Origin of the sequence: Pseudomonas sp. NPDC098747 (genome assembly GCF_044760045.1) — a bacterium.
Lineage (GTDB): Bacteria > Pseudomonadota > Gammaproteobacteria > Pseudomonadales > Pseudomonadaceae > Aquipseudomonas.
The window spans coordinates 53,792-109,549 of sequence record NZ_JBIWAL010000012.1; the positions used below are offsets into that span (position 1 = coordinate 53,792).

Below are 55,758 nucleotides of genomic sequence, written 5' to 3' on the forward strand. Positions count from 1 at the left end.
CGCCGCACCTATGCCGAACACCGCCAGCACACCCGGCCCGGGCGTGATGCCGTAAATGAAACCCGAGGCCAGCACGGCCAGTAGCAACGATGGAGTCATGGGTAACCTGCAAACGCCGGAAGATGTGGCGGCCAGTCTATATCAGCGAAATCTGTCTGATCACGGCACGTCGTAAAAACGCATGCCGGCATACGGTTTTTGCCGACACGCCGCCAGCCGCGAAGCGAGATCGCCGACGTGGGCTTCGAGCTGGTGACCGTCGGGATCGAGAAAGTAAAACGAAGCACCTTCACTGCGGTTATCCCGCCATTCCTGAACGTTTGCCGCTTTTAGCCTCTGTACGAAAACCGGGAAATCCACCGCGCTGAGGCTGAAGGCGTAATGGGTGTAATCGCCGCACGTCTGGGCACTGCGTTTCGAATCAAGCGAAAGGCACAGCCACAACCCCGGCAGCGACAGATAGGCGCCGGTGTCCCACGTCGCTTCGACGCGCAACTGCAGCACATCGCGGTAAAACGCCAGGCTGCGATTCAGATCGCTGACGGCGAGGGTCAGGTGGTTGAGGCCGGTGAGCATCGGTTCAGTAACCTCTGAAGTCTTCGGGGACGATGTACTGCTGGCCGTCGTAAGTCAGGGTTATCTGGGTTTTCTTCAGGTGAGTGGTTCTGGAAACGCACTGGTTGCCCGACTTGGCGTCGTTCATTTTGCTGCCGCTGGTGGTGATGATCAAATCGGCGAAACCATGGTGACTCGAAGGCCCCATCTCGACAGTCCTGCGGATTTGCCTGGAATAACCCTCGCAGTCACTCATGAATTCGCCGTTGTCTTTGAAGACCACCAAGCCTTCCAATACCGGGCGCAGGTTGTTGCCCTCGCGGACATACAGCGCCAGATCGGTTTTTTCGTAGGGAATGGCATGGGAGCTGTGCACGAACTTCGAGCGCAGACCAAACGCGCGAACATTCGGCGCCAGTCGGTAGCGACCGGTGTCGATGCGCAGGTCATCGAAGCGCACGGCATCGGAGTTGTAAGCGCCAGGCTTGCGGTAAGTGGCGATGGGGTTTGCATTGCTGGCATTGACGATCGACAGATCCAGATCGAACACCCCGGCATCGTCGCCACCCGAGTCGGCAAGGTACGTGGACTTGACCGCGATCGCCTGAGTCGGGAAGGCCGGCCAGACGATGCAGCGCGACAGTGACTGGCCGTCGAAGGCCTTTGTGGTGCAGGCGGCTTGGGCCTGGGCGGTGATGGCCAGAAAACCGAGGGCGACAAGAAGTCTGGTGGGCGTGAGCATTGTTCTTCCTTGATAAAATGTCGTGTTTAGCAGGTCAATCAAAGACCTTTGAAACCGGGCGGCAAAACGTAAGTCTTTCCGTCGTAATGCAACGTTGTCAAAACTGGTGTGTGTACGGTGGTTTTATCTTCACAAGCGTCGCCTTCAACCACATTTGTCGTGCCTGTTTCCTGGGTTTTGACGATCAAATCTGCAAAACCGTGGGAGGTCGTTTTAGCCATATCGACGGTTCGTGAAATCTCAAAACGCTCACCAGCGCAGTTGTCATCCCACTCGCCGCCATACTCATAAACCACCAGCTTACGCAGGGCTGGGCGCAGCTTTTCGCCCTCCTTCACGTAGAGCGAGAGTTGAACTTCCTCCATCGGATTGAGGCGAGAGCCGTTAGTCAGGCGTGCACGCACGCCAAAGGCTCGAAGTTCGGGGGTAAGTTTGTAGCGTGCCGTGTCGAGCGTCAGCTCTTGCAAGCGGGCGCCATCCATTACGAAAGCAGCGCGCTGATGAAAAGAGGCAATCGGACTCGGTTGGCCATCCTGCAACACGGACAAGTCCAGATCGTGGGCAGCAAGCGCTTTGGCGGTACCAGGCTCAAACCGAGTCGAGGCGCTGATGGTAAGCCCCGGGTAGGCCGGCCAATCTTTGCAGGCAGACATTTCCTCCCCCGCAACGGCTGGCGGCGTGCAAGCAGCAAACACCTGCCCCGCCATCAACCACCCTGCCAACACCACACACCCGATCAATGCAGACTTCACTGTCACTTGCCGCTCCTTGATAAGGTTTCAGCCGCGCACTATCCCCTCCTCAACTAACCGTTTCAACCGGAAAAATACCAAATCGCCATCATCAAATACTCGAGATAGACCAGCGGAGCTAGCCATTCCTGCAAACCACACTGTAGTGTTACGTATTACAAACCACTACACCGAGTTCACCATGTCCGTCATGTCCTTGCGTATCCCAGACGAAATCGCCGATACGCTCGCCAATCTCGCCAAAGCGACCGGTCGCAGCAAGTCTTACCTGGCGGTGGATGCATTGCGCGAATATCTGGCGCGGGAAGCCTGGCAGGTCGAAGAGATACAGCAGGCGCTGAAAGAGGCCGACGCCGGGGATTTCGCATCTGCTGACGAAGTGAGAGCTATTGCTGACAAATGGAATGCGAATGCGCGTTGAGTGGCTGCGAACTGCGTTAAAGAATCTCGATGACGAAGCTGCCTACATCGCGCTTGAAAATCCGAAAGCTGCTTCAGAATTTGTTCAGACCATACTGGCTCGCGTAGATCATCTCGCTCGTTTTCCTGCCTCCGGGCGGGAGGGACGTCTGGCTGGAACACGAGAATGGGCGCTTCCTGATCTTCCCTATTTGATTCCTTACCGTGTCCGCCAAGGCAAGGTACAAGTGTTGCGCATCTTCCACACTCGTCGACTCCCGCCCAGCAAGTGGTAGAAGACGTTCATACAGCGTTTGCGATCCGTTCAATCCCCTCCTCAATCCTGCGATTCAACCAACTCAACGCCTGATCCCCGCCCCGGCGCTTATGCCACGCCAGCACAAACGTAAACGGCGGAATTTCGAACGGCGGCGGCACGATGACAAGTTCGCGCTGATCAATATCCCGCAACCCCCGCGACGACACCGTAAGAATCAGATCCGTGCCGCTGATGAACTGTGGCGCGACGTTCCAGTGCGGCAAGCTGATGGCGACGCGGCGGCGCTCACGCAGTGAGGTTAACGCGCGTTCGATTTCCGGCGTGCCACTGCCTCGCATTTCCAGCAACACATGCGGGCGGGACAGGTAGGTCGGCAGATCCAGAACGCCCTCGGCAGGCAAACTTGCGCGATCCAGCAAGCACACATAGCGCTCTTCAAACAGCAGCGTGCTGCGCAATTCGTTGGGCATTTCCGGGAATACGCCGGCGGCCACATCGATATCGCCGTTGAGCACCCCTTCAAGCATGCCTTCGCGACTGGCGTGGCTGATTTGCAAGTCGATTCCCGGCGCTTCGCGGCGCAGGGTGCGGATCAGCGCGGGCAGGATGATCGCTGCACCGTAGTCGGACATCGCCACGCGAAAGGTGCGGCGCGCACTCGCCGGATCGAAGGTGTTGGGAGCCAGCAGCGACTGCACCTGGGCCAGCGCTTCGGCCAATGGCGCGACCAGCTCCAGGGCCCGCGCGGAGGGCACAAGACCAGAGCCTGCGCGTACCAGCAATGGGTCTCCAAGCAAGTCACGCAATCGCGCCAGCGCATGGCTGACCGCCGGTTGGCTGAGGTGCAAACGCTCGGCGGCGCGGGTGACGTGTTGTTCGCTGAGCAAGGCGTCGAGGATCACCAGCAGATTGAGGTCGATACGGCGCAGATCATTCATCTGATGCATGTTCCGGATGACAAAACGGAATTTAAATCTGCGCGACGAATAGCCTAGAGTCCAGCAAAACCTGTGGAGGATGATCATGAGTACGTTGCATTGGGCCGGATTGCTTGCCTTGGCCGCTTTCGCCGGCGCGGTGGTGCCGTTTCAAAGTGCAATCAATAGCAATCTGGCGCGCGGACTGGGGCATCCGTTGTGGGCGACATTGGCGTCGCTGCTGGTGAGTGTGCTGGTGTTGTTGCCAGTGATTCTGGCGTTGCGTTTGCCGTTGCCGTCAGTGGCATTTATTAGCAAGGCGCCGTTGTGGATGTGGGCAGGTGGCGCGTTCGGCGTGTGCTTTGTGGCGCTGGCGGTGATGCTTTTGCCCAAACTCGGCGCGTCGGGATTTGTCGCGCTGGCGTTGGCCGGGCAGGTCATTGCCTCGATGGTGCTGGATCATTTCGGGCTGTTCGGGTTGGTGGAGAAGCAGCTGACATTGCCGCGAGTATTTGGCGCGGTGTTGCTGATTGCGGGAGTGGTGTTGATTCAGTTTGGGGATTCGACAGTGAGGGTTTTTTCACCGCAGTAAAAAGCAAAAGATCGCAGCCTGCGGCAGCTCCTACATGGGACCGGTGTAGGAGCTGCCGCAGGCTGCGATCTTTTGATCTTCGCCCGAATATCTAGAACGCGTTGCGGAAAATCTCTTCGATCTGCCGCTGATCCGCCGCGCGTGGATTGGTCAGCCCGCAAGCGTCTTTCAGGGCGTTGGTGGCGAGAATCGGGATGTCGGAAAGCTTCGCGCCCAGATCCCGCAAGCCGCCCGGTATTTCAACGTCTCTGGCCATACAACGGATCGCAGTGATCGCCGCCTGCGCGCCCTCTTCCGGGCTCAAACCGTGAACATCGGCACCCATGGCATGGGCGACATCGGTGAGCCGGTCGGCACACACCAGCGCATTGAACGTCTGCACATGCGGCAGCAGCACGGCGTTGCAGACGCCATGAGGCAAGTCGTAGTAACCGCCCAACTGGTGCGCCATCGCGTGCACGTAGCCCAGCGACGCATTGTTGAACGCCATGCCGGCGAGGAACTGCGCAAAAGCCATGTTCTCCCGTGCGGCGAGGTCGCTGCCGTCGCGCACGGCCAGGCGCAGGTTGTTGCTGATCAGGGTCATGGCCTTCAGCGCACAGGCGTCAGTGATCGGGTTGGCGGCGGTCGAGACGTAGGCTTCGATCGCGTGAGTCAGGGCGTCCATACCGGTGGCGGCGGTCAGGCTTTTTGGCATGCCGACCATCAGCGCCGGGTCGTTGACCGACAGTAGCGGCGTGACGTTGCGGTCGACGATGGCCATTTTCACGTGGCGCGATTCGTCGGTGATGATGCAGAACCGGGTCATCTCGCTGGCGGTGCCGGCGGTGGTGTTGATGGCGATCAGCGGCAGTTGCGGCTTGCTCGATTGATCAACGCCCTCGTAATCGCGAATCTGCCCGCCATTGGTCGCACACAGCGCGATGCCCTTGGCGCAGTCGTGCGGCGAACCACCGCCCAGCGACACCACGAAATCACAGTGACTTTCCTTGAGCAGGCCCAGACCGCACTCGACATTGGCGATGCTCGGGTTCGGTTTGGCGCCGTCGAAGATCACCGAGTCGATGTCCTGCATCGCCAGTTTCTCCGCCACCATGGCCGCCACGCCGGCCTTGGCCAGCCCCGCGTCGGTGACAATCAGCGCCTTGCGAAAACCGTAGTTGCGGATCGCGACCATGGCTTCGTCGAGGCATCCATTGCCCATGATGTTGACCGCCGGAATGAAGAAGGTGCTGCTCATCGTGTTTCTCCTGACTAGGGCCGAATCGACTGCTCCGATCCGACGGATGCACACAGGATCGACCCATCGGTCACGGCGGATGTTGATCTGGCTCAATGTCCGCTCGTGATAAAGTCGCCGCCCATCAGCCCCTATGTTTTGAGATGTGCCAAGTAATGAGCGATTTTCTGGATGTCGACGCCACCCTCGAAGACTGGAATACCCTGCGCGCCGCAACCGACTTCAACGGTTTGCTGGTGGGTAACGGCGCCAGCCGGGCCGTTTGGGACGACTTCGGTTACGACTCGCTGTTTGAAAACGCCCGCACTGTGGAAGAAAAACCCCTGAGCGCGTCGGAACTGGCGGTGTTCGACGCGATGCAGACGCACAGCTTCGAGCAGGTCCTCAGCGCACTGAAAACCACCAGTCGCGTGAACAAGGCGTTGGCCGTCAGTTCGGCCGCACCGCGCAATCGCTACTACGCGATCAAGGAAGCGTTGATCAACACCGTGCACGCCCTTCACATTCCGTGGCGGCTGGTTCGGACCTCAACGCTAACCACGCTGAATGAAGAACTGGCGCGCTATCGCACGGTGTTCACCACCAATTACGATTTGCTCAACTTCTGGGCTCTGCAGCACAAAAGCGAGGCCATCGACGATCTGTTCAATGGCGCCAATGCCAGTTTCGATATCAGCGAAACCGCTACGTCCAAACCGCGTTTGCTGTACCTGCACGGCGGTCTGCATCTGGTGCGCAATCAGGATGGCACCGCGCGCAAACTGACCTCTACCGAGGGCACGCTGCTCGGCAGTTTTGCGATCAACAACACGATCAAAACGCTGGATGACGTGCCGCTGTTCGTCACCGAAGGGCCGAGCGCCGACAAGCTCAAGACCATTCGCAGCTCGGATTATCTGTCGTTCTGTTACGAGCAGTTATTGAGCCATCGCGGCAGCCTGTGCATCTTCGGCCATGCCTTGGGCGAGCAGGACAGCCACATCGTGCGGGCATTGCGCCTGGCAAAGCCTGCGGTTGTGGCGATCTCGATCTATCCGCGCAGCGCGGCGTTCGTTCAGCATCAGAAGCGCCACTACGCGAAAGTGTTTGAGGGGACGGGGGCTGAGTTGCGGTTTTTTGATGCGAAGACGCATGCGTTGGGCAGTACGAAGCTGTCGGTGCCGGTCGAGGTTTGAAGCAAGATCAAAAGATCGCAGCCTGCGGCAGCTCCTACACTGATCTCTGTAGGAGCTGCCGAAGGCTGCGATCTTTTGATTTTCGGTTCATTCTTCTGAGCTGTGCACCACCACCAGCAACTGCGCCTGCACTTCGCCCACCGAGCGAATCCGATGCGGCTTCTGCGCATTGAAATGCAGCGCATCCCCGCGCTCCAGCAGCACTCGCTCGCTCATGAAATCCACTTCCACCTGCCCTTCGTGGACAAACAAAAACTCTTCGCCCAAATGCTCTTTGAAGGTCTTGTCGGTGAACTCGCTCGGCGGGTAGATGATGAACGGCAGCAGGTTGCGCTCGCTGACCTGATGCGCCAGCACCGCATAACCCGGGCTCTGATCATTGGCCGCCAATGACTGGCGCTCGTGGCTGCGCACCAGGCTGTAGCTGTCGAGGCTGACGTTGTCTTCGGAGAACAATTCCTCGACTTTCACGTTCAGGGCCTTGGCCAGTTTCAACGCGGCAGCAATCGACGGGGTGTTCAACCCGCGCTCGACTTTCGACAGATAACTCTTGGTCATGCCGGATTTCTCGGCCAATGCCTCAAGGGTTACGCCAAGTTTTTTTCTCAGTAATTTCAAACGGATAGACATGCGCAGCGGTTATTCCATCAAGGAAGCGACGATTTGTGCTTGCCAATGACACTTTGTGTCATATAGCCTCTTTCGTGTCATTTGCAATCACCCAAAGGACACAGACATGGCCAAGACATTAGCACTACCCAAAGAGCAACTGGTCAAGCAAGCGCTGACCCAGATGCAAAACACCCTGGCGGATAATACGTGGACAGACCGGCAAAAGCTGGCCCTGACCTGCCGGATTCTGTTCGAGAGCGGTCACGACTCCGGCCTGGCCGGACAAATCACCGCGCGAGGCCCTCAGCCAGGCACCTATTACACTCAACAACTGGGCCTGGGTTTCGACGAAATCACCGCGAGCAATCTGCTGCTGGTCAACGAAGACCTGGAAGTCCTCGAAGGCCACGGCATGGCCAACCCGGCCAACCGTTTCCACAGCTGGGTTTATCGCGCCCGACCAGATGTGAACTGCATCATCCACACCCACCCGACGCACGTTGCCGCGCTGTCGATGCTGGAAGTGCCGCTGGAGATTTCGCACATGGACCTGTGCCCTCTGTACGACGATTGCGCGTTTCTTGAAGGCTGGCCAGGTGTGCCAGTGGGCAACGAAGAAGGCGAACTGATTGCCGGCGCACTGGGCGACAAACGCGCGATTCTGCTTTCGCACCACGGTCAGTTGTCGAGCGGCAGCACGATTGAAGAAGCGTGCGTCATCGCACAACTGATCGAACGCGCGGCAATGCTGCAACTGCTGGCGATGGCGGCCGGGACGATCAAGCCGATCATTCCGGCGCTGGGTCGCGAAGCGCATGACTGGGTGTCGAAACCCAAGCGCCACGCCGCCGCGTTCAACTATTACGCCCGGCAGAACCTGCGCCAACACGCCGATTGCCTGAACTGAAACCTTTTTACGGAGACACTCTCATGTCCAATATTCACGGCATCATCGGCTACACCATCACCCCGTTCGGCGCCAACGGCGAAGGGCTGGATCTGCCGGCCTTGGGTCAATCGATCGATCGCTTGATCGACAGCGGCGTCCACGCCATTGCCCCGCTCGGCAGCACCGGCGAAGGCGCTTACCTGAGCGACGCTGAGTGGGATCAGGTTGCCGAGTTCAGCATCAAACACGTGGCCAAACGCGTGCCGACCATCGTCAGCGTGTCTGACCTGACCACCGCCAAAGCCGTGCGTCGCGCGCGCTTTGCCGAGGCTCACGGCGCCGACGTGGTGATGGTGCTGCCGGCGTCGTACTGGAAGCTCACCGAAGCGGAAATCCTCGCGCACTACCGCGCCATTGGCGAGAGCATCGACGTGCCGATCATGCTCTACAACAACCCGGCCACCAGCGGCACCGACATGTCGGTCGACTTGATTCTGCGCATCGTCAATGCCGTGGAAAACGTGACCATGGTCAAGGAAAGCACCGGCGACATCCAGCGCATGCACAAGCTGCAATTGCTCGGCGAAGGTCAGGTACCGTTCTACAACGGCTGCAACCCGCTGGCGCTGGAAGCCTTTGCCGCCGGGGCGAAAGGCTGGTGCACGGCGGCACCGAACCTGATTCCGCAACTGAACCTGGACTTGTACACAGCTTCGCTGGCAGGTGATCTGGACAAGGCGCGGGCGCTGTTCTATCGCCAGTTGCCGCTGCTGGACTTCATTCTGAAAGGTGGTTTGCCAGCGACGATCAAGGCCGGGCTGCGCGATACCGGGCTGGAGGTTGGCGATCCGCGCTTGCCGGTGTTCCCGTTGAGCGAGGCCGGGCGTGGTCAGTTGCAAGCGATCCTGAAAACCTTGCGCTAATCCCCGATAACACACAAAACCCAGTAGGAGCTGTCGAGTGAAACGAGGCTGCGATCTTTTGATTCTGGTTTTTAAAATCAAGATCAAAAGATCGCAGCGTGCCGCAGCTCCTACAGGGGCATTGCGAATTGTTTAGAGGACCGGCAGGGTCTTGTCCTTGATGGTCTTCGTCGGGCCGTTGGTCTTGACGCTGGCGATGCCTTTGTCACACGCCGCATCCGAGGAGTAGGCCTCGCTGCTGCCGATGACCTGATGGTTAGCCGCTTTGAGGTTGAAATACGGATGACCATCCTTGGTGGTCTTTTTCTCATAGCGCTCATCCAGCGGGCTGTTGGTCTGCACAGACGCAATGCCGCTGTCGGCCGCCGCGCGGGTGGTGTAGAGCTCGCTGGTGAGAATGGTTTCGGCGTTGGCTGCTTTCAGCACAAACCTGAACTGGCCATTGCTGCTTTTACTCAATTCGTACCATCCGGACATGCTCGTTTCTCCTTGGCGGTTGTGAGGTTTCGCGATTCAGAGTAAAGACCAACCTCAGACTTCTGTCGCCTGTACCGACGCCATCGCGGGCAAGCCCGCTCCCACAGAGTCCGGGTCGTTCACAAACTCTTTGTACAGCACACAGAACCTGTGGGAGCTGGCTTGCCAGCGATGGCGGCGACTCGGTATGGGTTATTTCACCACCGCCCGCACCACCGACAATTCCGGAGCCGACACCCGCCGCTGACTCAAATACCGCGTACAACTCACCCGCAAGAACGAAGCAAAATTCACCACTTCACCGCGATAATCCATCACCTCTTCATACAGCTTGGCGATCAGTTGATTGGTGGTCATGCCGTCGAGCTCGGCGATTTCGCCGAGGATGTCCCAGAACTGATTCTCCAGGCGCAACGTCGTCACCACCCCGCAGATACGCAGCGAGCGAGAGCGCGATTCATAGAGGATCGGGTCGGCCTTGACGTAGAGCTCGCACATGGACGAAACCTCGTTACAGGGTGATTTTGGTGCCCAGCAGACCGAGGAAACCGGCCAGCCAGTTCGGATGCGCCGGCCACGCCGGAGCAGTCGCCAGATTGCCTTGAACGTGGCCGTCGGTCACTGGAATGTCGATGTACGTGCCGCCCGCCAGTCGGACCTCCGGCGCGCAGGCCGGATAGGCGCTGCACTCGCGTCCCTCAAGAATGCCCGCCGCTGCCAGCAGCTGCGCGCCATGGCAGACCGCTGCAATCGGTTTGCCGGACTTGTCGAAGGCACGTACCAGATCGAGGACTTTTTCGTTCAGACGCAGGTATTCCGGGGCTCGACCGCCGGGGATCACCAGCGCGTCGTAATCGGCCTCGCTGGCGTTGGCGAAGTCGAAATTCAGCGCGAACAGGTGTCCGGGTTTTTCGCTGTAGGTCTGGTCACCTTCAAAGTCATGGATCGCGGTGCGCACGGTCTGGCCAGCGGCCTTGTCCGGGCAGACCGCATGGACGGTGTGCCCGACCATTTGCAGGGCCTGGAACGGCACCATCACTTCGTAGTCTTCGACGTAATCGCCGACCAGCATCAGGATTTTTTTCGCGGCCATGGGGAGGACTCCTCTGGGAAATGCTTGGGAGTATTCAAGGTAGACCTTATCCGAACGCTCGGGTAACAGCCGGCTACTACGCCTAATGCGCCAGGCAGTTTGTACACGGACACCTGTAGGAGCTGCGGCAGGCTGCGATCTTTTGACTCTGGTTGTGTAAGCAAGATCAAAAGATCGCAGCGTGCCGCAGCTCCTACAGGTACGAGTCAAGCCAGATAACTGTTGGCGCGCATCGGAGTTGCGATTCAGGCCAGGTAGCCGTCGGCACGCAACAAGGTTTCCAGGCAGTGCTCGCTGATGTTGTAGAACGCCTTCAACTCCTGAATCTTCACCAACAGCTGAGCCGGGTCGACCGGTTCGGCGCGTTTCACCGCCAGAATCATCTTGTTCTTGTTGGTGTGATCCAGCGAGATGAACTCGAACACTTTGGTCTCGTAACCACAGGCTTCAAGGAACAGCGCGCGCAGGCTGTCAGTGACCATCTCCGCCTGCTGCCCGAGGTGCAAACCGTATTGCAGCATCGGTTTGAGCAGCGCCGGGCTCTGGATCTGCAAGCGGATCTGTTTGTGGCAGCACGGCGAGCACATGATGATCGACGCGCCCGAACGGATGCCGGTGTGGATCGCGTAGTCAGTGGCGATATCGCAGGCATGCAGGGCGATCATCACGTCCAGTTCGCTCGGCGCCACGCTGCGCACGTCACCGCATTTGAACACCAGGCCCGGATGATCCAGTTTTGCCGCCGCGGTGTTGCACAGGCTGACCATTTCTTCACGCAACTCGACGCCGGTGACTTCGCCCTCGGCCTTCAAGGTATTGCGCAGGTAATCGTGGATGGCGAACGTCAGGTAGCCCTTGCCCGAACCGAAATCCGCGACCCGCACCGGTTTGTCCAGCGCCAGCGGTGACGAGGTCAGGGCATGGCTGAAGACTTCGATAAACTTGTTGATCTGCTTCCACTTGCGCGACATCGCCGGGATCAGCTCGTGCTGGGCGTTGGTCACGCCCAGGTCCTTGAGGAACGGACGGCTCAGGTCCAGAAAACGGTTTTTCTCGCGGTTGTGCTCGGCCGACGGTGCTTCACGCAATTGCTGAGGTTTGCTCTTGAACAGCGAACTCTTGCCCTTTTTGCTGTATTCCAGCTGGGCTTCGTCAGTCACCGCCAGCAAATGCGCATTTTTGAACGAGGCCGGCAGCAGCTCGGCAATGCTCGCCACGCCTTCGCTCAATGGCAGGTTCTTGGTGATGTCGCGGGTTTTGTAGCGATACACGAACGACAGGCAGGGCTGAGCCTTGACGGTCACAGGCTTGATGATGACGCGCTGCAAGTCCGCTTCTTCACCGACGTACTTGGCCAGTACCAGTTTGATGAAACCGTTCTGCTCGAGGCTGGTTTGCAGCAACTCGATGAACTGGGCGTGGTGATCCGGCGCGGGTTTGGCAGATGGCGTGGAAGGGGCAGTAACGGACATGAACAAGCGGCCTCGGGCGGGGCGAATCGGGAATGGCGGGTATTTTAGGGGGGATGGGGGTTGGGGACACGCTCTTATTTACCCAACGGTTCTTGAAAGCACCCTCACCCCAGCCCTCTCCCAGAGGGAGAGGGGGCCGACCGCGTTGTTTTCTCGAGTTACGCCGACCTGAAACACCGAGTCGAACTCAAGCATCAAAAGCGACAAATTAAGCGGTCAGCTGTAAATCCATAATCGACTCGGTCACTCAGGTCGATGAATAGCGACAGACACCTCGGTCGGCCCCCTCTCCCTCCGGGAGAGGGCTGGGGTGAGGGTTTGGATCTCAAGTCAGCAGACTTATCAGCCCAACACCACCAACCGATTCGGCAACTCATTCCTCACCTGCGTCACCGGCACATGCACCTTGAGCAATTCCCCACACGCCTCGATGCACGTGACAAACCCCTCAAGCGTGCGCCCCTGCCGTACCTGTTCGGTGAACGCCGCAACAATCACGTCCCAGCTTTCATTACCCAACCGTTTCGAAATCCCCTCATCCACCAGAATCTCCACATAGCGCTCGGCCTCGCAGACAAAAATCAGCATGCCGGTGCTGCCCACCGTGTGATGCAGGTTCTGCTCGAGAAACTGTCGCCGCGCCAGATTCGATGCGCGCCAGTGGCGCACTCGGCGGGGTACCAGATGCGTGGTGATCTTCGGCAGGCGAAACAGCAGGCACAGCACGATGAACAGGCCCCACTGCACCAGCAACAGGCTGTGCAGGGTCAGCCAGCCGGTCAGATAATGCACGATACCCGGCAGCACCAGCGCCAACAGGCTGGCCCACAGCAGCGGGATGTACGCGTAATCATCGGCGCGAGCCGCCAGCACCGTAACCAGTTCGGCGTCGGTGTCGCGTTCGACCCGGGCGATTGCCTCGGCGACTTTGCGTTGTTCGTGTTCAGTCAGTAATGCCATGTCAAAAAGTGCCTGCTGATTATTCTTTTAATGTCACCAGCCGCCGGACGATCCACCGCCGCCGAAACTGCCCCCGCCGCCGCTGAAGCCCCCGCCTCCACCGCCGCCGCCAAATCCGCCGCCACCGCCAAAACCTCCACCGCCACCAGAGCCGCCACGGCCGACCGGGAGGATACCGAGCATCTGGCAGACAAACACCGTCAGGATGAACAACATCACCAGAAAAACGAACAACGCCGGGTGTCGGGAGACGAAATCATCGGACGGATCGCCACTCGACTCATACACCGTCGACGGCTCGCCCAGCGGATTTCCGCCCAGCACGACCAGCATCGCCGCCACGCCGTCGCTGATGCCTTTGCTGAAATTGCCGGTCTTGAACGCGGGCGTGATGACTTGATGAATAATCACCGAGGTCTGCGCATCGGTCAGCCGGTCTTCCAGGCCATAACCGACTTCGATGCGCAATTTGCGCTCGTCACGGGCGACGATCAGCAGCGCGCCGTTGTTCTTGTCCTTTTGCCCGATGGCCCAATGGCGGCCGAGCTGGACGCCGTAATCCTCGATGGTGGTGCCTTGCAGATCGGGCAGCGTGACCACGACCAATTGCTCGCCGCTCGCCTGTTCGTGGGCCTGCAACTGTTGGCTCAGTTGCGCACGCACCGACGGCTCGATCATCTGCGCCTGGTCCACCACTCGCCCGCTCAGCGCCGGGAACGTCAACTCGGCCCGGGCGCTGACGGCGAACAGCCACAGCATCAGCACCAGGCACATTTTCAACACACGCATGAATATCCCCCACCGATCCCCCTGTAGGAGCTGCCGCAGGCTGCGATCTTTTGATGTTGTTTTTCAAAATCAAAAGATCGCAGCCTGCGGCAGCTCCTACACAGGATTGTTTAGAACTTCACTTCCGGAGCCTTTTCCGCACCGGGAGTGGTGGCTTCAAAGGTTTCGCGAATCGACAGGTCGCTGTACATCACGCTGTGCCAGAGCCGACCGGGAAAGGTGCGGATCTCGGTGTTGTACTTTTGCACCGCCAGAATGAAATCGCGCCGTGCCACCGCAATTCGATTTTCCGTGCCTTCGAGCTGCGATTGCAGGGCGAGGAAGTTCTGGTTGGCCTTCAGATCCGGGTAACGCTCGGAGACCACCATCAAACGGCTCAACGCGCCGCTCAACTGATCCTGCGCCTGCTGGTACTGCTTGAGCTTCTCGGGATTGTCGAGGGTGCTGGCGTCAACCTGAATCGACGTGGCTTTCGCCCGGGCTTCGATCACCGCGGTCAGGGTTTCCTTCTCGTGGGCGGCATAGCCCTTTACCGTTTCCACCAGATTGGGGATCAGGTCAGCGCGGCGCTGGTACTGGTTCTGCACCTGCCCCCACGCGGCTTTGGCCTGTTCGTCGAGGGTCGGGATGTTGTTGATGCCGCAGGCGGTCAGCAATGTCGCCAGCATCAACAATGTGGCGACCTGCAAACGCGAGCGATAGGTTGGACTTACATTCATTGCAGTGATGCTCCCTGACACATTTCATTTAAAAAGCCGAGCGCGAAACCTTCTCAGCCAGCGGTTGGGGCATAATCGGCCGCGCTACTGGATTGCGACCGGTCAATGGGCTAAAAAGTGCCTGCGCGGTCAAGCTGCCTGCGGTCAACGGTGGTTTTTTGGCTTGGCGTTTTTGAGCCCGCACCCGAACAACAATAGTCGCTCCCTAAATTTTTGGCTGGCCGGCATTGCATTGCCGTTTGCGCCCTTGAGAAAAATATTCATGAAGAAGCTGTGTTTGCTGGGCCTGTTCGTCAGTCTGGCCAGTCATCAAGTATTGGCCGCTGAGACCCCGGTGCCCCTGGAAAACAAGGACGCCTTCATCAGTAATTTGATGAAGCAAATGACCCTCGACGAAAAGATCGGCCAGTTGCGCCTGATCAGCATCGGCCCGGAAATGCCCCGCGAGCTGATCCGCAAAGAAATCGCCGCCGGCAACATCGGCGGCACGTTCAACTCGATCACTCGCCCGGAAAATCGTCCGATGCAGGACGCTGCCATGCGCAGTCGCCTGAAGATTCCGATGTTTTTCGCCTACGACGTGATCCACGGTCACCGTACGATTTTCCCGATTCCGCTGGCCCTCGCCTCGAGCTGGGACATGGACGCCATCGGTCGGTCCGGGCGCGTTGCCGCCAAAGAGGCCGCCGCCGACAGCCTCGACATCACTTTCGCGCCGATGGTCGATATCTCCCGCGACCCGCGCTGGGGCCGTAGTTCCGAAGGTTTCGGTGAAGACACTTATCTGACTTCGCGCATCGCCCGAGTCATGGTCAAGGCCTACCAGGGCGATGCCCCGAACACGGCCGACAGCATCATGGCCAGCGTCAAGCACTTCGCCCTGTACGGCGCGGTCGAGGGCGGTCGTGACTACAACACCGTCGACATGAGTCCGGTGAAGATGTACCAGGATTACCTGCCGCCGTACCGCGCAGCGATTGATGCCGGCGCCGGTGGTGTGATGGTGGCGTTGAACTCGATCAACGGCATTCCGGCCACCGCCGACACCTGGCTGATGAACGATCTGTTGCGCAGAGACTGGGGCTTCAAGGGCTTGGCGGTCAGTGACCATGGTGCGATCTTTGAACTGATCAAACACGGTGTCGCCCGCGACGGTCGTGAAGCGGCGAAGCTGGCAATCAAGGCCGGCATCGACATGAGCATGAACGACACCCTGTACGGCAAAGAGCTGCCGGGCCTGCTCAAGTCCGGCGAGATCGAACAGAAACACATCGACAACGCTGTGCGCGAAGTCCTTGCGGCCAAGTACGACATGGGCCTGTTCAAGGACCCGTACCTGCGCATCGGCAAGGCTGAGGATGATCCGGCCGACACTTACGCCGAAAGCCGTCTGCACCGCGCCGATGCTCGTGACGTCGCGCGTCGCAGCCTGGTGCTGCTGAAGAACCAGAACGAAACCCTGCCACTGAAGAAAACCGCGAAAGTCGCGCTGGTCGGCCCGCTGGCCAAGGCGCCGATCGACATGATGGGCAGTTGGGCTGCCGCCGGTCGTCCAGCGCAGTCGGTCACGCTGTTCGATGGCATGAGCTCGGTCATGGGTGATAAATCCAACCTGATCTACGCCCGTGGCGCCAACATCACCAGCGACAAGAAGGTGCTCGACTACCTGAACTTCCTCAACTTCGATGCCCCGGAAGTGGTTGATGATCCGCGTCCGGCCAACGTGCTGATCGACGAAGCGGTGAAAGCCGCCAAGGATGCTGACGTAATCGTCGCAGCGGTCGGCGAGTCCCGTGGCATGTCCCACGAATCTTCCAGCCGTACCGACCTGAACATCCCGGAAACACAGCGCGAGCTGATCCGCGCGCTGAAAGCCACCGGCAAGCCGTTGGTGCTGGTCTTGATGAACGGCCGCCCACTGACCATTCTCGAAGAGAACCAGTCGGCTGACGCGATTCTGGAAACCTGGTTCAGCGGCACCGAAGGCGGCAACGCCATCGCTGACGTGCTGTTCGGCGACTACAACCCATCGGGCAAACTGCCGGTGACCTTCCCGCGCTCCGTGGGGCAGATTCCGACCTACTACAACCACCTGAGCATTGGCCGGCCGTTCACGCAGGGCAAACCGGGCAACTACACCTCGCAGTATTTCGATGACACGACGGGCCCGCTGTTTCCTTTCGGTTACGGTCTGAGCTACACCGATTTCAGCCTGAGCGACATGGCGCTGTCCTCGACCACGCTGAACGCCACCGGCAAGCTCGACGCCAGTGTCATGGTGAAGAACACCGGCAAGCGTGACGGCGAAACCGTGGTGCAGTTGTACATTCAGGACGTCACCGGTTCGATGATCCGCCCGGTGAAAGAATTGAAGAACTTCCAGAAAATCATGCTCAAGGCTGGCGAGCAGAAAGTCGTGCACTTCACCATCACCGAGGAGGAGCTGAAGTTCTACAACGCCCAGCTCAAGTACGCGGCCGAGCCTGGCAAGTTCAACGTGCAGATCGGCCTGAACTCTCAGGATGTGACGCAGCAGAGCTTTGAGTTGCTGTAATTTTCCAGGCTATGCATAAACCTGTGGGAGCTGGCTTGCCAGCTCCCACAGTGTTTTTTGGTGTAGCAACTAGCCGCGTCTGTCGAGGATGTTGACCACCAACCGATCCACCCAGCCCCAAATCCTCTGCTTCACCCGCCGCCACAACGGCCGGCGCCGCCACTCCTCCAGGCTCACGCGCTGACTCAAGCCGAAATCCTTCTCGAAACTCGCCACCACTGCTGCCGTCAACGACGGATCCAGTGCCTCAAGGTTCGCCTCCAGATTGAAGCGCAAATTCCAGTGATCGAAGTTGCACGAACCGATGCTCACCCAATCGTCCACCAGCACCATCTTCAGGTGCAGGAAGCACGGCTGGTATTCGTAAATCTGCACGCCGGCCTTGAGCAGTCGCGGGTAGTAGCGATGCCCGGCGTAACGCACGGACGGGTGATCGGTGCGCGGCCCGGTCAACAGCAGGCGCACGTCGACACCACGGGCAGCGGCCTTGCGCAGCGAGCGGCGGATGTTCCAGGTCGGCAGGAAGTACGGCGTGGCCATCCAGATGCGTTTGTGCCCGCTGTTCAGCGCGCGAAACAGTGATTGCAGAATGTCGCGGTGCTGGCGGGCGTCGGCGTAGGCCACGCGGCCCATGCCCTGGCCCATGTCCGGCACCTTGGGCAGACGCGGCAAGCCGACATGCGCGGATGGCTTCCAGGCACGGCGATGGCGGTTGGCGATCCATTGGCGGTCGAACAGCAATTGCCAGTCGAGCACCAGCGGCCCGCTGATTTCGACCATCACTTCGTGCCACTCGCTGGTGTCGTGCCCCGGCGTCCAGAACTCATCGGTGACACCGGTGCCACCGACCACCGCCAGCCGCTGATCGACCAGCAGCAGTTTGCGATGGTCACGGTAGAAATTGCCGACCCAGCGCCGCCAGTGCAGGCGATTGTAGAAGCGCAGCTCAACCCCGGCGTGCGTGAGGCGTTTACGCAGGTTCAGGGTAAACGCGAGGCTGCCGTAGTCGTCGAACAGGCAACGCACGCGCACACCACGTTCGGCGGCCAGCACCAGTGCTTGCACGATGGTTTCGGCACAGGCGCCAGCCTCGACCAGGTACAGCTCAAGCTCGATCTGCTCCTGGGCGCTGGCAATCTGCTCAAGCATGCGCGGGAAGAATTGCGGGCCGTCGATCAACAGTTCGAACCGGTTGCCGTCACGCCAGGGGAAAATCGCGCCGCGCATGTCAGCGCGCCGTGAAAATCAGCACCGCACCCACCGGCACCGACAGACTGATGGCCGACAGATCGGCCAATTTGCGCAGGCTTTCCAGCCCTGGGGCGAGATCGAAATCCTCGGCGTTGATCACCACCGGTTCCAGGGTCACCACCTGGAAGCGTCGATCATCAAGACGGGTTGCCAGCAGCTCGGCCGGGTATTCGTGTTGTTTGCCATGCAGATTGACGGTCAGCGGCAGACGTAGTTCCAACTGCGCGCCGGGGGCCAGATCGTTGATCGGACGCAGGTCGATCTGGGTGGTGATGGTCGCCTCGGGGAATTGCTCGATCTGGAACAGCTCCTTGCGCATGCGCTCGTCACGCAGCGGGATGCCGCTGTTGATCGAATCCATCTCGATCTCGACCTCGGCGCGACCGTTCGGATCGACCTTGCCGTGCAGCACCAGAAAGCGCTGCACTTCGGAGATGTGGGCGTTTTTCGTGCTGACAAACGACAGTCGTGACGACTCGCCGTCCAAATACCAATTGGCCTGCGCCGGCAACGTAGCGGCGGCCAGCAGCAGGCAGGACAGGGTTTTGTAGAGAGAGCGGTTGAACATTGAGGACTCGTGGGGGCGATAAACCTGCACGAACCTTAACTGGCTGGGGCGTTATTGCAAAATCGAGATCAAAAGATCGTCCGATCGCGGCCCGGGCCTTCGACAGCTATAGGGTTCCACTGTTGACGCTTCACCTGTGGGAGTTGGCTTGCCAGCGATTGGGCCGGCACAGGTGAAATTTTTGCTGAATGACACGCCGCCATCGCTGGCAAGCCAGCTCCCACAGGGTTCTTTTATTTGCAGGCGAATTGTGCGTTTCAAGGGTTAAGGCGGCAGCCCTGTCGTTCGTTTTGCCATTGCGCGCTATTGCTGCGGCCCATGCCACTGACGGTGATGGTTTTGCTATCGGCGTCATCGCTGAAGCCGCTGGTTGGCAGCCACTGCTTCACATAGCCACGGCAGTATTGGGCGTCGTTGTTCATGACGTAGCGGCACGAACAATATTCTTTCGCGGTGTAGGCGCTGATGATGTCCGGGAAGGCCCAGAGATTTTCGCGCTCGTACCCGATCCAGCCGAGCAGGATGACAAGCAGCACCAGCAAGAACCGCTTCATGGCCGCACCGCCGCAAGCACACGCTTGAGCAGTTCGTTATGGCGGTAACTGCCGTCACGGTCATCGGCGTAACGGACGATCACCATTTTTTCGCTGGGGATCACGTACAGCGCCTGACCCCAATGACCCAGCGCGGCGAAGGTGTCGGGCGGTGCGTCGGGCCATGGCGATGGCGCGTCACTCGCCGGGCGATTGAGCCACCAGTGGCCGCCAGGCACCGCTTCATCCTGATGGGCCTTGTAACCGGCGAAGGGTTTCAGGTTGAACGCGAGCCAATCCTTGGGCAGCAATTGTCGATCATTCCAGCGCCCGTCGCGGGCCATCAATAAACCAACCCGCGCCAGATCCCGGGCCGTGAGGTAAGCGTAAGAAGACGCGACAAAGGTGCCAGTGGCATCGGTTTCCCACACGGCGTGGCGAATGCCCAACGGGTCGAACAGCGCGGTCCACGGATAGTCCGGATATCGCTGCGGGCCGACGATGGATTTCAACGCAGCCGCAAGCAGATTGCTGTCGCCGCTGGAGTAACGGAATGCCTGCCCCGGTACGGCGTAGCTGTCGTGATCGGCGGTGAATTGCGCCATGTCCTGATGACCACGGGTATAGAGCATCGCCACCACCGAGGATTTCAGTGGGGCGTATTCGTAGTCTTCCTGCCAGTCGATGCCTGAGGCCCAGTGCAGCAGATCCGCGAGGGTGATCGCCGGATGTTTGTCCAGCGCCGGGTAAAACTTCACGGCAGGATCATCGAGCTTGAACAGGCCCTCACCGTAGGCGACGCCAAGCACCGCAGCCATCAGGCTTTTGCTGATCGACCAGGTCAGGTGCGGGGTTTGCGCGTTAGTCGGGCCGGCGTAGCGTTCATAGATAATTTTACCGTCGCGGATGATCAACAAGGCATCGGTGCGAATGCCCTGGTGGGTAGTGTCGTCGCGGGGTGGAAAGGCGTAAGCCTCAAGATCCTTCGTCGCGCTGATCTGAGGGCCAACCGGCCATTGTTCGCCGGGCCATGATTCGGCCTGAACGGTGAAGCTGATCAGCAGCAGAAACAGCGACAGGCCTTTGAACATGGTGAGGGCTCTTGGGGAGAACCTGCTGAGGGTAGTCGGGGTTCATGACAGATGTGTGGTGTTTTGCGGCCGCCTTCGCGAGCAAGCTCGCTCCCACAAGGGATCGAGTTTCTTCAATTAAAATGCAATCAAACTGTGGGAGCGAGCTTGCTCGCGAAGGGGCCAGTCAATCCACCGCCAAAGCCTTGGCCAAGCGCTTGAGTCTGGCACCCGAAGCCAACTGCATCACCCCTTGATCGCGCTGCCACATCTGCGCCCAATCCGGATCACCTTCGCTTAACGCCTGGTCCACCTCGCCCTTCAGCGCATCAAACTGCGCAAACAAACCCGCCAACAACACATGCCCCGCAGGATTGTTCGGCGGCTTCCGGCTCATCTCCGCACACCCGGCCAGCAGCGCCAGCAAGCGCAGTTGCAGCGTCTGCGGCCAGTCGCAGTCCTGCGCGACGCCATACAACCAAGCGGTCATCGCGCTTAGTACATAGACATCTTCCAGCGTGCGGAACGGTTTGACGTAAGCATCCCAGCCATCCCCCGCGAGCAACTCGCACAGCGCGCCATCGAGATGCAGCCGGCCATGGCTGATGTCGGGCATCAACGGCAGTGCCGGCAGTTTTTCCACCGTCACACCGGACTCGCCGGGATACGCCACCGCCAGACTCAGGCGCGGCATTTCGCCGGGCTCTTCACAGCGTGCGGCAATCAGCAGCCAGTCCGCCGCATCGCCGGCCGTGACGAAATCCTTACGGCCGCTCAAGCGCAAATCCGTCAGCCGCGTTTGCATGTCGGCCGGGCGCAAGCTGCGCTGTTCGGTCGCACACAACGCGCCGAGGCTCAGCGGTGCGCTCGGCCACAGCATGCGCAATGCCGCTTGATAACCGACCAGAAACGCCAATCCCGGTGTCGCCATCCGCCGCCCACCCGCCACGGCCAATTCGAACGGCGTGACGTTGCCCAACTGCTGCAACAAGGTCGCGAAACCCTCCGCCAGGTCAGCAACGGCGGGCAATCGTTCATGGCTTTGCAGCAGATCTGGCCAGGGCATAAGAGGCTCCTTGTGGGCTGTCATATAAGCATCACCAAAGGTTCATGGCGATGACACCGGGGCTACATAGCCTGACTTTGCACAACACGGCTGCATAAAGAAAGTCGATCGGCTGCAACCCACGACGGGTTAAAGGCCCGTACGGAGATTTACATGACTCAGATCGCCCGCATCAGCGACACCGGCAATGAACGCCGCCTGCAAGCCGAACGCCTGATCGGCGCCGATGCCTTGCAGCAAGCCCAGGCCTTGCGCTTCAACGTCTTCAGCGGCGAGTTCAACGCCAAGCTGAAAGGCGCGGAGCTGGGTCTGGACATGGATGATTATGATGTTCACTGCAGCCACATCGGCGTGCGGGATCTGAACACCGGTCGCTTGGTGGCGACCACGCGTTTGCTTGATCACACCGCCGCCAGCAGCCTCGGCAAGTTCTACAGCGAAGAAGAATTCAGCCTGCACGGCCTCGCCCACCTGAAAGGCCCGATCCTGGAAATCGGTCGCACCTGCGTCGACCCGGCCTACCGTAACGGCGGCACGATTGCAGTGTTGTGGGGCGAGTTGGCGGAAGTATTGAATGAGGGCGGCTACAGCTATTTGATGGGTTGCGCGAGCATCCCGATGCAGGACGGCGGCGTCCAGGCCCACGCGATCATGCAGCGTCTGCGCGAACGTTATCTGTGCACCGAAAACTTGCGCGCCGAGCCGAAAAAACCGCTGCCGACCCTCGATATTCCGTCGAACGTGATCGCCGAAATGCCACCGCTGCTCAAGGCTTACATGCGCCTTGGCGCGAAGATCTGCGGCGAGCCGTGCTGGGACGAAGATTTCCAGGTTGCCGACGTGTTCATCCTGCTCAAGCGCGACGAACTCTGCCCGCGCTATGCCAAACACTTCAAGGCAGCCGTGTGATGAGCCGGTTGCGGGTGTACGCGCGGATCGCGCGAGTGCTGGTGGTAGTGTCGCTGGGGTTGACCATGGCCAGTCTGTTCGGCGTGTTTGAGCGGATCGGCCTGGCGCATTCGATGGAACGCCGCCAGCGCTGGTCGCGCTTTTTCATGGCACGCCTGAGCAATGCCCTGCCCTTTCGCATGACCGTGCACGGTGAACTGCCAAAACAGCCGATGCTGTGGGTCAGCAATCATGTGTCGTGGACCGATATTCCACTGCTGGGCATGCTCACGCCGCTGTCTTTTCTGTCCAAGGCCGAAGTGCGTACCTGGCCGGTGGCCGGTTGGCTCGCGGCGAAGGCTGGCAGTCTGTTTATCCGTCGCGGTTCGGGTGACAGCCAGTTGATCCGCAAGCAGATGACCCGTCACCTGCAAACCGATCATTCACTGCTGATGTTCCCCGAAGGCACCACCACCGACGGCCGTTCGCTGCGCACTTTCCACGGTCGCTTGCTGTCAGCGGCGATTGATTCAGAGGTGATGCTGCAACCGGTGGCGATCCGTTATCTGCGTGATGGCGAAATCGATACGCTGGCGCCGTTCATTGGTGACGACGATCTGCTGTCGCATTTGATGCGCCTGTTCAGCAATGATTGCGCCGATGTTGAAGTGCATCTGCTCAAGCCGATCGCCTGCCATGGACGGGAACGTGCGGCGCTGGCGTTTGAAGCGCAGCAGGCGGTGCAGAAGGTGTTGTTTGGCGAAGTGGCGAAACCGGCCGAACCGCGTCGTGCGGGCGAGCTGATCGCTGCCTGAAACACACAGCCCCCTGTGGGAGCGAGCTTGCTCGCGAAGGCGTCTTTTCAGTCAACTCATCTATGGCTGATACACCGCATTCGCGAGCAAGCTCGCTCCCACAGGGATTTACTGTGTCGCAGAGTGCTGGGCGAAGTCTTGCAGTTGGGGGTAAAACAATCTGAAGTCCTCACTCAGCGGCTCATACAACCGCCGCAACTCCTGCATCGCCCCCGCCAATTCCTCCGGCCGGCTCAACCGCCGCGAGATCCCGCGCAACACCTGGTCCAGCACTTCAAATTCCTCATACGAGCCCAGCCAGTCATTGGCGACCATGTGCGGTGCGATCTTCGCCAGGCGCTCGGGCAATTGCGGTTCACGGGACAAGACCCGATAAACGTCAGCGGTAAACTGCGCCAGCGGCTGATCGGCATACAACCGCCAATCTCGCGCCAGGCAATGGTCGAAAAATACATCGAGGACGATCCCGGCATAACGCCGACGGGTATCAGAAAACCGCCCCAGCGCGATGTCCACCAGCGGATGGCGATCAGTGAACACGTCGATCCGTCGGTGCAGTTGAATCCCCGCTTCGACCTCCGGGGCAAATTGCCCTTGCAGCCGACCTTTGACGAAATCGCCATACAGACTGCCGAGTAATTGATCGGGGCGCTGGCCACCGAGATGCAAATGTGCGAGATAGTTCATGGGCGCAGCTTAGCACCGCGCCCTCGTTTCAATACACCCAACGCATCATTATAACCCGATATACCGATTTATGCGGTCATCAGATCAAAATCATATTGGTATATCGCGAAGTACCGATTTAAAGTTCGCCTCATCGCGATATAGCGCTACAGACATCACGAGCCCAAAGCCATGAACCTCGACCTCGACGAAATAATAAAAGCCCTGGCACACCCAGTACGGCGAGACATTCTCAACTGGCTGAAAGACCCGAAAGGCGAATTCCCGGAACAGCTGCACAACCACGAGTACGGCATCTGTGCCGGACAGATCGATCAACGCTGCGGCCTGTCGCAATCAACCGTGTCGGCACATTTGGCGACCCTGCAACGGGCCGGACTGATCAGCAGTCAGAAGGCCGGGCAATGGCACTTTTTCAAACGTAACGAGGACGTGATTCAGGCGTTCCTCAGCACCCTCAGTAAAGAGCTCTGACCCTTAACGTCAGCCAGCCCACAAGGAAACAACGATGCCCCTCTCACTACTCATACTCGCCTTGAGCGCCTTCGCCATCGGCACCACCGAGTTCGTCATTATGGGCCTGCTGCCCGATGTGGCGGCCGACCTCGGTGTGTCGATTCCTGGCGCCGGCTGGCTGGTGACCGGTTACGCCCTGGGCGTGGCCATCGGTGCGCCGTTCATGGCACTGGCCACCGCCAAACTGCCGCGCAAGGCTGCACTGGTTGCGTTGATGGGCATCTTCATTGTCGGCAACTTGCTCTGTGCGATGGCCAGCGACTACAACGTGCTGATGTTCGCCCGTGTGGTCACCGCGCTGTGCCACGGCGCGTTCTTTGGTATCGGTTCGGTAGTGGCCGCAGGTCTGGTGGCGCCGAACAAACGCGCCTCGGCAGTCGCGTTGATGTTCACCGGTTTGACCCTGGCGAACGTCCTCGGCGTACCACTGGGCACCGCGCTGGGCCAGGAAGCTGGCTGGCGTTCGACCTTCTGGGCAGTGACCGTGATCGGTGTGATCGCGCTGATCGGCCTGATCCGCTTCCTGCCAGCCAAGCGTGACGAAGAAAAACTCGACATGCGTGCCGAACTCGCCGCCCTCAAAGGCGCCGGCATCTGGCTGTCGTTGAGCATGACCGCACTGTTCGCCGCCTCGATGTTCACCCTCTTCACCTACGTCGCCCCGCTGCTCGGCGATGTCACCGGCGTCTCGCCAAAAGGCGTGACCTGGACCTTGCTGTTGATCGGCCTCGGTTTGACGGTCGGCAATATCATCGGCGGCAAACTGGCGGACAAACGCCTCGCTGCCACCCTGATTGGCGTGTTCGTGGCGATGGCGGTGATTTCCACGGTGTTGAGCTGGACCAGCGTCGCGCTGATCCCGACCGAAATCACCCTGTTCCTCTGGGCCACTGCTTCATTCGCGGCGGTACCGGCACTGCAAATCAACGTGGTGACCTTCGGCAAAGCGGCACCGAACCTCGTCTCGACCCTGAACATCGGTGCGTTCAACGTCGGTAATGCCCTCGGCGCCTGGGTCGGCGGCAGCGTCATCGCCCACGGTTTCGGCCTGACCAGCGTGCCTCTGGCGGCGGCAGCCCTGGCGGTGCTTGCCCTGCTGGTGACCCTGATTACTTTCCGTCAGAACGGCAATGCCGATCTGGCCCCCGCTACTCATTGATTAACCACTTCACTTAAGAGGGTTGTATTTCATGGCAACTATTTTTGATCCAATCAAACTGGGCGACATCGAGCTGACCAACCGCATCATCATGGCCCCGCTGACCCGCTGCCGCGCCGACGAAGGTCGCGTACCGAATGCGCTGATGGCCGAGTACTACGTACAACGCGCCTCCGCCGGCCTGATCCTCAGCGAAGCCACTTCGGTGACCCCGATGGGCGTCGGCTACCCGGACACCCCGGGCATCTGGTCCAACGATCAGGTGCGCGGCTGGACCAACGTGACCAAAGCGATTCACGGTGCCGGCGGCAAGATCTTCCTGCAACTGTGGCACGTGGGTCGGGTCTCTCACCCTTCGTATCTGAACGGTGAAGCGCCAGTCGCACCGAGCGCTATCCAGCCCAAAGGTCACGTCAGCCTGGTGCGTCCAATGGCCGACTACCCAACCCCGCGCGCACTGGAAACCTCTGAAATCGCCGAAATCGTCGACGCCTATCGCACCGGTGCCGAGAACGCCAAGGCGGCCGGTTTTGATGGCGTGGAAATCCACGGCGCCAACGGTTACCTGCTCGACCAGTTCCTGCAAAGCAGCACCAACCAGCGCACCGACAACTACGGCGGCTCCCTGGAAAACCGTGCTCGCTTGCTGCTGGAAGTGACTGACGCGGCCATCGAAGTCTGGGGCGCCGGTCGTGTCGGCGTGCACCTGGCACCACGCGCCGACTCCCACGACATGGGCGACGACAACCTGGCTGAAACCTTCACCTACGTGGCCCGCGAACTGGGCAAACGTGGCATCGCATTCATCTGCTCCCGCGAGAAAGAAGGCGCCGACAGCCTCGGCCCGCAACTCAAAGAAGCTTTCGGCGGCCCGTACATCGCCAACGAACGCTTCACCAAGAATAGCGCCAACGAATGGCTGGCCAGCGGCAAAGCGGACGCCGTGGCGTTCGGTGTGCCGTTCATTGCCAACCCGGATCTGCCAGCGCGCTTGAAAGCTGACGCACCGCTGAACGAACCGCACCCGGAAACCTTCTACGGGAAAGGGCCGGTTGGCTATATCGACTATCCGGCGCTGTAAGCGTTAACGCAGAAATGCAGAAACGCAAAAGCCCCCGGACTTGTGAGAGTCGGGGGCTTTTTTGTGTTCGCCTGGAGGTTGATGCCGTGGCGTGAGACTTAGCCCCTCACCCCAGCCCTCTCCCGAGGGAGAGGGAGCCGATTGGTGTGGGTTTCAGATTTTGCGTTCAGCGGGATATTTCAGGTCGGCGTAGTTTGGATTAACAACCCGGTCAGTCCCCTCTACCTCTGGGAGAGGGTTAGGGTGAGGGCAAGCGGTTCACACTCGTTCACACGCACGACACAAAAACCCTACAAAATCCGTAGTTCACTACGTATAAACTTCGCGCCACAAACGTATATAGAAGCAGGCCAATTGACATAAGCTGCGCCAATTACACATTGTTCATTTGCGCAGGCTGGGGCTCAGGCGCAGCATGTCCAATCCTGTATCGACCCAGCGTTCGGCCTCGGCGTGCAACTCGAAGCTGTCCGGCGCCAACAGCCACCCATAGAGGAGGCCATCAATATAGGCATGAATGCTGATGGCCGCACGGGCAGTGTCGAGATCTTCCGGCAACTGGCCGCGATTCACCGCATTACGCAGGGTCAATCCGATGCGCACATTGCAATCGAGACTGGCCGTCCGGCGCTGCTGGCGCAGATCGCACATTTCATCGGTGAACTCGCACTTATGAAACAGAATTTCGTTGATGCGACGGGTCTTCGGGTCCAGCGCAACTTGATGAAACAAATGAATCAACAATTTGCGCATGCAGCCCAACGGGTCGAGTTCGTCTTCGCTTTCACTGGCTTTGGCCAGTTCATCCAGCGGCTCATGCAAGCTGTCGAGCATGGCCTGCACCAGATCAGCCTTGTTGCTGAAGTGCCAGTAGATGGCGCCGCGCGTGACGCCGGCCATTGTCGCGATATCCGCCAAGGTCGTGCGGGCCACGCCCCTTTCATAAAACGCTTTCTCTGCCGCTTCGAGAATCTGGCTGCGCGTTTCCTGAGCTTCTTCTTTGGTACGACGGACCATGGCAGTAAAACCTCAAACAGGATGTTTCAGGGATGGCTTGAATATCCGCTGAATAAAGAGGGGATCAATCTCTATCGAATCGTCTCCCCGGCCTACAATTTCGAACCTTGCGACGACTTTTGTAACAGGGTGGGTACGCAGTCAAGGTGTTTACAAACAACCATGAACGTAAGTATATTGCTTAGCACGCTACTTATCCACCCGATTTTTTTTCACCCTTCCACACTTCTTGTGCGTTTTTTGCGCGCCTGACCCGAGGATTTTCATGCAATTCAAGCCAGCTGTTACCGCTCTGGTCACTGCCGTCGCCCTGGCATCGCTGCTCAGCGGATGTAAAAAGGAAGAAGCGGCACCGGCCGCTCCGCCTCCTCAGGTCGGCGTCGTCACCCTGCAACCACAAGCGTTTACCCTCACCTCCGAACTGCCGGGCCGCACCAGTGCGTTCCGCATCGCTGAAGTGCGACCACAGGTCAACGGCATCATTCTCAAGCGTCTGTTCAAGGAAGGCGGCGATGTCAAAGCCGGCCAGCAGCTGTATCAGATCGATCCGTCAATCTATGACGCGACCCTGAAAAGCGCCGAAGCCAACCTGCGTTCAACCAAGTCGATCTCCGACCGCTACAAGCAATTGGTCGATGAGCAAGCCGTAAGCCGTCAGGAATACGATACAGCCGTGGCCAATCGCATGGAATCGGAAGCGTCCTTGCAGACCGCACAGATCAATGTGCGCTACACCAAGGTCTACGCCCCGATTTCCGGTCGCATCGGTCGCTCTTCGGTCACCGAAGGCGCACTGGTCAGCAACGGCCAGACTGACGCGATGGCAACGATCCAGCAGTTGGACCCGATCTACGTCGACGTCACCCAGTCTTCGGTTGAATTGCTGGAACTGCGCCGTGAACTGGAAAGTGGTCGACTGCAAAAGTCCGGCGACAACTCGGCGGCGGTCAAGCTGACATTGGAAGACGGCAGCCAGTACAAGCTAGACGGTAAGCTGGAATTCTCCGAAGTGACGGTCGATCCGACTACCGGTTCCGTGACCCTGCGCGCCGTGTTCCCGAACCCGGATCACACGCTGTTGCCAGGCATGTTCGTCCGCGCCCAATTGCAGGCCGGTGTTAACGCCGCCGCCATTCTGGCGCCACAACAAGGCGTGACCCGTGACCTCAAAGGCGTTCCGACCGCACTGGTCGTCGGCGCCGACAACAAGGTTGAGTTGCGTCAGCTCAAGGCCAGCCGCACCGTCGGCAGCCAGTGGCTGATCGAAGACGGTCTGAAGGCCGGTGATCGTCTGATCACCGAAGGTCTGCAGTACGTCCGTCCAGGTGCCGAGGTCAATCCGACCGAAGCGACCAACGTAGGCAACAAGAACCCGGCCCCCGCACAGGCAGCTGATAAAGCCGCCGGCGGCAAAGGGGAGTAACCCATGTCAAAATTCTTCATCGACCGTCCGATTTTCGCCTGGGTAATTGCCCTGGTGATCATGTTGGTCGGGGCACTTTCGATCCTGAAATTACCGATCAACCAGTACCCGAGCATTGCGCCACCGGCCATTGCGATCTCCGTGACCTACCCGGGCGCTTCGGCGCAAACCGTGCAAGACACCGTGGTCCAGGTGATCGAGCAACAGCTCAACGGTATCGACAACTTGCGTTATGTCTCGTCGGAAAGTAACTCCGACGGCAGCATGACCATCACGGCGACCTTCGAGCAAGGCACCAACTCCGACACCGCGCAGGTGCAGGTTCAGAACAAGCTGAACCTCGCTACCCCGCTGTTGCCGCAGGAAGTGCAGCAACAAGGTATCCGCGTGACCAAGGCAGTGAAAAACTTCCTGCTGGTGATCGGCGTGGTATCGCGTGACGGCAGCATGAACAAGGACGACCTGTCCAACTACATCGTGTCGAACATGCAGGATCCGATCTCCCGTACTGCCGGTGTCGGTGACTTCCAGGTCTTCGGTGCCCAGTACGCGATGCGCATCTGGCTCGACCCGGCCAAGTTGAACAAATACAACCTGACCCCGAGCGACGTCAGCACCGCGATCTCGGCGCAAAACGTGCAGATCTCGTCGGGTCAACTCGGCGGTTTGCCGGCGCTGCCTGGCCAGCAACTGAACGCCACGATCATCGGCAAGACCCGTCTGCAGACTGCCGAGCAGTTCAAGGCGATTCTGCTGAAGGTTAATCAGGACGGCTCACAAGTACGCGTCGGTGATGTTGCCGACGTCGGTCTGGGCGGTGAAAACTCCAGCATCGCGGCGCAGTTCAACGGCAAACCGGCCTCCGGTCTGGCGGTAAAACTGGCCAACGGCGCCAACGCCCTCGACACGGCCAAGGCACTGCGCAAGACGATTGACGACCTCAAGCCGTTCTTCCCGCAAGGCATGGAAGTGGTGTTCCCGTACGACACCACTCCGGTGGTGACCGAGTCGATCAAGGGTGTGGTTGAAACCCTGGTCGAAGCAATCGTGCTGGTGTTCCTGGTGATGTTCCTGTTCCTGCAGAACTTCCGCGCCACCGTCATCACCACGATGACCGTGCCGGTGGTATTGCTGGGTACGTTCGGCATCCTCGCGGCGTTTGGCTTCAGCATCAACACCCTGACCATGTTCGGTATGGTGCTGGCCATCGGCTTGCTGGTGGACGACGCCATCGTTGTGGTGGAAAACGTCGAGCGGGTGATGAGCGAAGAAGGCTTGTCACCGAAGGAAGCGACCAAGAAGTCCATGGGTCAGATCCAGGGCGCACTGGTCGGTATCGCGTTGGTACTGTCGGCGGTTCTGTTGCCGATGGCGTTCTTCAGCGGTTCCACCGGTGTGATCTACAAACAGTTCTCGATCACCATCGTCTCGGCCATGGCCCTGTCGGTGCTGGTTGCCCTGATCTTCACCCCGGCGCTCTGCGCGACCATGCTCAAGCCGATTCCGAAGGGCGAGCACGGCACGCCGAAAACCGGTTTCTTCGGCTGGTTCAACCGTAACTTCGACCGCGGCGTGCGCAGCTATGAGCGCGGTGTCGGCAACATGCTGACGCGCAAGGCCCCGTATCTGCTGGCTTACGTGCTGATCGTGGTTGGCATGATCTGGCTGTTCACACGTATTCCGACCGCGTTCCTGCCGGAAGAAGACCAAGGCGTGCTGTTCGCTCAGGTGCAAACCCCGGCCGGTGCCAGTGCCGAACGTACGCAAGTCGTGATCGACGAAATGCGCACCTACCTGCTGGAAAAAGAATCCAGCTCCGTGGCCTCGGTGTTCACCGTCAACGGCTTCAACTTCGCCGGTCGCGGCCAGAGCTCGGGTCTGGCGTTCATCATGCTCAAACCGTGGGACGAGCGTGATGCGAACAACAGCGTGTTTGCCCTCGCCCAGCGTGCCCAGCAGCACTTCTTTACCTTCCGCGATGCGATGGTGTTTGCCTTTGCCCCGCCGGCAGTACTGGAGCTGGGTAACGCCACCGGTTTCGACGTGTTTCTGCAGGACCGCGCCGGTCTCGGTCACGAAAAACTGATGGAAGCGCGCAACCAGTTCCTCGGTCTCGCGGCGCAGAGCAAAGTGCTGTATCAGGTGCGTCCGAACGGTCTGAACGACGAGCCGCAATACCACCTGGAAATCGACGACGAGAAAGCCCAGGCCCTAGGCTTGAGCCTTTCAGACATCAACAGCACGCTGTCGATCTCCTTCGGTAGTAGCTACGTCAACGACTTCATCGACCGTGGTCGGGTGAAAAAGGTTTACCTGCAAGGTCAGGCCGGTGCTCGCATGAGCCCTGAAGACTTGAAGAAGTGGTACGTACGCAACAACGTCGGAACCATGGTGCCGTTCTCCGCGTTCGCCAAGGGCGAGTGGATCTACGGTTCGCCGAAACTGGCTCGATACAACGGCGTGGAAGCCATGGAGGTGCTCGGTTCTCCGGCGCCGGGTTACTCCACGGGTGAAGCGATGGCCGAAGTCGAAGCGATTGCCAAGAAGCTGCCGGCCGGTGTCGGTATCTCCTGGACCGGTCTGTCCTACGAGGAACGACTGTCCGGTTCGCAAGCACCAGCGCTCTACGCCCTGTCGCTGCTGATGGTGTTCCTGTGTCTCGCGGCGCTGTATGAGAGCTGGTCGATTCCGATCGCGGTCATGCTTGTGGTTCCGCTGGGGATCATTGGTGCGTTGCTGGCCACCAGCCTGCGCGGTCTGTCCAACGACGTGTACTTCCAGGTGGGGCTGTTGACGACCATCGGTCTGGCAGCGAAAAACGCCATTCTGATTGTCGAGTTCGCCAAAGAGTTGCATGAGCAAGGGCGCAGTCTGCGCGAAGCGGCGATTGAAGCCTGCCGCATGCGTCTGCGACCGATCATCATGACCTCGCTGGCCTTCGTCCTCGGTGTTGTACCGTTGGCGATCTCCACGGGCGCAGGTTCGGGCAGCCAGCACGCAATCGGTACTGGCGTAATTGGCGGTATGATCACCGCCACCGTACTCGCCATTTTCTGGGTCCCACTGTTCTTCGTCACCGTGTCGTCCATAGGTCAGCGTAAAAACGCCGACAAGGATGACGCCGTAGAAACTCCTAAAGAGGCTGGCCAATGAGCAAGTCGCTACTCTCCCTCGCAGTCGCCGCCTTCGTGCTGAGCGGTTGCTCGCTGATACCTGACTATCAGCAGCCTGAGGCTCCGGTCGCAGGCCAGTACCCACAGGGCCCGGCGTACTCGCCGGCCCAGGCACCGGCGCAAGCCGCTGCCGAGCAGGGCTGGAAGCAGTTTTTCCATGACCCGGCCCTGCAACAGCTGATCCAGGTCTCGCTGGAAAACAACCGCGACCTGCGTGTTGCGGCACTGAACATCGACGCTTATGCGGCTCAGTACCGCATTCAGCGTGCCGACCTGTTCCCGGCGGTTTCGGCCAATGGCAGCGGCAGCCGTCAGCGTCTGCCGGCGCGTGCGTCGCAGACTGGAGAGTCGATGATCAGCAGTTCGTACTCCGCCACCGTTGGCATCAGCGCCTACGAACTCGACCTGTTCGGTCGGGTGCGCAGCCTGAGCGAACAAGCGCTGCAACAATACTTCGCCACTGAAGAAGCGCGTCGCAGCACCCAGATCAGTCTGGTCGCCAGCGTTGCCAACGCCTACCTGACCTGGCAGGCCGACAAGGAACTGCTCAAGCTGACTCAGGACACCCTCGGTGCCTTTGAAGAAAGCTACAAGCTGACCAGTCGCAGCAACGAAGTCGGTGTGGCTTCGGCGCTGGACCTGGCGCAGTCGCGCACCTCGGTGGAAAACGCCCGTGCGCAACTGGCGCGTTACACCCGCCAGGTGGCTCAGGACGAAAACAGTCTGACCCTGCTGCTCGGCACCGGTATCCCAGGCAATCTGCAAACGGCCAAACCGCTGGCCGATGATCTGCTCAGCGACGTACCGCCGGGCCTGCCATCGGACCTGCTGCAACGTCGTCCGGATATCCTTCAGGCCGAGTACAACCTGAAGGCTGCCAACGCCAACATCGGCGCCGCCCGTGCAGCGTTCTTCCCAAGCATCAGCCTGACTGCCAACGCCGGTACGCTCAGTCCGGATCTGTCCGGTCTGTTCAAGGGTGGTTCGGGGACGTGGCTGTTCCAGCCGCAGATCAACCTGCCGATCTTCAACGCCGGCAGCCTGCGCGCCAGCCTCGACTACGCCAAGATCCAAAAAGACATTGGCGTGGCGAACTACGAGAAGTCCATTCAAACGGCCTTCCAGGAAGTCGCCGACGGCCTGGCCGCACGCCAGACCTACACCGAGCAGTTGCAAGCGCAGCGTGACTTCGTGCAGGCCAACCAGGATTACTACCGCCTGGCCGAGCGTCGTTACCGCATCGGTGTCGACAGCAACCTGACCTTCCTCGATGCCCAGCGTCAGCTGTTCAGCGCCCAACAAGCGCTGATCACCGACCGCCTCGCGCAGCTGACCAGTGCGGTCAACCTGTACAAGGCATTGGGCGGTGGCTGGAATGAGCAAACCGCGCAGAACGAACCGCTGAAAGAAGAAGCACCGAAGATGAAGCTGTTCTGATCATCTGCTGAACACAGAGAGCCCACCGTTTGGTGGGCTTTTTGTTGTCTGCCCAAAGGTTGTGCTGTCTGCACCCGCCCCATCGCTGGCAAGCCAGCTCCCACAGTGTTCTCGGGTGCACCCAAAATGTGACATCAACACAAAAACATGTGGGAGCTGGCTTGGCAGCGATGAGGCCCTGACTTTCCACACAAAGCCCGGCTCAATCTTGCGTTCGATAATCGCCCCAAAACCACTTTCCCCAATTGAAACCCGCCATCCCCGCCCCGCACCATTCATCCCACAAAACCAATAACATCAGGTTCGACACCATGCCCCCGCGCCCTGCCCTGTCCGGCTGATCACCGCCGCCTCATCCCGAATTCTGCACACCCATGCCCGTCGCGAAAGCGTCGGCAACGGATCCCGTTCGACCCAAAAAATAACAAGAGACTCTGCGATGCCTCATCCAACTGCGCCGTACGCAATCCCCAGTCTGATCGCCCTGGCACTGGCCGGTGCCGCGTTGCCCGTTGCGGCTGAAGAAGCCGGTTTTGTCGAAGGCGCCAAGGTCAACCTGAACCTGCGCAACTTCTACATCAACCGCAACTTCACCAACCCGACCAAGGCTCAGGGCAAGGCTGAAGAGTGGACACAAAGCTTCATCCTCGACGCCAAATCCGGCTTCACCCAGGGCACCGTCGGTTTCGGCATGGACGTGCTGGGGCTGTATTCGGTGAAGCTCGATGGCGGTAAAGGCACGGGTGGCACGCAGCTGTTGCCCCTGGATCATGACGGTCGCCCGGCGGACAACTTTGGCCGCACCAACGTCGCGTTCAAAGCGAAGTTGGCGCAGACAGAAGTGAAGGTCGGCGAATGGATGCCGGTGTTGCCGATCCTGCGTTCGGACGACGGTCGCTCGTTGCCGCAAACCTTTCGTGGCGGCCAGATCACTTCGAAGGAAATCGACGGCCTGACCCTCTACGGCGGCCAGTTCCGCGCCAACAGCCCGCGCGATGACAGCAGCATGAGCGACATGTCGATGACCGGCAAAGCGGCGTTCACCTCAGATCGCTTCAACTTCCAGGGCGGTGAATATGCGTTCAACGAAAAACGCACGCAGATCGGTTTGTGGAATGCCGAGCTCAAGGACATCTACAGCCAGCAATACATCAACCTGATCCACAGTCAGCCCGTGGGCGACTGGACCCTGGGCGCCAACCTCGGTTTCTTCTACGGCAAGGACGACGGCAGCGCGCGCGCCGGAGATCTCGACAACAAAACCTGGTCCGGGATGTTCTCGGCCAAATATGGCGGCAACACCTTCTATGTCGGCCTGCAAAAACTCACCGGCGACAGCGCCTGGATGCGCGTCAACGGCACCAGCGGCGGCACCCTGGCCAACGACAGCTACAACGCCAGTTATGACAATGCGCAGGAACGTTCCTGGCAGCTGCGCCACGACTACAATTTCGCCGCCATGGGCGTTCCCGGCCTGACCCTGATGAACCGCTACATCAGCGGCGACAACGTCCACACCGGCACCGTCACCGACGGCAAGGAATGGGGCCGCGAATCGGAACTGGGCTACACCGTGCAGAGCGGCGCACTCAAGAACCTCAACGTCAGATGGCGCAACTCGACCATGCGCCGGGATTTCAGCAACAACGAGTTTGATGAGAACCGGTTGATCGTCAGCTATCCGATCAGTTTGCTCTGAACACGGATCTCCCCTGTGGGAGCGAGCTTGCTCGCGGAAGCGGTTTGTAATTCAGCAGAGTTGTCGACTGATACGCCGCCATCGCTGGCAAGCCAGCCCCCACAGGTTCTTCTGTCGCTCACAAAGTATGAGTTCACTGAAGATCCTTGTGGGAGCTGGCTTGCCAGCGATGGCGTCAGCTCAAACAACCTTACTCCCGCGATTCAACACCCAGCTCATCCCACACAGACTCCGCCAGATGAAACGTCGCATTCGCCGCCGGAATCCCGCAGTAGATCGCGCTCTGCATGATCACTTCCTTGATCTCGCCCCGGCTCACGCCATTATTGGCCGCAGCGCGCAGGTGCAGTTTCAGCTCGCCCTCGCGGTTCATGCCAATCAGCATGGCGATGGTGATCAGGCTGCGCGTGTGCCGAGGCAAGCCTGGGCGGGTCCAGATGTCGCCCCAGGCGTGGCGGGTGATCATCTCCTGAAATTCCGAGTTGAACTCGGTCAGTGTGGTCAGGCTGCGATCGACATGCGCGTCGCCCAACACCGCGCGGCGGACCTGCATGCCTTCGTCGTAACGTTGTTTCTCGTCCACAAAATCTTCCTCACTGAACCTGTAAAAACGCCAACACGCGATCGCTGAAAGCTGTACCTGCCTGCACGTTGGAAAGATGCGCCGCATAGAACTCGACGTACTCGGCACCGCGCACATGTTCCTGAATGAAGTGCCCGCCGGACGGTGGCGTCACCGCGTCTTCAGTGCCGGCGATCACCAGCAACGGCAGGTTGATCGAACTCAGTTGCTCGCGGAAATCAGCATCCCGCACTGCCGCGCAATTGGCCGCATAACCTTCTGGCGAAGTCGCGGCGAGCATGTCGGTAATCTGCTTGGCCGCCGCCGGATGGGCTTGAGAAAAGTCCGGGGTAAACCACCGCGCAATCGACGCATCGCGCAAGGCAACCATCGCTGCCGGGCCGTCGCGTAGCACCGTTTCGATGCGCGGGTTCCACACCGACGGATCACCGATTTTCGCCGCCGTGTTGCACACGATCAGTTTGTGCAAACGATGACCTGCATTGATCCCCAGCCACTGGCCGATCAACCCGCCCATGGATAATCCGCAGAAATGCGCGCGCTCGATGTGCAGCGCATCCAGCAGTCCGAGCACGTCGTGGCCCAGTTGCTCGATGCTGTACGGCCCCGGCGTCACCAGCGATTTGCCGTGCCCGCGAGTGTCGAAACGCAGCACGCGAAAGTGTTCGGTAAATGCCGGCATCTGCGCATCCCACATGTGCAGATCGGTGCCCAGCGAGTTGGACAGCACCAGCACCGGCGCATCGACCGGGCCTTCAATTTGATAGTGCAGTTCGCCATCGGCGAGTTGAACGAAAGCCACAGACCTCTCCTTCAGACAGTCAACGCGTTGTGTTCGGCCACCGCTCGCTCGACCCAGACCTGCGCCTGACCGAGGTAATGGGCGGGATTCATAAGATGATCCAGTTCAGCGCAGCTCAATTGCCCAGTGACCTGCGGCTCGTCACCGAGCACGGTGCGCAAGTGGCGCTGCTCGGCCACTGCACGTTTGCAGCATTGTTCGAGCAAGTGATGCGCGGTGTCGCGGCCAACCCGTTGTGCGAGCACGATGCTCACCGCTTCGGCCAGCACCAGCCCTTGAGTCAGGTCGAGGTTGCGCGCCATGCGTGCTGCATCGACTTCCAGCCCTTGCGCGAGCAGTCGTGCCTGTTGCAGCGATCCCGAGACGAGGCAGCAGATTTCAGGCAGGGTTTCCCATTCGGCATGCCACAAACCGAGGCTGCGTTCGTGCTCCTGCGGCATCGCACTGAACAGCGTCGACACCAGCCCCGGCACTCGCGTGGCGGCGCTGATCAACACCGCCGCGCCGACCGGATTGCGCTTATGCGGCATGGTCGAAGAACCGCCCTTGCCCGGTGCCGATGGCTCGAAAACTTCAGCCGCTTCGGTCTGCATCAACAGGCTGATGTCGCGGCCAAATTTGCCGAGGCTGCCGGCGATCAAACCGAGCACCGCGCCAAACTCCACCACGCGATCACGCTGGGTGTGCCACGGCTGTTCCGGCAAGGTCAGTTGCAATTCTTCGGCCAAGGCTTGGGCAATCGGCAATGCCTGCTCGCCCAGTGCCGCGAGCGTGCCCGACGCACCGCCGAATTGCAGCACCAGCAGACGAGGTTTCAGTTCGCGCAAACGCTGGCGGCTGCGGGTCACGGCGCCGAGCCATCCGGCGATTTTCATGCCCAGAGTCACTGGCGTCGCGTGTTGCAACCAGGTGCGCCCGGCCATCGGCGTTGCCGCGTGGCGCTGAGCCTGCGCAGCAAGAGAGTCGGCCAGTTGCGCCAGATCGCTTTCGATCAGATCCAGCGCCTGGCGCAATTGCAGCACCAGCCCGGAATCCATCACGTCCTGACTGGTCGCGCCCAAATGCACATAACGCTCGGCGTCGGCATCGGTTGCGGCAATCTGCTTGCCCAACGCCTTGACCAGTGGAATCGCCGAATTGCCCGCCGTGGCAATCGCCTCGCCCAGCGCTGCGAAGTCATAGAGGTCGGCGCGACAGGCATTCTCGATGGGCGCAACAGCGCTCGCCGGAATCAACCCCACCCGCGCCTCGGCCCGGGCCAGCGCCGCTTCGACGTCGAGCATTGCCTGCACACGGCCCTGATCGCAGAACACTTCGCGCATATCGCGGGCGGTGAAGTAGGCATCGAACAGTTGATTGCCCGGTCGCTGAGTCATAAAAGTCCTTGCTGGCGCGGGCCATCGCGGCCCGCGCACATGGGTTTACAGATCGTGGTGCAAATACTTCGCCTGCTTCGGCAAGCGCAGACTGAACAGAAAGGCCACCGCCATCATCGCCGTAACGTACCAGTAGAAAACGTTTTCCATGCCGCCAGCCTTGAGACTCAGCGCAACGAATTCCGCCGAACCACCAAAGATCGCGTTCGCCACCGCATACGCCAGACCGACGCCGAGGGCGCGGACTTCCGGCGGGAACATTTCGGCTTTCACCAAACCACTGATCGAGGTGTAGAAACTGACGATGGCCAACGCCACGGTGATCAGTACGAATGCCAGGAACGGACTGCTGACCCCTTTCAGGCTGAGCAGGATCGGCACCGTGAACAGCGTGCCGAGGGCGCCGAACCAGAGCATCGAGCTACGTCGACCGATCTTGTCGGCGAGCATGCCGAACAGCGGTTGCATGCACATATAAAGGAAGAGCGCGCCGGTCATGATGTAGCTCGCAGTTTTGGCGTGCATACCGGCGGTGTTCACCAGGTACTTCTGCATGTACGTGGTGAAGGTGTAGAAAATCAGCGAACCACCGGCGGTGTAGCCGAGCACGGTGATGAACGCGGCCTTATGATCGCGGAACAACGCACGGATGCTGCCGGCGTCCTTGTTCTCGCGCATTTCCTTGCTGGTGGTTTCTTTCAGAGAACGGCGCAGGAACAGCGAAATCAGCGCTGCCACCGCACCGACCACAAACGGAATCCGCCAGCCATAGGCACGCAGGTCGTCTTCAGTGAGGAACTGTTGCAGCACCACCACCAGCGACACCGCCAGCAATTGCCCGCCGATCAGCGTCACGTACTGGAACGAGGCAAAAAAACCGCGCTGGCCCTTGAGCGCAACTTCACTCATGTAGGTCGCGGTGGTGCCGTACTCGCCGCCGACCGACAGACCTTGCAGCAGACGTGCGAACAGCAACAACACCGGCGCCCAGACGCCGATGTCCTTGTAAGTCGGCAGGCAGGCGATGAGCAACGAGCCGAAGCACATCATCAGAATCGAGATCAGCATCGAGTTCTTGCGGCCATGCTTGTCCGCCACCCGGCCGAAAATCCAGCCGCCAATCGGTCGCATCAGGAAGCCTGCGGCGAACACCCCAGCGGTGTTGACCAGTTGTACGGTGGGATTGTCGGAGGGGAAGAATGCCGGGGCGAAATAGATCGCGCAGAAGGCGTAGACGTAGAAGTCGAACCATTCGACGAGGTTGCCGGACGAAGCGCCGACAATCGCGAAGATGCGCTTGCTGCGCTCTTCGCCGGTGTAATGGGCGGTCTGGGTTGTCATTATTTTTCACTCAATAGGGACAGTGAGATTCTAGACACACTTTGCAACAGTCCCGTTCCACAATGAATCAGCAACACAGTTCACCTGTGGGAGCGAGCTTGCTCGCGAAGGCGTCGTGTCAGGCAACAAATTTTGCGACTGACAAACCGCTTTCGCGAGCAAGCTCGCTCCCACAGGGGACGTTGTTTCAATAATCGAAAAACACCGTTTCGGCATCAGTGCCCTGCAAAATCACATTCCACTGATAAACCCCCGACGAATCCTGTTTGGCCAGCAACGTCGCGCGACGCTCGGCCGGTACGCATTCGAGCAGCGGATCATCAACGTTGGCCGGTTCCCCTTCAAAGTAGATCCGCGTCAGCAAGTGCTTCACCAACCCGCGCGCAAACACCAATACCACCAGATGCGGCGCCTGGGTCGACCCCTTCAAACCCTCAACCGTACCCGGTTTAATCGTGGTGAAACGGAAACGCCCTTCCGCATCCACCGGCACCCGGCCAAAACCTTCGAAATGCGGATCGAGCGGTTTGTTCTGCTCGTCTTCCGGGTGGTCGTACTTGCCAGCGGCATTCGCCTGCCAGACTTCAAGCATGGCGTCGTTGACGACATCGCCGTTGCCGTCCAGCACTTGGCCGGTGATCGCCACGCGCTCACCGAGGGTTTGTTCATTGGCGAGGTTTTCGCGGTTCAGCCAGGTCAGGCCGATGTGGTAATACGGCCCGACGGTGTGGGACGTGGTCGCAGTCAGCGTCATCTTATTTCTCCATCGGCGTGGCTTCACGCCCGCGCAGCACGATGTCCCAGCGATAACCGAGGGCGTAGGACGGAATGGTTTTTTCCAGATCGAAACTGGCGATCAAACGTTCCTTCGCCGACGTGTCCGGCACGCAGTTGTAGATCGGGTCATAGGCCAGCAGCGGGTCACCGGGGAAATACATTTGCGTGACCAGGCGGGTGAGGATGCTCGGCCCGAACAGCGAAAAGTGGATGTGCGCCGGGCGCCAGGCGTTGTGGTGGTTGCCCCACGGGTAGGCGCCGGGCTTGATGGTCTGGAACTGATACCAGCCATCGGCGTCGGTCACGGTGCGGCCGGTGCCGGTGAAGTTCGGGTCCAGCGGCGCGTCGTGCAGATCGCGCTTGTGGTTGTAGCGGCCGGCGGCGTTGGCCTGCCAGATCTCCACCAGAATCCCCGGCACCGGCAAGCCGTTTTCGTCGAGCACACGGCCGTGGATGATGATGCGCTCACCCTGCGGCTCGCCTTCATGCTGGGCCGTCAGGTCGTTGTCCTTTTCAGCCACGCGTTCGGCGCCGATGGTCGGACCGGTGATTTCCGACAGCGAATGCGGCAGAAACACCAAAGGCTTCGATGGCGAGCGCAGATTGGTGGATTGATACGTCGGGTGCAGGTACTCAGGCTGGGTGCCTTCCTGCGGGCGACGGTAACCAGGCTTGTCAGACATTTCGCTTTCCTCTGTTCTTATTCGTCACGGCGGCGTCAGACGCGTTCGATGGCCAGGGCCAGACCTTGGCCGACTCCGACGCACATGGTCGCCAGACCTTTCTTGCCACCGGTCTTTTCCAACTGATGCAGGGCGGTCAGCACCAGCCGCGCACCGCTCATGCCCAACGGGTGACCCAAGGCAATCGCGCCACCGTTCGGGTTGACCTGAGCGGCGTCGTCCGCCAGGCCCAATTCACGCAGCACCGCCAAGCCTTGGCTGGCGAAGGCTTCGTTGAGTTCGATCACATCAAAATCACTAACCGCCACACCGAGGCGCTCGATGAGTTTGCGCACCGCCGGCACCGGGCCGATGCCCATCACCCGTGGCGCCACCCCGGCACTGGCCATGCCCAGCACTTTGGCGCGAGCCGTCAGACCGTGTTTTTTCACCGCTTCAGCCGAGGCCAGAATCAACGCGGCGGCGCCGTCGTTGACCCCGGAGGCATTACCGGCGGTGACGGTTTTGTCCGGGCCATTGACCGGTTTCAATTTGCTCAGGGCTTCAATCGTGGTGTCCGCACGCGGATGTTCGTCCTCGCTGACTACCGTTTCGCCCTTCTTGTGCGCGATTCGCACCTCGACGATTTCTTCGGCGAAGTAGCCGGCAGCCTGCGCGGCCGCAGTCCGTTGCTGGCTACGCAGAGCGAAAGCGTCCTGATCCTCGCGGGAAATTTCGTAGTCGTCGGCGACGTTGTCGGCGGTCTGCGGCATCGCATCGACGCCGTACTGCGCCTTCATCAACGGGTTGATGAAACGCCAGCCAATAGTGGTGTCTTCCAGTTTCATGTTGCGCGAAAACGCCGCGTCAGCCTTGCCCATCACAAACGGCGCGCGGGACATCGACTCGACGCCACCGGCAATCGCCAACTCCATCTCGCCGCTGGCGATAGCACGGAACGCCGTACCAATCGCATCCATGCCCGAAGCGCAGAGGCGATTGAGGGTTACGCCCGGCACGGTTTCCGGCAGCCCCGCCAGCAGCAGCGCCATGCGCGCGACGTTGCGGTTGTCTTCGCCGGCCTGGTTTGCGCAGCCGAGAAACACTTCGTCGATCTGGTTCCAGTCCACCGATGGATTGCGTTCCATCAGTGCCTTGATCGGCACGGCGGCAAGATCGTCGGCGCGCACAGCGGACAATCCACCGCCGAAGCGACCAATGGGGGTGCGAATCGCATCGCAGATATAAACGTCACGCATCATGCTTCTCCTGGTGCCTGACCGTGGGCCGCAGCGGTGCGCGCTTCGAGATCGCGCAGCGCGGTCAGTTCGACTTCGCTCGGTTCGGCGGTGGTGGCAACGTTGTCGGCAAAACGGATGGCCCAACCGGTGGCGGCGACCACTTGCTCGCGGGTCACGCCCGGGTGCAGCGCGGTGACCACAAACTCATGGGTGCCCTCTTCCGGTTCCATGGTGCACAGGTCGGTGATGATGCCGACCGGCCCGGCGCCCGGCAGGCCCAGACGTTTGCGCGAATCACCGCCCTCGCCATGCCCGACCGAGGTGATGAAATCGAGTTTGTCGACAAACGAGCGCGCCGACTGTTTAAGGATGATCAGCACGCTTTTCGCCGAACCGGCAATCTCCGGCGCGCCACCGGCACCCGGCAGACGCACTTTCGGTGCGTGATAGTCGCCGACTACGGTGGTGTTGATGTTGCCGAAACGGTCGACCTGCGCCGCGCCGAGAAAACCGACGTCAATCCGTCCGCCCTGCAACCAATAGCGAAAAATCTCACCGGTCGGCACCACGGTGTCGGCGGTTTCCGCCAACTCGCCATCACCGATGGACAACGGCAACACGCTGGGCTTGGCGCCAATCGGGCCCGATTCGTAGATCAGCACCACGTCTGGCGATGAGGTCAGGCGTGCAAGGTTGGCGGCTTTCGATGGCAGGCCGATGCCGACGAAGCACACCGAACCGTTTTTCAAACGGCGGGCCGCAGCGACGGTCATCATTTCATTGGTGGTGTAAGTCATTATTTGGCCCCCGAAACAGCGGCCAGCTTGGCCTGGAATTCGCTGAAATCAGCGCTGCCATGGATGTATTCGTTGATCCACGCAGTAAACGTCTCACGGTCGCGGGCGATCGGGTCCCACGCCTGATAGAAACGGTTATCGCGCTCGTTGTAACCGTGGGCGTAGGAAGGATGCGCGCCACCGGGTACGTGGCAAACCGCACTCAGGGCCCAGGTCGGCAGGACGCAGGCGTTCATCGGTGCCTTGAGGTCGTCGACGATTTCTTCGACGGTGACAATGCAACGCTTGGCGGCCAATGCGGCTTCTTTCTGTACACCGAGAATGCCCCACAGCAGCACGTTGCCCTTGCGGTCGGCTTTCTGCGCGTGGATCACCGTGACGTCCGGGCGGACCGAAGGCACCGCCGCCAGCACTTCACCGGTGAACGGGCACGTCACGGATTTGATCAGCGGATTGACCTTCGGCAAGTCGGAACCGGCGTAGGCACGCAGCACCGCGAATGGTAGGCCGGAGGCGCCAGCGACGTAGGCATTGGCCAGATCGGCGTGGCTGTGTTCTTCGATCTCCAGCGGCTGCGGCCATTGCTTCTCGACCGCATCGCGCAGACGGTGCAGCGAACCCACACCCGGATTACCACCCCACGAGAAAATCAGTTTGCGCGCACAACCGGCACCGATCAGTTGGTCGTAAACCAGGTCAGGCGTCATCCGCACCAGCGTCAGATCTTTCTTGCCCTGACGAATGATTTCATGACCCGCCGCCGTAGGGATCAGGTGAGTGAAGCCTTCGAGCGCGACGGTGTCGCCGTCGTTGACGAACTGCTTCACCGCGTCGTGCAGCGAAAGGATCTCAGCCATGGAGCGGGCTCCCGTTTTTTGTAGTGGATCGTCAGTGATAAAAAGGCGCGAGGTTCAGCGCCGAAGTCACTGAAGATTAAGCCTGTGAAAATCACCAAACAATCCGATAATCGACTGAGTGTTCGTTTATCGAACAGATTGTTGCCCGCCTATCGTTTGCTGCATGATCGTTAACTCAAGTCGCATCCGCATGGCTGACCATGCCCTTGATCACCACCGCCGCCGTCGCCAACGCCGCCGGAATCACCAACGCCGTCAACACCTGCTCGAAATTCCAGCCCAGGCCCAACAACGTCGCGCCCATCCACGCCCCGAGAATCGCGCCAAAACGGCCGATCCCGAGCATCCACGACACCCCCGTCGCCCGGCCCTGGGTCGGATAAAACCGCGCCGCCAGCGACGGCATTGCCGATTGCGCGCCGTTGACGCACATCCCCGCCACCAGCACCAACGTCGCCAGCAGCGTGATGTTGCCCAGGCTCTGCCCTACCGCGTAGGCAAACACCCCGGCCATCAGGTAGAAAATGCCGATCACCTTGTGCGGATTGAACCGGTCCATCGCCCAGCCTACGCCGACTGCGCTCAACACCCCGCCGAACTGGAACAACGCACCGATGAATGCCGACTGCTCCATGCTCGCGCCACTGTCACGCATCAGCGTCGGCAGCCAACTGGTCAGCAGATAGACGATCACCAGGCCCATGAAATAGGTCAGCCACAGCAATAACGTGCCGGTGCTGTAGGTGCCGGAGAAGATCACGGCGAACACGTTGCGCGCCTTGACGGTTTTCTGCTCCGGCACGCTGAAGCTTGAGGCCTGGGCGACGGTGACCGGATCGATCGGCGCCAGCGTCTTGCGCACTTTGTCGGTGCCACGGTTGCGCACCACCAGATAACGCGCCGATTCCGGCAGCCAGAACACCAGCACCACGGTGAGAATCAGCGGCAGAATCCCGCCGATCAGCAACAGGCTGTGCCAGCCGAACGCCGGGATCAGCTTCGCCGAAATGAACCCGCCACCGGCCATGCCGAGGTTGAAACCGCAGAACATGCTGGTCACCAACAGCGACTTCTTGCGCTCCGGGGTGTATTCCGAGAGCAGCGTGGTCGCATTCGGCATCCCCGCGCCCAGGCCAAGCCCTGTCAGGAAACGCAGGACTAAAAGCTCTTCGATGTTGGTGGCGTAGGCTGAAGCCAGGCTAAACGCGCCGAACAGAAAGACCGCCCCGACCAGCACGACTTTGCGCCCGAAGCGGTCAGCCAGAGGCCCGGAACCGAGTGCGCCGAAAACCATGCCGATCAACGCGGCGCTCATCACCGGGCCGAGGCTGGCGCGATCGATGCCCCAATCCTGCGACAACGCCGGGGCAATAAAACCCATCGCTGCGGTGTCGAGGCCATCAAGGAAGACAATCAGGAAACACAGGATCACCACCCGCCACTGATAGCGCGAGATCGGTTGAGCATTGATGAAGGCCTGCACATCGAGGCAGTTACCCACAGCGGACTGAGGCTGGTTCATTATTTTTATTCCACGCAAAAAACGCAGTCGAACGGCGGCCGGCCAGAGAGCGGCACGGGCACAAGAATAGAAGATCGGGATCAGGCGAAGCGTTGCATCCGGCAACAGCGATCAGAGCTGAGACAGTCGGGGAACATGCGCATGGTGAGTTGCCTCTTGTCATTATTATGGGAGTCGGCAGTCCGGCGGGCTCATTCACATCAGCGCCGGATGACGCTGCCGCGACATTAATGATCCAAGGGTTTTAGCGTCAATTCGATAAACGCAACACTGTGCGTTTATCGAACAGCTTCATCAGGCAAACAGTTGCGCGCTGAGGTCGCGACTGGCGCTGAGCAGGCCCGGCAGAAAGCGCTGTTCCAGCTCGGTGCGGCTAACTCGACCGGCGTGGGTGCTGACGTTGAGCGCCGCCACCACTTGCCCCGAGGCGTCGTAGACCGGCACGGCAATCGAGCGCAGACCTTGTTCCAGTTCCTGATCGACAATGCACCAGCCCTGCTGCCGAACTTCTTGCAGGCATTCGAGCAAAGCGTCCGGGGTGTGGATCGTGCGGCTGGTTTTGGCAACCAGTTCGGCGTGGTCGAGGTATTCCCTCAACGACGTGTCGTCCAGCGCCGCCAGCAGAATCCGTCCCATCGACGTGCAATAGGCCGGCAGACGCCCGCCCACCGACAGATCCACCGAGATCAAGCGCTGGGTGGTGGCCGAACGGGCGATGTAAAGAATGTCGTCGCCCTCGAGCGTGGCCATGTTGCAGGCTTCGTGCAGTTGCTCGCTCATGCGGTCGAGGTACGGCTGCGCGGACACGGCCAGTGGCGTCGATGACAGATAAGCGTGACCGAGGGTCAGCACTTTCGGCAGCAACGAGTAGGTGCGACCGTCCGTGGTGGCGTAGCCGAGTTTGATCAAGGTGTGTAGGCAACGGCGCACCGCAGCGCGGGGAATTTCCGTGCGGTGGCTGATCTGGGCGATGGTCAGGTGCCGTTTGCGCTCCTGAAACGCCTGAACCACCGCCAGGCCACGGGCCAGCGAGGTCATGAAATCCGGATCGCCCATCAGCGCCTGAATGCGCTTGGCCGGCGAGGCGACGATCGGCGGCGCCACGGAAGTGAAGGAGTTGCGCATTTGATCGTTCATTTCAGGTCCTTAATCCGGCACGGATCGATGGCTATACAAGCGGCTCGCGGGGGGATGCACAAGGGTGGCGACGCGAAGATTGGGCGATTATCGAACCGTCGACCGATTATCGCAATCAATCAGACAGCACCTGCCAGATCGCTCAGGGCGTTTGCTGAACTTCGTCGGCAAACAGAACCAGCGCCTTAGTTGACCGACTAAATGACGCCAGAAAACAGATCACTTCGTAAATAATGGTCTGTGCACACTTCAACTACCGATAAAAGTTACGAGTAACAAAACGATCACACATCCAGAACCGTTTTTAACTTGGCAAAGATAGTCATTCCTGAATCGACCGCTATAATGCACCTCAGTGGGACCTCTCTATTAGTACCGAGGTCGTCACCCGCTGACGCGATGTCCATCGCTGTCGGCCCTGGCCAGCGCCTGGCACTTATTGTCAATGTAACGCCAACGCTCGCTGAAACTGGAAACTGATGCTGCGTCAGTTTTAATCTGGTGCCGTAGCCGCCTGCAACACGCAAGTCTTGATCGACTTGCCGACTCAACCAACGCCTGTTCAGGTGTTGGCCTTCGGTAGATTCGCTCAATCGATTCGTTGCAGTGCGTTTCACCAGACATTCAACTCAACTCATACAGGTAGCACTGTGACGAAAGACGAACTGCGCGCGGAACTTGAGCGCCAGGAACAACGTTACAAGGAAGTTTACGGCGGGGAAGTCACCACCTACGCCGCTCAGCCCGAACCGGAACGCAAGGCATGGCGCAAACGCCCCACCGTTCAGGATCAGGTCTTCAAACAGGAAATCGAAAAGATCGAAAAGGAACTCAAAGCCGAAGAGCCATGAGCCACGGGTTTTGATTTTCGAAGGTCAGTGCGCACCGGTTACCAGCGCGGTGTAACGACGCTGCCCTGCGCGCCCGCTACCCGCGGGCAGCAGCCATTCCCCTGTCCTACAGGCTGAAGGGGCGCTTCTCACAGGTTTCATTAATATTTCAGACAAGCGTTTGAGCCCGTGTTTTATTGGGAAAAAGCCCCGCCCTGCCTGGCTTTCCCCAATAAAATCAGCAACTTGAAAAACCCTGCGCGACGCTTGGTTTTAATGCGCTGCAACAAATTAATTCGAATAAGAGTGTTACTGATGAGCAGGTAGGGCATCGATTTCGAGACTTTTCTGGCATAATCGCGCCCCCTTACGACCGGGTCAGAAAACCTTCATGATCGATTTATTCAGCGGACTGGATGCTTGGGTGCTTGTGAGCCTCCTGCTCGCCCTGACATTCGTCCTCGCCTTCGAGTTCATCAATGGATTTCATGACACCGCTAACGCGGTAGCCACTGTTATCTACACCAAAGCCATGCCGCCTCACCTGGCGGTGTTCTTTTCCGGCGTGTTCAACTTCCTCGGCGTGCTGCTGGGTGGCGTGGGCGTGGCGTATGCCATTGTCCATTTGCTGCCGGTTGAGCTGCTGATCAATGTGAACACCGGCCATGGTCTGGCGATGGTGTTCTCGTTGCTTGCCGCGGCAATCGCCTGGAACCTTGGCACCTGGTACTTCGGTATCCCGGCTTCCAGTTCGCATACCCTGATCGGTTCGATCCTGGGTGTCGGCCTGGCCAACGCCCTGATCAACGACATTCCGTTGGCCGATGGTGTGAACTGGCAGAAAGCGATGGACATCGGCGCCTCGCTGGTGTTTTCGCCAATGGCCGGTTTCCTGATCGCCGCACTGATCCTGATCGGCCTGAAATGGTGGCGCCCGCTGTCGAAGATGCACAAGACGCCGGAACAGCGTCGCAAGATCGACGACAAGAAGCACCCACCCTTCTGGAACCGTCTGGTCCTGGTGATCTCGGCCATGGCCGTAAGCTTCGTGCACGGCTCCAACGATGGTCAGAAAGGCATCGGTCTGATCATGCTGGTGCTGATCGGTATCGTACCTGCGCAGTTCGTACTCGACCTGAACAGCACCACCTACCAGATCGAACGTACCCGCGACGCGACGCTGCACCTGAGCCAGTTCTATCAGCGCAATTCCGACTCCCTCGGTGAATTCCTGGCCCTGGGCAAGAGCGTAGAAGGCGACCTGCCGGAGAAATTCCGCTGCAACCCGCAGCAGACCGAACCGACCATCACTGCCCTGCTGCACACCCTTAAAGGTGTTGCGGACTATCGCTCGCTGTCTTCGGACAGCCGTATTGAAGTCCGTCGCTACTTGCTGTGCCTGGACGACACTGCGAAGAAAGTCGGCAAGTTGCCTGGCCTGGAACCACGCGAAAAGGCTGACCTCGACAAACTGCGCAAGGACCTGACCACCACCACCGAATACGCCCCGTTCTGGGTGATTCTGGCGGTCGCACTGGCCTTGGGCCTGGGCACCATGGTCGGCTGGAAACGCGTAGTACTGACCATCGGCGAGAAGATCGGCAAGCAAGGCATGACCTACTCGCAAGGCATGTCGGCGCAGATCACCACCGCCACCCTGATCGGTATGGCCAACATCTTCAGCCTGCCGGTGTCGACCACCCACGTCCTGTCCTCGGGCGTCGCCGGCACCATGGTCGCCAACAAAAGCGGCCTGCAAGGCGGGACGGTTCGCACCATCCTGCTGGCCTGGGTACTGACTCTGCCAGCGACCGTGACATTGTCCGCCGGGTTGTTCTGGCTGGCGTCCAAGGCGTTGGGTAGCTGATAGATAGCTGGAAATGAAAAAGGCGCGATTCGAGAGGATCGCGCCTTTTTTTGGTTTGGGATTTGGGGGTTGGGATTTGGGGGTTGGGGGTATATCCGTTGCTGCGGTGATGGCTGCTTAGGGTTTCGCCCTTACGGCGAGTCACCTTTTCCAAACGCCGAAAAGGTAACCCAAAAGGCTTTGCCCCGGCGTACGGCACTTCGCTTAGGCTCAGTGTTCCCTCGCTACGGTGTCCATCCTGGGGCATCGCCTCCGGTTTGCTGCGCTGCACCTCCTCTCGATGAATGCGGCTGCGCCGCACGGCGCTGCGCGCCTACCCCCCGGATGAACACCTTCGCTCGGCCTGCCGATGGGGCAAAAAATCAAAAGCCAAAGCCAAAGCCAAATCAAGAGCCCCTCACCCTAGCCCTCTCCCGGAGGGAGAGGGAACTGACCGCGTTGTTTGGGAGAGATATATCGATATGAGATACCGAGTCGAGCTCAAGTTCTGAATAGCCCACAAGCCGGCCCCCTCTCCCTCGGGAGAGGGCTGGGGTGAGGGGCAAATCCCCCCCAAAACCAAAGCCGACCGCATCGCTCTCCCACCACTCAACACAATGAGCGTTAGCTCGAGTGCAGCTCTTGATCTAGAGCGCCCGTCGGCAGGCTTCGTTCCGGGGTTCATCCGGGGAGAACATCGAGAGGAGGTGCAGCGAAGCAAACCGCAGGCGATGCGCCCGGATCAATCGCGGAACGAAGGAACCCCGAGCCCCAGCGAGTGGGCCGAACGTCAGGGCACAGACCTTTGGTTACTTTGGGGCGTCTGCCAAAGTGACCCGCCGTAAGGGCGGAACCCTAAGCCGCCATCACAAAAAAAAACGGATATTCACAAAGAACACCCAACAACCTGGTCGGCCCACAGGCCGCCAAGGCACAAAAAAAAGGGCAACCGAAGTCGCCCAAAATGCCTTGCGTGCTCATCAATCCAGAAGAATCACTTCTTGCGCTTATTCGCATCCTTCCAGATAAAAAATCCAAACCCTGCAAAAAACAGAACCATGAGGCCGACGGTCAGCACTCCGGCAAAAACCACGTTATCGAAAAACATGACTGGCCTCCTGGCCCTGCTCTGCTGCGATGGAACTAAGATAACCAAACACGCAGGCGCACAAATTGACCAGGATCAAGTCCGGCCAACACAGAACGCAAAGGAGGGGAAATAACTGACCTGCATCAACAGATGCAGAGGGAGATCAACGCTTTTTCGGCGTGTTTTTTGACTTTTTCTTGGCTTTTCCCAACGGCATCGCCTGCTCGAAGGCATTGCGCACTTCATTCAAGCGCTTCTCTTTGATGTCATGCACGCGCTTGGCGCGCTCAGAATTGAGGTCGATCAGTTTGTCGTCTTGGCTCATAGCGCTCAGTGCATCGTTTGAATGAATCACAACTGCCGCAGGACCGGCAGGACTGCCTCAATAATGCAGCCTGACGCCAGCGCTGACCAGTCGCCAGCACCCACGCTCTACAACAATTCATTTAAGTGACGATGATCAGATCTCGATATCGACCCACAAACCCTGACGCGGCTGATCTTCCATCAGCGGCACCACGGGCACGGTGTTGTCGACATTGAGTTCGTTACCGGGTACGGCGAGGTGTTCTTCCGGGTCTTCATCGGCTTCGCGGCGACGGCGATCACGCTCTTGCTGACGACGCTGTTCTTCGCGCAGCAGCAAACCGTCCTCTTCAGGATCGCGTTTTTGCAGATCGATCGTGCTTTCGTTTGAGCTTTCCTGCACCGGCACCACAGGAGGAATGTCCGGTCGTTGACGAATCGGATCCTGCTGGGAAGTGACTGGCACAACGCTCAAGGGGAGCATCGGTGGCAACATATAAAGGGTCTCCTGTCAGCACGCTATCGGCTGCGACGAAGGCGCCTTGAGCCGTCGGTCGCAAACTTGTGACCGGGTTGGCACTCACTGGTGCCGCAGAACCTTCGGAAACTGACAGATGACCGCATTTGTTTCTGATTGCAGCTTGTATCTAAAAGCTTGCCGCTGCGCCTAATCCTTTGGCCCTGAAGCCTGCATTCCGTTAAGATAGCCCGCTTTTTCAAGGTGGGAGTCAGGCAGCATGGCGCAGCAGTATCAACCGGGGCAACGCTGGATCAGTGACAGCGAAGCAGAGCTTGGTTTAGGCACCGTTCTGGCACAGGACGGCCGCTTGTTGACCGTGCTTTACCCGGCCACTGGCGAAACCCGCCAGTACGCGCTACGGAATGCGCCCCTCACCCGCGTGCGGTTCTCGCCCGGTGACAGCATTACCCACTTCGAAGGCTGGAAGATGACCGTCCAGCAAGTCGACGACGTCGATGGCTTGATGGTCTATCACGGCCTCAACGCGCAGAACGAAGCCGTCACCCTGCCGGAAACCCAGCTGTCGAACTTCATTCAGTTCCGTCTGGCCAGCGACCGTCTGTTCGCCGGCCAGATCGACCCGTTGGCGTGGTTCTCCCTGCGTTACAACACCCTCGAACACACCAGCCGCCAGTTGCAGTCTGCGCTCTGGGGCCTGGGCGGCGTGCGTGCGCAACCGATCGCGCACCAGTTGCACATCGCCCGTGAAGTCGCCGACCGCATCGCGCCGCGTGTATTGCTGGCGGACGAAGTGGGCCTGGGTAAAACCATCGAAGCCGGTCTGGTGATCCATCGCCAATTGCTCTCGGGCCGTGCCAATCGCGTGTTGATCCTGGTGCCGGAAAACCTTCAGCACCAGTGGCTGGTGGAGATGCGCCGCCGCTTCAACCTGCAAGTCGCGCTGTTCGACGAAGAGCGCTTCATCGAAAGCGATGCCGCCAACCCGTTCGAAGACACCCAACTGGCGCTGGTTGCGCTGGAATGGCTGGTCGAAGACGAGAAAGCCCAGGATGCACTGTTCGCGGCCGGCTGGGACTTGCTGGTGGTCGACGAAGCGCACCACCTGGTCTGGCACGAAGAAAAGGCCAGCGCCGAGTATTCGCTGGTCGAGCAACTGGCCGAAGTGATTCCTGGCGTGTTGCTGCTCACCGCGACCCCGGAACAACTCGGTCAGGACAGCCACTTCGCCCGTCTGCGTCTGCTTGATCCGAACCGTTTCCACGACCTGGCCGCCTTCCGCGCCGAGAGCGAAAACTATCGCCCGGTGGCCGAAGCCGTTCAGGAGCTGCTGGACAAAGGGCGCCTGTCGCCTGAAGCACACAAGACCATCCACGGTTTCCTCGGCAACGAAGGCGAAGCCTTGTTGGCCGCAGTCAACGATGGCGACACCGAAGCCAGCGCCCGTCTCGTGCGTGAATTGCTCGACCGCCACGGCACCGGTCGCGTGCTGTTCCGGAACACCCGCGCCGCCGTGCAGGGTTTCCCGCAGCGCAATCTGCACCCATACCCGCTGCCGTGCCCGGACGAATACCTCGAATTGCCGCTGGGCGACCACGCCGAGCTGTATCCGGAAGTCAGCTTCCAGGCGCAGCCGGACGCAAGCGAAGAAGAGCGCTGGTGGAAATTCGACCCGCGCGTCGAGTGGCTGATCGATCAGCTGAAAATGCTCAAGCGCACCAAAGTGCTGGTGATCTGCGCCCATGCCGAAACCGCGATGGACCTGGAAGACGCCCTGCGCGTGCGTTCCGGCATCCCGGCCACGGTGTTCCATGAAGGCATGAACATCCTTGAGCGTGACCGCGCCGCCGCCTACTTCGCCGACGAAGAGTTTGGCGCGCAGGTACTGATCTGCTCGGAAATCGGCAGTGAAGGTCGCAACTTCCAGTTCGCGCACCATTTGGTGCTGTTCGATCTGCCGGCGCATCCGGACCTGCTGGAACAGCGGATCGGTCGTCTCGACCGGATCGGTCAGAAACACATCATCGAACTGCACGTGCCGTACCTGGAAACCAGCCCGCAAGAGCGCCTGTTCCAGTGGTATCACGAAGCGTTGAATGCGTTCCTCAACACGTGCCCGACCGGCAACGCCTTGCAGCACCAGTTCGGCCCGCGCCTGCTGCCGCTGCTGGAAGAAGCCGACGACGCTGAGTGGCAAGCACTGATCGACGAGGCGCGCACCGAGCGCGAGCGTCTGGAACAAGAGCTGCACACCGGTCGTGACCGTCTGCTGGAACTCAACTCTGGCGGTTCGGGCGAAGGTGATCAGTTGGTCGAGGACATCCTTGAGCAAGACGATCAGTTCGCCCTGCCGATCTACATGGAAACCCTGTTCGACGCGTTCGGCATCGACAGCGAAGACCATTCGGAAAACGCCCTGATCCTCAAGCCGAGCGAGAAGATGCTCGACGCCAGTTTCCCGCTGGGCGACGACGAAGGCGTGACCATCACCTACGACCGCAACCAGGAGCTGTCAAGCGAAGACATGCAGTTCATCACCTGGGAACACCCGATGGTGCAGGGCGGCATGGATCTGGTGCTATCCGGTTCGATGGGCAACACCGCCGTCGCGCTGATCAAGAACAAGGCGCTGAAACCGGGCACCGTGTTGCTGGAACTGCTCTACGTCAGCGAAGTGGTTGCCCCGCGCTCGCTACAACTGGGTCGTTACCTGCCGCCGGCTGCCCTGCGCTGCCTGCTGGATGCCAATGGCAACGACTTGTCGTCACGCGTCTCGTTCGAAACGCTGAATGATCAGCTCGAAAGCGTGCCACGTGCCAGCGCCAACAAGTTCATCCAGGCTCAGCGCGATCAACTGACGCCACGGATCAACGCCGGTGAAGAGAAGATCACCCCGCGTCACGCCGAGCGCGTGGCCGAGGCACGTCGCCGTCTGGCGGCCGACACCGACGAAGAGCTGGCGCGTCTGACCGCGTTGCAAGCGGTCAACCCGACCGTACGTGACAGCGAACTGGTTGCGTTGCGTGAGCAGCGTGAGCAGGGCCTGGCGATGCTGGATAAAGCGGCGTTGCGCCTGGAAGCGATCCGGGTGCTGGTGGCGGGTTAATCCGCCCTGCTTCACCGCTAAAAAGAAGGCCCGCAGCGATGCGGGCCTTTTTGTTTGTCTGTTATTTATCAGGCGATGCCGATCCCCCTTCGCGAGCAAGCTCGCTCCCACAGTGTCCGAGTCGTACAAGAACTCCGTGAACACTGCAAAAACTGTGGGAGCGAGCTTGCTCGCGATAGCGGTTATGCAGTCACCGCTGCAACCTGCGGTTCAACCACAGCCACCAACCCATCCTTCATCCGCTGCGCATCCCGCACAAAACACCGCGCCGCCAAAAACAGAAACACCATGGTCAGTAACAGCGCCACAGGAATCAGGTACATCGCATCATGCAACCCGACAGCCTTGAACGCTTCGGTCATCTGCCCCGCTCCGGCCTCCAACATCGCCGTATGCGCGAAATGGTCGGACAAGCCACCCACCACCACCGGCCCCAAACCGCCGCCCAGCAAATACAGCCCGGCAAAAAACAGCGCCATCGCCGTGGCTCGCAGGCGCGGTTCGACCACGTCCTGAATCGCCGTGTACACGCAAGTGTAGAAGTTGTAGGCAAACAGCCAACCCAGGCTGAACACCGCGACAAACAAACCGATCTCGATCCGCCCGGCATGCAACGCCCACGCCGTGCACACAGTCGAGATGATCAGGCTGAATGCTGCAAACAACAGCCGCCCATTGGCCACGCGCTGGTGAATTTTGTCGGCGATCCAGCCGCCGAGGGTCAGGCCGACCAGTCCGGTGACGCCGACGATCACCCCGGTGGCCACCGCAGCGTCCTGCAACGGCATGAGGAAATAACGCTGCAGCATCGGCACCAGAAACGAGTTGCAGGCATAGGTGGCGAAGTTGAAGCACAGCCCCGCCATGACCAGCCACAGGAAGGTCGGCACGGCGAGGATCCGGCGGATCGGCTTGTCGACTTTCTCCTGCGACACCTGCACGCTTTCCGCCGCGCCACGCTTGGGTTCCTTGATGTAAAACATGAACACCGCCAGCAGCAACCCCGGCACGGCTGCGATGAAGAACGGCGCGCGCCAGCTATCGAACGCCTTGACCATCCAGCCGATGGTGAAGAACGCCAGCAGCAACCCCAGCGGCAGCCCCAGCATGAAAATGCCCATGGCCCGCGCCCGACGATGAGCAGGAAACAGATCACCGATCAGCGAGTTGGCGGCCGGCGCGTAACTGGCTTCACCAATGCCGATGCCCATGCGCACGATCAGAAAACTCCAGAAACTGCCGACCAGCCCGTTGACCGCAGTCAGCGCGCTCCACGTCGCCAGGCCCCAGCCCATCAGTTTGCTGCGTGACCCCGTGTCAGCCATGCGCCCAAGCGGCAACCCGGCAATCGCATAGACAATGGTGAACGCCGTACCGACGATGCCCAGCTGAAAGTCGCTGAGATGCCATTCCATGCGGATCGGCTCGATGATGATCGCCGGGATAGTGCGGTCGAAGAAGTTGAACAGGTTGGCGAGGAACAG

Annotated in this window: 55 protein-coding genes (2 of these 55 only partly in view); 19 read left to right on the forward strand and 36 right to left on the reverse strand. The window is 59.8% G+C overall.

Going from position 1 to position 55,758, the window contains the following annotated elements:
- The 4 genes in view from ACIQVE_RS10475 to ACIQVE_RS10490 are tightly spaced (at most 60 nt apart) and all read right to left on the reverse strand, a layout consistent with a single transcriptional unit that may run on beyond the window.
- On the reverse strand, positions 1 to 99 hold the 5' portion of the coding sequence (locus tag ACIQVE_RS10475) for a LysE family translocator (RefSeq protein ID WP_402807593.1). Its footprint begins 540 nt before the window's first position; the window shows 99 of its 639 coding nt (coding positions 1-99); its start codon is at positions 97 to 99; the stop codon falls past the left edge of the window.
- Between the two features lie 60 nt (positions 100 to 159).
- Complete coding sequence (gene fos, locus ACIQVE_RS10480; protein ID WP_402807595.1) at positions 160 to 576, reverse strand: fosfomycin resistance glutathione transferase; 417 nt, start codon at positions 574 to 576, stop codon at positions 160 to 162.
- A gap of 4 nt (positions 577 to 580) precedes the next feature.
- Positions 581 to 1,297 (reverse strand): hypothetical protein, encoded by a 717-nt coding sequence (locus ACIQVE_RS10485; protein ID WP_402807597.1) that lies wholly within the window; start codon positions 1,295 to 1,297, stop codon positions 581 to 583.
- 38 nt (positions 1,298 to 1,335) lie between these two features.
- The gene (locus ACIQVE_RS10490; RefSeq protein WP_402807598.1) at positions 1,336 to 2,055 is read right to left on the reverse strand and encodes a hypothetical protein; all 720 of its coding nucleotides are present in this window, start codon (positions 2,053 to 2,055) and stop codon (positions 1,336 to 1,338) included.
- 175 nt (positions 2,056 to 2,230) lie between these two features.
- On the opposite strand from ACIQVE_RS10490, the gene ACIQVE_RS10495 reads away from it, so the two are divergent.
- Positions 2,231 to 2,470, forward strand: coding sequence for a CopG family ribbon-helix-helix protein (locus ACIQVE_RS10495; RefSeq protein WP_402807600.1), 240 nt, complete (start codon positions 2,231 to 2,233; stop codon positions 2,468 to 2,470).
- Positions 2,460 to 2,744, forward strand: coding sequence for a type II toxin-antitoxin system RelE/ParE family toxin (locus ACIQVE_RS10500; RefSeq protein WP_402807602.1), 285 nt, complete (start codon positions 2,460 to 2,462; stop codon positions 2,742 to 2,744). Before ACIQVE_RS10495 ends, ACIQVE_RS10500 begins: the two co-directional genes overlap by 11 nt.
- Before the next feature lie 7 nt (positions 2,745 to 2,751).
- On the opposite strand, the gene ACIQVE_RS10505 is transcribed toward ACIQVE_RS10500, so the two are convergent.
- Positions 2,752 to 3,675: a LysR substrate-binding domain-containing protein gene (locus ACIQVE_RS10505; protein WP_402807604.1), complete on the reverse strand. Its 924-nt coding sequence runs from the start codon at positions 3,673 to 3,675 to the stop codon at positions 2,752 to 2,754.
- A 76-nt stretch (positions 3,676 to 3,751) separates the two neighbouring features.
- Between ACIQVE_RS10505 and ACIQVE_RS10510 the strand changes: the two genes are divergently transcribed.
- On the forward strand, positions 3,752 to 4,237 hold the full coding sequence (locus ACIQVE_RS10510; protein ID WP_402807606.1) for a DMT family transporter: 486 nt from the start codon (positions 3,752 to 3,754) through the stop codon (positions 4,235 to 4,237).
- Between the two features lie 91 nt (positions 4,238 to 4,328).
- Here the strand turns inward: ACIQVE_RS10510 and yiaY are convergent, their stop codons facing one another.
- Positions 4,329 to 5,477: an L-threonine dehydrogenase gene (gene yiaY, locus ACIQVE_RS10515; protein ID WP_402807608.1), complete on the reverse strand. Its 1,149-nt coding sequence runs from the start codon at positions 5,475 to 5,477 to the stop codon at positions 4,329 to 4,331.
- Positions 5,478 to 5,632: 155 nt separating this feature from the next.
- Here yiaY and ACIQVE_RS10520 point away from each other — a divergent pair, with 155 nt between their 5' ends.
- Positions 5,633 to 6,652 (forward strand): DUF4917 family protein, encoded by a 1,020-nt coding sequence (locus tag ACIQVE_RS10520; RefSeq protein WP_402807610.1) that lies wholly within the window; start codon positions 5,633 to 5,635, stop codon positions 6,650 to 6,652.
- An 87-nt stretch (positions 6,653 to 6,739) separates the two neighbouring features.
- Here the strand turns inward: ACIQVE_RS10520 and ACIQVE_RS10525 are convergent, their stop codons facing one another.
- Positions 6,740 to 7,282: a helix-turn-helix domain-containing protein gene (locus tag ACIQVE_RS10525; RefSeq protein ID WP_047598046.1), complete on the reverse strand. Its 543-nt coding sequence runs from the start codon at positions 7,280 to 7,282 to the stop codon at positions 6,740 to 6,742.
- A gap of 106 nt (positions 7,283 to 7,388) precedes the next feature.
- Here ACIQVE_RS10525 and ACIQVE_RS10530 point away from each other — a divergent pair, with 106 nt between their 5' ends.
- The gene (locus ACIQVE_RS10530; RefSeq protein WP_402807612.1) at positions 7,389 to 8,171 is read left to right on the forward strand and encodes an aldolase; all 783 of its coding nucleotides are present in this window, start codon (positions 7,389 to 7,391) and stop codon (positions 8,169 to 8,171) included.
- Positions 8,172 to 8,194: 23 nt separating this feature from the next.
- Positions 8,195 to 9,076 (forward strand): dihydrodipicolinate synthase family protein, encoded by an 882-nt coding sequence (locus ACIQVE_RS10535; protein ID WP_402807615.1) that lies wholly within the window; start codon positions 8,195 to 8,197, stop codon positions 9,074 to 9,076.
- Positions 9,077 to 9,208: 132 nt separating this feature from the next.
- On the opposite strand, the gene ACIQVE_RS10540 is transcribed toward ACIQVE_RS10535, so the two are convergent.
- From ACIQVE_RS10540 to ACIQVE_RS10570, 7 genes are all read right to left on the reverse strand, one after another.
- Positions 9,209 to 9,553: a YegP family protein gene (locus tag ACIQVE_RS10540; protein WP_402807617.1), complete on the reverse strand. Its 345-nt coding sequence runs from the start codon at positions 9,551 to 9,553 to the stop codon at positions 9,209 to 9,211.
- A gap of 192 nt (positions 9,554 to 9,745) precedes the next feature.
- Positions 9,746 to 10,051 carry a ribbon-helix-helix domain-containing protein gene (locus tag ACIQVE_RS10545; protein WP_402807618.1) on the reverse strand — a complete coding sequence of 102 codons (306 nt, stop codon included), beginning with the start codon at positions 10,049 to 10,051 and terminating at the stop codon, positions 9,746 to 9,748.
- A gap of 13 nt (positions 10,052 to 10,064) precedes the next feature.
- Complete coding sequence (locus ACIQVE_RS10550) at positions 10,065 to 10,646, reverse strand: DJ-1/PfpI family protein (protein ID WP_402807621.1); 582 nt, start codon at positions 10,644 to 10,646, stop codon at positions 10,065 to 10,067.
- Between the two features lie 245 nt (positions 10,647 to 10,891).
- Positions 10,892 to 12,118, reverse strand: a complete 1,227-nt coding sequence (locus ACIQVE_RS10555; RefSeq protein ID WP_402807623.1) for a class I SAM-dependent methyltransferase — start codon at positions 12,116 to 12,118, stop codon at positions 10,892 to 10,894.
- Between the two features lie 342 nt (positions 12,119 to 12,460).
- The gene (locus ACIQVE_RS10560; RefSeq protein WP_402807624.1) at positions 12,461 to 13,078 is read right to left on the reverse strand and encodes a TPM domain-containing protein; all 618 of its coding nucleotides are present in this window, start codon (positions 13,076 to 13,078) and stop codon (positions 12,461 to 12,463) included.
- 33 nt (positions 13,079 to 13,111) lie between these two features.
- Positions 13,112 to 13,867, reverse strand: a complete 756-nt coding sequence (locus ACIQVE_RS10565) for a TPM domain-containing protein (protein WP_402807626.1) — start codon at positions 13,865 to 13,867, stop codon at positions 13,112 to 13,114.
- 110 nt (positions 13,868 to 13,977) lie between these two features.
- Positions 13,978 to 14,586 carry a LemA family protein gene (locus tag ACIQVE_RS10570; RefSeq protein WP_402807629.1) on the reverse strand — a complete coding sequence of 203 codons (609 nt, stop codon included), beginning with the start codon at positions 14,584 to 14,586 and terminating at the stop codon, positions 13,978 to 13,980.
- 262 nt (positions 14,587 to 14,848) lie between these two features.
- Here ACIQVE_RS10570 and bglX point away from each other — a divergent pair, with 262 nt between their 5' ends.
- Positions 14,849 to 17,140: a beta-glucosidase BglX gene (gene bglX, locus ACIQVE_RS10575; RefSeq protein ID WP_402807632.1), complete on the forward strand. Its 2,292-nt coding sequence runs from the start codon at positions 14,849 to 14,851 to the stop codon at positions 17,138 to 17,140.
- Positions 17,141 to 17,209: 69 nt separating this feature from the next.
- Here the strand turns inward: bglX and ACIQVE_RS10580 are convergent, their stop codons facing one another.
- The 5 genes from ACIQVE_RS10580 to ACIQVE_RS10600 form a co-directional block, all read right to left on the reverse strand.
- Positions 17,210 to 18,367 (reverse strand): phosphatidylserine/phosphatidylglycerophosphate/cardiolipin synthase family protein, encoded by a 1,158-nt coding sequence (locus tag ACIQVE_RS10580; RefSeq protein WP_402807635.1) that lies wholly within the window; start codon positions 18,365 to 18,367, stop codon positions 17,210 to 17,212.
- Between the two features lies 1 nt (position 18,368).
- Positions 18,369 to 18,959, reverse strand: a complete 591-nt coding sequence (locus tag ACIQVE_RS10585) for a YceI family protein (protein WP_402807637.1) — start codon at positions 18,957 to 18,959, stop codon at positions 18,369 to 18,371.
- Positions 18,960 to 19,216: 257 nt separating this feature from the next.
- On the reverse strand, positions 19,217 to 19,513 hold the full coding sequence (locus ACIQVE_RS10590; protein WP_402807638.1) for an amidase: 297 nt from the start codon (positions 19,511 to 19,513) through the stop codon (positions 19,217 to 19,219).
- Positions 19,510 to 20,583 (reverse strand): serine hydrolase domain-containing protein, encoded by a 1,074-nt coding sequence (locus tag ACIQVE_RS10595; protein WP_402807639.1) that lies wholly within the window; start codon positions 20,581 to 20,583, stop codon positions 19,510 to 19,512. The genes ACIQVE_RS10590 and ACIQVE_RS10595 overlap by 4 nt, the downstream gene beginning before the upstream one ends.
- A 166-nt stretch (positions 20,584 to 20,749) precedes the next feature.
- The gene (locus ACIQVE_RS10600) at positions 20,750 to 21,628 is read right to left on the reverse strand and encodes an acyl-CoA dehydrogenase (RefSeq protein WP_402807642.1); all 879 of its coding nucleotides are present in this window, start codon (positions 21,626 to 21,628) and stop codon (positions 20,750 to 20,752) included.
- 153 nt (positions 21,629 to 21,781) lie between these two features.
- Between ACIQVE_RS10600 and olsB the strand changes: the two genes are divergently transcribed.
- Together olsB and ACIQVE_RS10610 are read left to right on the forward strand one after the other, a co-directional pair.
- Positions 21,782 to 22,537, forward strand: coding sequence for an L-ornithine N(alpha)-acyltransferase (gene olsB / locus ACIQVE_RS10605; protein WP_402807645.1), 756 nt, complete (start codon positions 21,782 to 21,784; stop codon positions 22,535 to 22,537).
- Positions 22,537 to 23,331, forward strand: a complete 795-nt coding sequence (locus tag ACIQVE_RS10610; protein WP_402807646.1) for a lysophospholipid acyltransferase family protein — start codon at positions 22,537 to 22,539, stop codon at positions 23,329 to 23,331. Before olsB ends, ACIQVE_RS10610 begins: the two co-directional genes overlap by 1 nt.
- Positions 23,332 to 23,439: 108 nt before the next feature.
- On the opposite strand, the gene ACIQVE_RS10615 is transcribed toward ACIQVE_RS10610, so the two are convergent.
- A complete protein-coding gene (locus ACIQVE_RS10615) occupies positions 23,440 to 24,018 on the reverse strand; it encodes an ACP phosphodiesterase (protein ID WP_402807648.1) in 579 nt (192 codons plus the stop codon).
- Between the two features lie 171 nt (positions 24,019 to 24,189).
- Here ACIQVE_RS10615 and ACIQVE_RS10620 point away from each other — a divergent pair, with 171 nt between their 5' ends.
- The 3 genes from ACIQVE_RS10620 to ACIQVE_RS10630 are packed head-to-tail and all read left to right on the forward strand — an operon-like array spanning position 24,190 to position 26,774.
- Entirely contained in the window at positions 24,190 to 24,492 is a 303-nt protein-coding gene (locus ACIQVE_RS10620) for a helix-turn-helix transcriptional regulator (protein WP_016771327.1), read from the forward strand.
- A gap of 34 nt (positions 24,493 to 24,526) precedes the next feature.
- Complete coding sequence (locus tag ACIQVE_RS10625; protein ID WP_402807649.1) at positions 24,527 to 25,693, forward strand: MFS transporter; 1,167 nt, start codon at positions 24,527 to 24,529, stop codon at positions 25,691 to 25,693.
- A gap of 31 nt (positions 25,694 to 25,724) precedes the next feature.
- Positions 25,725 to 26,774, forward strand: a complete 1,050-nt coding sequence (locus ACIQVE_RS10630; protein WP_402807652.1) for an alkene reductase — start codon at positions 25,725 to 25,727, stop codon at positions 26,772 to 26,774.
- Positions 26,775 to 27,158: 384 nt separating this feature from the next.
- Here ACIQVE_RS10630 and emhR read toward each other — a convergent pair whose 3' ends face one another.
- Positions 27,159 to 27,791, reverse strand: coding sequence for an efflux system transcriptional repressor EmhR (emhR, locus tag ACIQVE_RS10635; protein WP_402807655.1), 633 nt, complete (start codon positions 27,789 to 27,791; stop codon positions 27,159 to 27,161).
- A gap of 265 nt (positions 27,792 to 28,056) precedes the next feature.
- On the opposite strand from emhR, the gene ACIQVE_RS10640 reads away from it, so the two are divergent.
- The 4 genes from ACIQVE_RS10640 (at position 28,057) to ACIQVE_RS10655 (ending at position 35,523) form a co-directional block, all read left to right on the forward strand.
- On the forward strand, positions 28,057 to 29,214 hold the full coding sequence (locus ACIQVE_RS10640; RefSeq protein ID WP_402807658.1) for an efflux RND transporter periplasmic adaptor subunit: 1,158 nt from the start codon (positions 28,057 to 28,059) through the stop codon (positions 29,212 to 29,214).
- A 3-nt stretch (positions 29,215 to 29,217) separates the two neighbouring features.
- Entirely contained in the window at positions 29,218 to 32,367 is a 3,150-nt protein-coding gene (gene emhB / locus ACIQVE_RS10645) for an efflux RND transporter permease subunit EmhB (RefSeq protein WP_402807661.1), read from the forward strand.
- Positions 32,364 to 33,824: an efflux RND transporter outer membrane subunit EmhC gene (gene emhC, locus ACIQVE_RS10650; RefSeq protein WP_402807663.1), complete on the forward strand. Its 1,461-nt coding sequence runs from the start codon at positions 32,364 to 32,366 to the stop codon at positions 33,822 to 33,824. Before emhB ends, emhC begins: the two co-directional genes overlap by 4 nt.
- Positions 33,825 to 34,263: 439 nt before the next feature.
- Positions 34,264 to 35,523 carry an OprD family porin gene (locus ACIQVE_RS10655; protein ID WP_402807665.1) on the forward strand — a complete coding sequence of 420 codons (1,260 nt, stop codon included), beginning with the start codon at positions 34,264 to 34,266 and terminating at the stop codon, positions 35,521 to 35,523.
- Positions 35,524 to 35,713: 190 nt separating this feature from the next.
- Here ACIQVE_RS10655 and pcaC read toward each other — a convergent pair whose 3' ends face one another.
- The 11 genes from pcaC to pcaR all read right to left on the reverse strand — a co-directional run bounded on the left by pcaC (position 35,714) and on the right by pcaR (position 46,618).
- Positions 35,714 to 36,106: a 4-carboxymuconolactone decarboxylase gene (gene pcaC / locus ACIQVE_RS10660; RefSeq protein ID WP_007917093.1), complete on the reverse strand. Its 393-nt coding sequence runs from the start codon at positions 36,104 to 36,106 to the stop codon at positions 35,714 to 35,716.
- Between the two features lie 10 nt (positions 36,107 to 36,116).
- The gene (pcaD, locus tag ACIQVE_RS10665; protein ID WP_402807669.1) at positions 36,117 to 36,908 is read right to left on the reverse strand and encodes a 3-oxoadipate enol-lactonase; all 792 of its coding nucleotides are present in this window, start codon (positions 36,906 to 36,908) and stop codon (positions 36,117 to 36,119) included.
- Positions 36,909 to 36,919: 11 nt separating this feature from the next.
- Positions 36,920 to 38,284 carry a 3-carboxy-cis,cis-muconate cycloisomerase gene (locus tag ACIQVE_RS10670; protein WP_402807672.1) on the reverse strand — a complete coding sequence of 455 codons (1,365 nt, stop codon included), beginning with the start codon at positions 38,282 to 38,284 and terminating at the stop codon, positions 36,920 to 36,922.
- Positions 38,285 to 38,329: 45 nt separating this feature from the next.
- Complete coding sequence (locus ACIQVE_RS10675) at positions 38,330 to 39,625, reverse strand: MFS family transporter (protein WP_402807674.1); 1,296 nt, start codon at positions 39,623 to 39,625, stop codon at positions 38,330 to 38,332.
- 187 nt (positions 39,626 to 39,812) lie between these two features.
- The gene (gene pcaG, locus ACIQVE_RS10680; RefSeq protein ID WP_402807677.1) at positions 39,813 to 40,379 is read right to left on the reverse strand and encodes a protocatechuate 3,4-dioxygenase subunit alpha; all 567 of its coding nucleotides are present in this window, start codon (positions 40,377 to 40,379) and stop codon (positions 39,813 to 39,815) included.
- Position 40,380: 1 nt separating this feature from the next.
- Positions 40,381 to 41,085, reverse strand: a complete 705-nt coding sequence (pcaH, locus tag ACIQVE_RS10685) for a protocatechuate 3,4-dioxygenase subunit beta (RefSeq protein WP_201234614.1) — start codon at positions 41,083 to 41,085, stop codon at positions 40,381 to 40,383.
- A 35-nt stretch (positions 41,086 to 41,120) separates the two neighbouring features.
- Positions 41,121 to 42,326, reverse strand: a complete 1,206-nt coding sequence (gene pcaF, locus ACIQVE_RS10690; protein WP_402807680.1) for a 3-oxoadipyl-CoA thiolase — start codon at positions 42,324 to 42,326, stop codon at positions 41,121 to 41,123.
- Positions 42,323 to 43,105: a CoA-transferase subunit beta gene (locus ACIQVE_RS10695; protein ID WP_402807735.1), complete on the reverse strand. Its 783-nt coding sequence runs from the start codon at positions 43,103 to 43,105 to the stop codon at positions 42,323 to 42,325. The genes pcaF and ACIQVE_RS10695 overlap by 4 nt, the downstream gene beginning before the upstream one ends.
- Positions 43,102 to 43,959: a CoA transferase subunit A gene (locus ACIQVE_RS10700; RefSeq protein WP_402807683.1), complete on the reverse strand. Its 858-nt coding sequence runs from the start codon at positions 43,957 to 43,959 to the stop codon at positions 43,102 to 43,104. The genes ACIQVE_RS10695 and ACIQVE_RS10700 overlap by 4 nt, the downstream gene beginning before the upstream one ends.
- A gap of 175 nt (positions 43,960 to 44,134) precedes the next feature.
- Positions 44,135 to 45,481: an MFS transporter gene (locus tag ACIQVE_RS10705; RefSeq protein WP_402807685.1), complete on the reverse strand. Its 1,347-nt coding sequence runs from the start codon at positions 45,479 to 45,481 to the stop codon at positions 44,135 to 44,137.
- 294 nt (positions 45,482 to 45,775) lie between these two features.
- A complete protein-coding gene (gene pcaR / locus ACIQVE_RS10710) occupies positions 45,776 to 46,618 on the reverse strand; it encodes a pca regulon transcriptional regulator PcaR (RefSeq protein ID WP_402807687.1) in 843 nt (280 codons plus the stop codon).
- Between the two features lie 650 nt (positions 46,619 to 47,268).
- Here pcaR and ACIQVE_RS10715 point away from each other — a divergent pair.
- Together ACIQVE_RS10715 and ACIQVE_RS10720 are read left to right on the forward strand one after the other, a co-directional pair.
- A complete protein-coding gene (locus ACIQVE_RS10715) occupies positions 47,269 to 47,469 on the forward strand; it encodes a hypothetical protein (protein WP_008080067.1) in 201 nt (66 codons plus the stop codon).
- A gap of 370 nt (positions 47,470 to 47,839) precedes the next feature.
- Positions 47,840 to 49,315, forward strand: a complete 1,476-nt coding sequence (locus tag ACIQVE_RS10720; protein WP_402807689.1) for an inorganic phosphate transporter — start codon at positions 47,840 to 47,842, stop codon at positions 49,313 to 49,315.
- A 973-nt stretch (positions 49,316 to 50,288) separates the two neighbouring features.
- On the opposite strand, the gene ccoM is transcribed toward ACIQVE_RS10720, so the two are convergent.
- From ccoM to ACIQVE_RS10735, 3 genes are all read right to left on the reverse strand, one after another.
- Positions 50,289 to 50,402, reverse strand: coding sequence for a cytochrome c oxidase subunit CcoM (ccoM, locus tag ACIQVE_RS10725; RefSeq protein WP_003222396.1), 114 nt, complete (start codon positions 50,400 to 50,402; stop codon positions 50,289 to 50,291).
- A gap of 145 nt (positions 50,403 to 50,547) precedes the next feature.
- On the reverse strand, positions 50,548 to 50,709 hold the full coding sequence (locus ACIQVE_RS10730; protein WP_402807692.1) for a hypothetical protein: 162 nt from the start codon (positions 50,707 to 50,709) through the stop codon (positions 50,548 to 50,550).
- 135 nt (positions 50,710 to 50,844) lie between these two features.
- Positions 50,845 to 51,186 (reverse strand): aspartate-semialdehyde dehydrogenase, encoded by a 342-nt coding sequence (locus tag ACIQVE_RS10735; RefSeq protein ID WP_402807694.1) that lies wholly within the window; start codon positions 51,184 to 51,186, stop codon positions 50,845 to 50,847.
- Between the two features lie 241 nt (positions 51,187 to 51,427).
- Here ACIQVE_RS10735 and rapA point away from each other — a divergent pair, with 241 nt between their 5' ends.
- Entirely contained in the window at positions 51,428 to 54,274 is a 2,847-nt protein-coding gene (gene rapA / locus ACIQVE_RS10740; RefSeq protein WP_402807696.1) for an RNA polymerase-associated protein RapA, read from the forward strand.
- Between the two features lie 182 nt (positions 54,275 to 54,456).
- Here rapA and ACIQVE_RS10745 read toward each other — a convergent pair whose 3' ends face one another.
- Positions 54,457 to 55,758, reverse strand: the 3' portion of a protein-coding gene (locus ACIQVE_RS10745; RefSeq protein ID WP_402807698.1) for a spinster family MFS transporter. The gene runs 48 nt beyond the window's last position; only the last 1,302 of its 1,350 coding nucleotides appear in the window; the start codon falls outside the window, past its right edge — the gene reads right to left on this strand; the stop codon is at positions 54,457 to 54,459.

What these genes read in the sequence shown, in the direction of transcription:
- ACIQVE_RS10610 (WP_402807646.1), top strand. Translation starts at nt 22,537, where the DNA reads ATGAGCCGGTTGCGGGTGTACGCGCGGATCGCGCGAGTGCTGGTGGTA.
- ACIQVE_RS10670 (WP_402807672.1), bottom strand. Translation starts at nt 38,284, where the DNA reads ATGACTCAGCGACCGGGCAATCAACTGTTCGATGCCTACTTCACCGCC.
- ACIQVE_RS10550 (WP_402807621.1), bottom strand. Translation starts at nt 10,646, where the DNA reads ATGGCCGCGAAAAAAATCCTGATGCTGGTCGGCGATTACGTCGAAGAC.
- ACIQVE_RS10675 (WP_402807674.1), bottom strand. Translation starts at nt 39,625, where the DNA reads ATGACAACCCAGACCGCCCATTACACCGGCGAAGAGCGCAGCAAGCGC.
- ACIQVE_RS10705 (WP_402807685.1), bottom strand. Translation starts at nt 45,481, where the DNA reads ATGAACCAGCCTCAGTCCGCTGTGGGTAACTGCCTCGATGTGCAGGCC.
- ACIQVE_RS10590 (WP_402807638.1), bottom strand. Translation starts at nt 19,513, where the DNA reads ATGAAGCGGTTCTTGCTGGTGCTGCTTGTCATCCTGCTCGGCTGGATC.
- ACIQVE_RS10545 (WP_402807618.1), bottom strand. Translation starts at nt 10,051, where the DNA reads ATGTGCGAGCTCTACGTCAAGGCCGACCCGATCCTCTATGAATCGCGC.
- emhB (WP_402807661.1), top strand. Translation starts at nt 29,218, where the DNA reads ATGTCAAAATTCTTCATCGACCGTCCGATTTTCGCCTGGGTAATTGCC.
- pcaF (WP_402807680.1), bottom strand. Translation starts at nt 42,326, where the DNA reads ATGATGCGTGACGTTTATATCTGCGATGCGATTCGCACCCCCATTGGT.
- ACIQVE_RS10525 (WP_047598046.1), bottom strand. Translation starts at nt 7,282, where the DNA reads ATGTCTATCCGTTTGAAATTACTGAGAAAAAAACTTGGCGTAACCCTT.
- ACIQVE_RS10730 (WP_402807692.1), bottom strand. Translation starts at nt 50,709, where the DNA reads ATGAGCCAAGACGACAAACTGATCGACCTCAATTCTGAGCGCGCCAAG.
- pcaG (WP_402807677.1), bottom strand. Translation starts at nt 40,379, where the DNA reads ATGACGCTGACTGCGACCACGTCCCACACCGTCGGGCCGTATTACCAC.
- ACIQVE_RS10615 (WP_402807648.1), bottom strand. Translation starts at nt 24,018, where the DNA reads ATGAACTATCTCGCACATTTGCATCTCGGTGGCCAGCGCCCCGATCAA.
- ACIQVE_RS10565 (WP_402807626.1), bottom strand. Translation starts at nt 13,867, where the DNA reads ATGCGTGTGTTGAAAATGTGCCTGGTGCTGATGCTGTGGCTGTTCGCC.
- emhC (WP_402807663.1), top strand. Translation starts at nt 32,364, where the DNA reads ATGAGCAAGTCGCTACTCTCCCTCGCAGTCGCCGCCTTCGTGCTGAGC.
- ACIQVE_RS10600 (WP_402807642.1), bottom strand. Translation starts at nt 21,628, where the DNA reads ATGCCCTGGCCAGATCTGCTGCAAAGCCATGAACGATTGCCCGCCGTT.
- ACIQVE_RS10630 (WP_402807652.1), top strand. Translation starts at nt 25,725, where the DNA reads ATGGCAACTATTTTTGATCCAATCAAACTGGGCGACATCGAGCTGACC.
- rapA (WP_402807696.1), top strand. Translation starts at nt 51,428, where the DNA reads ATGGCGCAGCAGTATCAACCGGGGCAACGCTGGATCAGTGACAGCGAA.
- ACIQVE_RS10510 (WP_402807606.1), top strand. Translation starts at nt 3,752, where the DNA reads ATGAGTACGTTGCATTGGGCCGGATTGCTTGCCTTGGCCGCTTTCGCC.
- ACIQVE_RS10585 (WP_402807637.1), bottom strand. Translation starts at nt 18,959, where the DNA reads ATGTTCAACCGCTCTCTCTACAAAACCCTGTCCTGCCTGCTGCTGGCC.
- yiaY (WP_402807608.1), bottom strand. Translation starts at nt 5,477, where the DNA reads ATGAGCAGCACCTTCTTCATTCCGGCGGTCAACATCATGGGCAATGGA.
- ACIQVE_RS10520 (WP_402807610.1), top strand. Translation starts at nt 5,633, where the DNA reads ATGAGCGATTTTCTGGATGTCGACGCCACCCTCGAAGACTGGAATACC.
- ACIQVE_RS10555 (WP_402807623.1), bottom strand. Translation starts at nt 12,118, where the DNA reads ATGTCCGTTACTGCCCCTTCCACGCCATCTGCCAAACCCGCGCCGGAT.
- ACIQVE_RS10595 (WP_402807639.1), bottom strand. Translation starts at nt 20,583, where the DNA reads ATGTTCAAAGGCCTGTCGCTGTTTCTGCTGCTGATCAGCTTCACCGTT.
- ACIQVE_RS10655 (WP_402807665.1), top strand. Translation starts at nt 34,264, where the DNA reads ATGCCTCATCCAACTGCGCCGTACGCAATCCCCAGTCTGATCGCCCTG.
- ACIQVE_RS10540 (WP_402807617.1), bottom strand. Translation starts at nt 9,553, where the DNA reads ATGTCCGGATGGTACGAATTGAGTAAAAGCAGCAATGGCCAGTTCAGG.
- fos (WP_402807595.1), bottom strand. Translation starts at nt 576, where the DNA reads ATGCTCACCGGCCTCAACCACCTGACCCTCGCCGTCAGCGATCTGAAT.
- ACIQVE_RS10505 (WP_402807604.1), bottom strand. Translation starts at nt 3,675, where the DNA reads ATGCATCAGATGAATGATCTGCGCCGTATCGACCTCAATCTGCTGGTG.
- ACIQVE_RS10620 (WP_016771327.1), top strand. Translation starts at nt 24,190, where the DNA reads ATGAACCTCGACCTCGACGAAATAATAAAAGCCCTGGCACACCCAGTA.
- ACIQVE_RS10580 (WP_402807635.1), bottom strand. Translation starts at nt 18,367, where the DNA reads ATGCGCGGCGCGATTTTCCCCTGGCGTGACGGCAACCGGTTCGAACTG.
- ACIQVE_RS10735 (WP_402807694.1), bottom strand. Translation starts at nt 51,186, where the DNA reads ATGTTGCCACCGATGCTCCCCTTGAGCGTTGTGCCAGTCACTTCCCAG.
- ACIQVE_RS10700 (WP_402807683.1), bottom strand. Translation starts at nt 43,959, where the DNA reads ATGGCTGAGATCCTTTCGCTGCACGACGCGGTGAAGCAGTTCGTCAAC.
- ACIQVE_RS10500 (WP_402807602.1), top strand. Translation starts at nt 2,460, where the DNA reads ATGCGCGTTGAGTGGCTGCGAACTGCGTTAAAGAATCTCGATGACGAA.
- ACIQVE_RS10530 (WP_402807612.1), top strand. Translation starts at nt 7,389, where the DNA reads ATGGCCAAGACATTAGCACTACCCAAAGAGCAACTGGTCAAGCAAGCG.
- pcaR (WP_402807687.1), bottom strand. Translation starts at nt 46,618, where the DNA reads ATGAACGATCAAATGCGCAACTCCTTCACTTCCGTGGCGCCGCCGATC.
- ACIQVE_RS10625 (WP_402807649.1), top strand. Translation starts at nt 24,527, where the DNA reads ATGCCCCTCTCACTACTCATACTCGCCTTGAGCGCCTTCGCCATCGGC.
- ACIQVE_RS10720 (WP_402807689.1), top strand. Translation starts at nt 47,840, where the DNA reads ATGATCGATTTATTCAGCGGACTGGATGCTTGGGTGCTTGTGAGCCTC.
- ACIQVE_RS10485 (WP_402807597.1), bottom strand. Translation starts at nt 1,297, where the DNA reads ATGCTCACGCCCACCAGACTTCTTGTCGCCCTCGGTTTTCTGGCCATC.
- ACIQVE_RS10560 (WP_402807624.1), bottom strand. Translation starts at nt 13,078, where the DNA reads ATGGCATTACTGACTGAACACGAACAACGCAAAGTCGCCGAGGCAATC.
- emhR (WP_402807655.1), bottom strand. Translation starts at nt 27,791, where the DNA reads ATGGTCCGTCGTACCAAAGAAGAAGCTCAGGAAACGCGCAGCCAGATT.
- ACIQVE_RS10640 (WP_402807658.1), top strand. Translation starts at nt 28,057, where the DNA reads ATGCAATTCAAGCCAGCTGTTACCGCTCTGGTCACTGCCGTCGCCCTG.
- ccoM (WP_003222396.1), bottom strand. Translation starts at nt 50,402, where the DNA reads ATGTTTTTCGATAACGTGGTTTTTGCCGGAGTGCTGACCGTCGGCCTC.
- ACIQVE_RS10570 (WP_402807629.1), bottom strand. Translation starts at nt 14,586, where the DNA reads ATGAATGTAAGTCCAACCTATCGCTCGCGTTTGCAGGTCGCCACATTG.
- ACIQVE_RS10495 (WP_402807600.1), top strand. Translation starts at nt 2,231, where the DNA reads ATGTCCGTCATGTCCTTGCGTATCCCAGACGAAATCGCCGATACGCTC.
- pcaH (WP_201234614.1), bottom strand. Translation starts at nt 41,085, where the DNA reads ATGTCTGACAAGCCTGGTTACCGTCGCCCGCAGGAAGGCACCCAGCCT.
- bglX (WP_402807632.1), top strand. Translation starts at nt 14,849, where the DNA reads ATGAAGAAGCTGTGTTTGCTGGGCCTGTTCGTCAGTCTGGCCAGTCAT.
- ACIQVE_RS10535 (WP_402807615.1), top strand. Translation starts at nt 8,195, where the DNA reads ATGTCCAATATTCACGGCATCATCGGCTACACCATCACCCCGTTCGGC.
- olsB (WP_402807645.1), top strand. Translation starts at nt 21,782, where the DNA reads ATGACTCAGATCGCCCGCATCAGCGACACCGGCAATGAACGCCGCCTG.